The organism is Asticcacaulis sp. P4_H10 (assembly GCF_056400965.1).
On the sequence record NZ_JBFUKH010000001.1, the window covers coordinates 628220 to 685890 of the forward strand.

General features: G+C 61.7%; 50 protein-coding genes and 1 tRNA gene (2 of these 51 running past the window's edge). 26 read left to right on the forward strand and 25 right to left on the reverse strand.

Going from position 1 to position 57671, the window contains the following annotated elements; translation table 11 throughout:
- The 5 genes in view from AC1DON_RS02800 to AC1DON_RS02820 are tightly spaced (at most 51 nt apart) and all read left to right on the forward strand, a layout consistent with a single transcriptional unit that may run on beyond the window.
- Positions 1 to 241, forward strand: partial view of a dipeptidyl-peptidase 5 gene (locus tag AC1DON_RS02800; RefSeq protein ID WP_476933203.1) — the 3' end only. Its footprint begins 1838 nt before the window's first position; only the last 241 of its 2079 coding nucleotides appear in the window; its start codon lies off the left edge, out of view; it ends in the stop codon at positions 239 to 241.
- 3 nt (positions 242 to 244) lie between these two features.
- A complete protein-coding gene (bla, locus tag AC1DON_RS02805; RefSeq protein WP_476933204.1) occupies positions 245 to 1168 on the forward strand; it encodes a class A beta-lactamase in 924 nt (307 codons plus the stop codon).
- A gap of 38 nt (positions 1169 to 1206) precedes the next feature.
- Positions 1207 to 2166 carry a glutaminase gene (locus AC1DON_RS02810; protein WP_476933205.1) on the forward strand — a complete coding sequence of 320 codons (960 nt, stop codon included), beginning with the start codon at positions 1207 to 1209 and terminating at the stop codon, positions 2164 to 2166.
- 51 nt (positions 2167 to 2217) lie between these two features.
- Positions 2218 to 3348 (forward strand): GDSL-type esterase/lipase family protein, encoded by a 1131-nt coding sequence (locus AC1DON_RS02815; RefSeq protein ID WP_476933206.1) that lies wholly within the window; start codon positions 2218 to 2220, stop codon positions 3346 to 3348.
- Positions 3345 to 4580 (forward strand): FAD-dependent oxidoreductase, encoded by a 1236-nt coding sequence (locus tag AC1DON_RS02820; protein ID WP_476933207.1) that lies wholly within the window; start codon positions 3345 to 3347, stop codon positions 4578 to 4580. Before AC1DON_RS02815 ends, AC1DON_RS02820 begins: the two co-directional genes overlap by 4 nt.
- Here the strand turns inward: AC1DON_RS02820 and AC1DON_RS02825 are convergent.
- Together AC1DON_RS02825 and AC1DON_RS02830 are read right to left on the reverse strand one after the other, a co-directional pair.
- Positions 4570 to 5970, reverse strand: a complete 1401-nt coding sequence (locus tag AC1DON_RS02825) for a protein adenylyltransferase SelO family protein (RefSeq protein ID WP_476933208.1) — start codon at positions 5968 to 5970, stop codon at positions 4570 to 4572. The genes AC1DON_RS02820 and AC1DON_RS02825 overlap by 11 nt on opposite strands.
- A gap of 4 nt (positions 5971 to 5974) precedes the next feature.
- Positions 5975 to 6316: a hypothetical protein gene (locus AC1DON_RS02830; RefSeq protein WP_476933209.1), complete on the reverse strand. Its 342-nt coding sequence runs from the start codon at positions 6314 to 6316 to the stop codon at positions 5975 to 5977.
- Between the two features lie 521 nt (positions 6317 to 6837).
- On the opposite strand from AC1DON_RS02830, the gene AC1DON_RS02835 reads away from it, so the two are divergent.
- Positions 6838 to 9480 carry a TonB-dependent receptor gene (locus AC1DON_RS02835; protein ID WP_476933210.1) on the forward strand — a complete coding sequence of 881 codons (2643 nt, stop codon included), beginning with the start codon at positions 6838 to 6840 and terminating at the stop codon, positions 9478 to 9480.
- Positions 9481 to 9606: 126 nt separating this feature from the next.
- Here the strand turns inward: AC1DON_RS02835 and AC1DON_RS02840 are convergent, their stop codons facing one another.
- Entirely contained in the window at positions 9607 to 9864 is a 258-nt protein-coding gene (locus AC1DON_RS02840) for a GlsB/YeaQ/YmgE family stress response membrane protein (protein ID WP_476933211.1), read from the reverse strand.
- Between the two features lie 116 nt (positions 9865 to 9980).
- Positions 9981 to 11786: a long-chain-acyl-CoA synthetase gene (locus AC1DON_RS02845; RefSeq protein ID WP_476933212.1), complete on the reverse strand. Its 1806-nt coding sequence runs from the start codon at positions 11784 to 11786 to the stop codon at positions 9981 to 9983.
- A 197-nt stretch (positions 11787 to 11983) separates the two neighbouring features.
- Here AC1DON_RS02845 and AC1DON_RS02850 point away from each other — a divergent pair, with 197 nt between their 5' ends.
- From AC1DON_RS02850 to AC1DON_RS02890, 9 genes are all read left to right on the forward strand, one after another.
- Entirely contained in the window at positions 11984 to 12208 is a 225-nt protein-coding gene (locus AC1DON_RS02850; RefSeq protein WP_476933213.1) for a hypothetical protein, read from the forward strand.
- Between the two features lie 230 nt (positions 12209 to 12438).
- Entirely contained in the window at positions 12439 to 12780 is a 342-nt protein-coding gene (locus tag AC1DON_RS02855; RefSeq protein WP_476933214.1) for a TrbC/VirB2 family protein, read from the forward strand.
- 4 nt (positions 12781 to 12784) lie between these two features.
- On the forward strand, positions 12785 to 13069 hold the full coding sequence (locus AC1DON_RS02860; protein ID WP_476933215.1) for a VirB3 family type IV secretion system protein: 285 nt from the start codon (positions 12785 to 12787) through the stop codon (positions 13067 to 13069).
- Positions 13070 to 13083: 14 nt separating this feature from the next.
- Complete coding sequence (locus AC1DON_RS02865; RefSeq protein ID WP_476933216.1) at positions 13084 to 15522, forward strand: VirB4 family type IV secretion/conjugal transfer ATPase; 2439 nt, start codon at positions 13084 to 13086, stop codon at positions 15520 to 15522.
- Positions 15519 to 16784, forward strand: a complete 1266-nt coding sequence (locus AC1DON_RS02870) for a TrbL/VirB6 family protein (protein WP_476933217.1) — start codon at positions 15519 to 15521, stop codon at positions 16782 to 16784. The genes AC1DON_RS02865 and AC1DON_RS02870 overlap by 4 nt, the downstream gene beginning before the upstream one ends.
- 2 nt (positions 16785 to 16786) lie before the next feature.
- Entirely contained in the window at positions 16787 to 17566 is a 780-nt protein-coding gene (locus AC1DON_RS02875; RefSeq protein WP_476933218.1) for a TrbG/VirB9 family P-type conjugative transfer protein, read from the forward strand.
- 9 nt (positions 17567 to 17575) lie between these two features.
- A complete protein-coding gene (locus AC1DON_RS02880; protein WP_476933219.1) occupies positions 17576 to 18670 on the forward strand; it encodes a TrbI/VirB10 family protein in 1095 nt (364 codons plus the stop codon).
- Positions 18671 to 18676: 6 nt separating this feature from the next.
- Entirely contained in the window at positions 18677 to 19666 is a 990-nt protein-coding gene (virB11, locus tag AC1DON_RS02885) for a P-type DNA transfer ATPase VirB11 (RefSeq protein WP_476933220.1), read from the forward strand.
- Positions 19667 to 19791: 125 nt separating this feature from the next.
- Positions 19792 to 20694: a dioxygenase family protein gene (locus AC1DON_RS02890; RefSeq protein ID WP_476933221.1), complete on the forward strand. Its 903-nt coding sequence runs from the start codon at positions 19792 to 19794 to the stop codon at positions 20692 to 20694.
- Here the strand turns inward: AC1DON_RS02890 and AC1DON_RS02895 are convergent.
- Positions 20666 to 22297, reverse strand: a complete 1632-nt coding sequence (locus tag AC1DON_RS02895; protein ID WP_476933222.1) for a phospholipid carrier-dependent glycosyltransferase — start codon at positions 22295 to 22297, stop codon at positions 20666 to 20668. The genes AC1DON_RS02890 and AC1DON_RS02895 overlap by 29 nt on opposite strands.
- 200 nt (positions 22298 to 22497) lie before the next feature.
- Between AC1DON_RS02895 and AC1DON_RS02900 the strand changes: the two genes are divergently transcribed.
- The 8 genes from AC1DON_RS02900 (at position 22498) to AC1DON_RS02935 (ending at position 31006) form a co-directional block, all read left to right on the forward strand.
- On the forward strand, positions 22498 to 22980 hold the full coding sequence (locus AC1DON_RS02900) for a (2Fe-2S)-binding protein (protein WP_476933223.1): 483 nt from the start codon (positions 22498 to 22500) through the stop codon (positions 22978 to 22980).
- Positions 22981 to 22983: 3 nt separating this feature from the next.
- Complete coding sequence (locus AC1DON_RS02905) at positions 22984 to 25182, forward strand: xanthine dehydrogenase family protein molybdopterin-binding subunit (RefSeq protein ID WP_476933224.1); 2199 nt, start codon at positions 22984 to 22986, stop codon at positions 25180 to 25182.
- 6 nt (positions 25183 to 25188) lie between these two features.
- Positions 25189 to 26085, forward strand: a complete 897-nt coding sequence (locus AC1DON_RS02910) for an XdhC family protein (RefSeq protein WP_476933225.1) — start codon at positions 25189 to 25191, stop codon at positions 26083 to 26085.
- On the forward strand, positions 26082 to 26627 hold the full coding sequence (locus tag AC1DON_RS02915; RefSeq protein ID WP_476933226.1) for a nucleotidyltransferase family protein: 546 nt from the start codon (positions 26082 to 26084) through the stop codon (positions 26625 to 26627). The genes AC1DON_RS02910 and AC1DON_RS02915 overlap by 4 nt, the downstream gene beginning before the upstream one ends.
- A gap of 82 nt (positions 26628 to 26709) precedes the next feature.
- Complete coding sequence (locus AC1DON_RS02920) at positions 26710 to 28320, forward strand: pectate lyase (protein WP_476933227.1); 1611 nt, start codon at positions 26710 to 26712, stop codon at positions 28318 to 28320.
- A 164-nt stretch (positions 28321 to 28484) separates the two neighbouring features.
- Positions 28485 to 29618 (forward strand): sensor histidine kinase, encoded by a 1134-nt coding sequence (locus AC1DON_RS02925; protein ID WP_476933228.1) that lies wholly within the window; start codon positions 28485 to 28487, stop codon positions 29616 to 29618.
- A gap of 170 nt (positions 29619 to 29788) precedes the next feature.
- Entirely contained in the window at positions 29789 to 30205 is a 417-nt protein-coding gene (locus AC1DON_RS02930; protein WP_476933229.1) for a response regulator, read from the forward strand.
- Between the two features lie 3 nt (positions 30206 to 30208).
- Entirely contained in the window at positions 30209 to 31006 is a 798-nt protein-coding gene (locus AC1DON_RS02935; protein WP_476933230.1) for a TOBE domain-containing protein, read from the forward strand.
- Here AC1DON_RS02935 and AC1DON_RS02940 read toward each other — a convergent pair.
- Genes AC1DON_RS02940 through araD1 form a run of 6 tightly spaced genes read right to left on the reverse strand, consistent with a single transcriptional unit; the run spans position 31003 to position 37062 of the window.
- Complete coding sequence (locus AC1DON_RS02940; RefSeq protein ID WP_476933231.1) at positions 31003 to 31701, reverse strand: ATP-binding cassette domain-containing protein; 699 nt, start codon at positions 31699 to 31701, stop codon at positions 31003 to 31005. The two genes, AC1DON_RS02935 and AC1DON_RS02940, sit on opposite strands and share 4 nt — an antisense overlap.
- Positions 31698 to 32378 carry a molybdate ABC transporter permease subunit gene (gene modB / locus AC1DON_RS02945; protein WP_476933232.1) on the reverse strand — a complete coding sequence of 227 codons (681 nt, stop codon included), beginning with the start codon at positions 32376 to 32378 and terminating at the stop codon, positions 31698 to 31700. Before modB ends, AC1DON_RS02940 begins: the two co-directional genes overlap by 4 nt.
- Positions 32375 to 33112, reverse strand: a complete 738-nt coding sequence (gene modA, locus AC1DON_RS02950) for a molybdate ABC transporter substrate-binding protein (protein ID WP_476933233.1) — start codon at positions 33110 to 33112, stop codon at positions 32375 to 32377. Before modA ends, modB begins: the two co-directional genes overlap by 4 nt.
- Positions 33113 to 33159: 47 nt before the next feature.
- A complete protein-coding gene (gene mobA, locus AC1DON_RS02955; RefSeq protein ID WP_476933234.1) occupies positions 33160 to 33720 on the reverse strand; it encodes a molybdenum cofactor guanylyltransferase in 561 nt (186 codons plus the stop codon).
- A gap of 9 nt (positions 33721 to 33729) precedes the next feature.
- Positions 33730 to 36066, reverse strand: coding sequence for a beta-L-arabinofuranosidase domain-containing protein (locus AC1DON_RS02960; protein ID WP_476933235.1), 2337 nt, complete (start codon positions 36064 to 36066; stop codon positions 33730 to 33732).
- 9 nt (positions 36067 to 36075) lie between these two features.
- A complete protein-coding gene (gene araD1, locus AC1DON_RS02965) occupies positions 36076 to 37062 on the reverse strand; it encodes an AraD1 family protein (RefSeq protein WP_476933236.1) in 987 nt (328 codons plus the stop codon).
- A gap of 144 nt (positions 37063 to 37206) precedes the next feature.
- Between araD1 and AC1DON_RS02970 the strand changes: the two genes are divergently transcribed.
- Entirely contained in the window at positions 37207 to 38241 is a 1035-nt protein-coding gene (locus tag AC1DON_RS02970) for an aldose epimerase family protein (protein ID WP_476933237.1), read from the forward strand.
- On the opposite strand, the gene cobA is transcribed toward AC1DON_RS02970, so the two are convergent.
- The 14 genes from cobA to AC1DON_RS03040 form a co-directional block, all read right to left on the reverse strand.
- A complete protein-coding gene (cobA, locus tag AC1DON_RS02975) occupies positions 38231 to 38992 on the reverse strand; it encodes a uroporphyrinogen-III C-methyltransferase (protein WP_476933238.1) in 762 nt (253 codons plus the stop codon). The two genes, AC1DON_RS02970 and cobA, sit on opposite strands and share 11 nt — an antisense overlap.
- A complete protein-coding gene (locus AC1DON_RS02980) occupies positions 38982 to 41648 on the reverse strand; it encodes a nitrate reductase (RefSeq protein ID WP_476933239.1) in 2667 nt (888 codons plus the stop codon). Before AC1DON_RS02980 ends, cobA begins: the two co-directional genes overlap by 11 nt.
- 187 nt (positions 41649 to 41835) lie before the next feature.
- Complete coding sequence (nirD, locus tag AC1DON_RS02985) at positions 41836 to 42168, reverse strand: nitrite reductase small subunit NirD (protein WP_476933240.1); 333 nt, start codon at positions 42166 to 42168, stop codon at positions 41836 to 41838.
- Positions 42165 to 44657 (reverse strand): nitrite reductase large subunit NirB, encoded by a 2493-nt coding sequence (nirB, locus tag AC1DON_RS02990; RefSeq protein WP_476933241.1) that lies wholly within the window; start codon positions 44655 to 44657, stop codon positions 42165 to 42167. The genes nirD and nirB overlap by 4 nt, the downstream gene beginning before the upstream one ends.
- 12 nt (positions 44658 to 44669) lie before the next feature.
- Positions 44670 to 45884: a nitrate/nitrite transporter gene (locus tag AC1DON_RS02995; RefSeq protein WP_476933242.1), complete on the reverse strand. Its 1215-nt coding sequence runs from the start codon at positions 45882 to 45884 to the stop codon at positions 44670 to 44672.
- Between the two features lie 427 nt (positions 45885 to 46311).
- Positions 46312 to 47112: an ABC transporter ATP-binding protein gene (locus AC1DON_RS03000; RefSeq protein ID WP_476933243.1), complete on the reverse strand. Its 801-nt coding sequence runs from the start codon at positions 47110 to 47112 to the stop codon at positions 46312 to 46314.
- Between the two features lie 172 nt (positions 47113 to 47284).
- Positions 47285 to 48190, reverse strand: coding sequence for a nitrate ABC transporter permease (gene ntrB / locus AC1DON_RS03005; protein WP_476933244.1), 906 nt, complete (start codon positions 48188 to 48190; stop codon positions 47285 to 47287).
- A 144-nt stretch (positions 48191 to 48334) separates the two neighbouring features.
- The gene (locus tag AC1DON_RS03010; protein WP_476933245.1) at positions 48335 to 49588 is read right to left on the reverse strand and encodes a CmpA/NrtA family ABC transporter substrate-binding protein; all 1254 of its coding nucleotides are present in this window, start codon (positions 49586 to 49588) and stop codon (positions 48335 to 48337) included.
- A 13-nt stretch (positions 49589 to 49601) separates the two neighbouring features.
- A complete protein-coding gene (locus AC1DON_RS03015) occupies positions 49602 to 50837 on the reverse strand; it encodes an alginate export family protein (protein WP_476933246.1) in 1236 nt (411 codons plus the stop codon).
- A 474-nt stretch (positions 50838 to 51311) separates the two neighbouring features.
- A complete protein-coding gene (locus AC1DON_RS03020; protein WP_476933247.1) occupies positions 51312 to 52466 on the reverse strand; it encodes an ABC transporter substrate-binding protein in 1155 nt (384 codons plus the stop codon).
- Complete coding sequence (locus AC1DON_RS03025) at positions 52466 to 53053, reverse strand: ANTAR domain-containing response regulator (RefSeq protein ID WP_476933248.1); 588 nt, start codon at positions 53051 to 53053, stop codon at positions 52466 to 52468. Before AC1DON_RS03025 ends, AC1DON_RS03020 begins: the two co-directional genes overlap by 1 nt.
- 83 nt (positions 53054 to 53136) lie before the next feature.
- On the reverse strand, positions 53137 to 54150 hold the full coding sequence (locus AC1DON_RS03030; protein WP_476933249.1) for a phospholipase C/P1 nuclease family protein: 1014 nt from the start codon (positions 54148 to 54150) through the stop codon (positions 53137 to 53139).
- Positions 54151 to 54222: 72 nt separating this feature from the next.
- The gene (locus tag AC1DON_RS03035) at positions 54223 to 54552 is read right to left on the reverse strand and encodes a 2Fe-2S iron-sulfur cluster-binding protein (RefSeq protein ID WP_476933250.1); all 330 of its coding nucleotides are present in this window, start codon (positions 54550 to 54552) and stop codon (positions 54223 to 54225) included.
- An 82-nt stretch (positions 54553 to 54634) separates the two neighbouring features.
- Positions 54635 to 54988, reverse strand: coding sequence for an Hpt domain-containing protein (locus AC1DON_RS03040; protein WP_476933251.1), 354 nt, complete (start codon positions 54986 to 54988; stop codon positions 54635 to 54637).
- A gap of 133 nt (positions 54989 to 55121) precedes the next feature.
- On the opposite strand from AC1DON_RS03040, the gene AC1DON_RS03045 reads away from it, so the two are divergent.
- Positions 55122 to 55197 (forward strand) — tRNA-Lys (locus tag AC1DON_RS03045).
- Between the two features lie 227 nt (positions 55198 to 55424).
- On the forward strand, positions 55425 to 57671 hold the 5' portion of the coding sequence (locus tag AC1DON_RS03050) for a BPTD_3080 family restriction endonuclease (RefSeq protein ID WP_476933252.1). 807 nt of this gene lie beyond the right edge of the window; 2247 of the gene's 3054 nt are visible here — the first part of the coding sequence; its start codon is at positions 55425 to 55427; its stop codon lies beyond the right edge, outside the window.

Sequence of the window (57671 nt, forward strand, 5' to 3'; positions counted from 1 at the left end):
TTTCAACCCGGCGCTTCATGCCCAGAAATGGTCGAAACCGATGCTGGTCATCCACTCCGACAAAGACTATCGTGTCGTCCCGGGACAAGGGATCGCGACCTTCACAGCCTTGCAGCGCCAGGGCATTGAATCGAAATTCCTGCGGTTCACGGATGAGAATCACTGGGTGCTAAAGCCGCAGAACTCGCTGATGTGGCACGCCACGGTGTTTGACTGGGTCAAGACACATACGGAGAAGTAAGCCATGCTGTCGCGCAGGGGGATGATGCTTGGACTGGCCGGAGCCGGTTTGCTTGGCGGATGTTCGAAGGAGTTCGGCCAGGTCGTCGGTATTGGTCAGAAGGTGGCCGAAATCGTCCGGCGCCATGGCGGTCGCGTCGGCGTCAGCCTGACCTCGGGCACGGGCGAAGCCAATGGCAATTTCAACATCCAGTCGGACGAACGCTTCGCCATGTGTTCGGTCTTCAAATGGGTGTTGGCGGCGGCCATACTCCAGGCTGTCGATCAGGGCAAGCTGAAGGTCGCACAGGAGGTCAGCTACACCAAGACCGATCTGCTTGAATACGCGCCGGTTACGACCCAGCACGTCGCCAAGGGCAAGATGACGATCGGCGACCTGTGTTCGGCGGCAGTGGCGCTCAGCGACAATACGGCTGCCAACCTGCTGCTGCCGCTGGTAGGCGGACCCGCAGGTCTGACCGCTTTTGTGCGCGCCTTGGGCGACACCGTCACGCGCTTCGACCGCACCGAGCCGTCGCTGAACGATGTCCCGGAGAAGGACGAGCGCGACACGACGACGCCCGGCGCCATGACGCAACTGCTGAAGACGGTGTTCACCGGCACGGTGCTAAAACCCGCGAGCCTGTCGCTGCTCAAGGACTGGATGATCGCGACGACGACCGGCACGAACCGCATCCCAGCGGGTGTGCCGGCGGGCTATATCGTCGGCCACAAGACCGGCACGGCGTTTACGCACGCCAACGACGTCGCCGTCATCTGGCCGGCGGCGGACAAGCCGCCGATGTTCCTGTCGATCTTCACCACGGGCGGGACGCTTGACGCCGCCGGGCGCGACAAGGTCATCGCCGACCTTACGCGCGTCGTGTTTGAGACCCTGGCCTTCGTCGATGAGATGGACAAGAAGGAGTCTTCAAGCGCGTCGTCGTGACGCCTTGACAGACTCATGGCCAGCCGGTTTCTGAGGGCATGAAACAGGGCCTCTCCATCTCCGACGTGCTGGCGGAAGTCGCCATCATGGTCCAGCCGCATTTCGGCAAGGGACGCACCGCGCAATATATTCCGCAATTGGCTGAGGTCGATCCGCGCCGGTTTGGCATGGCGGTCTGTACTGTAAAGCGCTCAAGCAGCGCGAGCGGTAGCGCAATTGTAGGATTCGAGGAGTGCGTCATTGGCGACGCGGACGAACCGTTCTCGGCGCAGTCGATCACCAAGCTGTTTTCGCTGGGGCTGGCGCTCAATCGCTTTGGCGACGAGGTGTGGACTCGTGTCGGCAAGGAGCCGTCGGGCACGCCATTCAACTATCTGTCGCAGTTGGAGCACGAGGAGGGAATACCGCGTAACCCCTTTATCAATCCAGGCGCCCTGGCGGTCACCGACTGCCTTATGGACATCGCGCCCCAGTCGCAGTTTCTGGTGCGTGACTTCATGGGCATGCTGTCGGGCGCACAGCTCGAAATCGACGAAGCGGTCGCCAAGGGCGAGATCGCCACGGCACACAAGAACCGCGCCATTGCCAACCTGATGCGCGGCTTCGGCACTATCACCCATGAGGTCGAGGCGCTGATCTCGGCCTATTGCCATCAGTGCGCCATCGCCGTCACCTGCCGGCAACTGGCGCGCGCCGCACTTCCGCTGGCGGCTGGCGGGTTTTCGCCGCTGGTCGAAGAAACCATCTTTCCGCCACGCCTGACCCGGCGGTTGAACGCACTTCTGCTGACCTGCGGGACCTATGATTCTGTTGGCTCTTTCGCCTATCGCGTCGGGCTGCCGGCCAAGAGCGGTGTCGGCGGCGGTATTGTCGCCATCATTCCGGACACGGCGGCGATCGCGGTCTGGTCGCCGGAACTCGACCGTTTCGGCACCAGCGTCGTTGGGGGCTATGCGCTGGAATATTTCAGCCAGCTGACAAACTGTTCAGTTTTGTAGGCCTGGCAACCGTGTTATCCGGATACCTGTAAAAGATCAGGGGAGGGACGGATGCGTTACTTAGGCGCTCTGGCTGGGCTTGTGTTGTGGACTGGCGTAGCCGGGGCGCAGACCATAACGCCCGGCGCTCAGCTTCCGGCGAAACCTCAGGCACTCAAGCTCCACGTCACCGGCCGCGTGGCGGAAAACGCCATGTCCAGCGGTACCGCCTACGAACATCAGTGGCCCGGTGTCTATTTCGAAACGGCGTTTTCGGGAGACAAGATATTCCTGGCCTTCGATGACCCGCATAATGAATATCGCCTGCATATTGATGCGCTGGCGCCGATCTCGATCGACCGGCCAGGGACCGGCACCGTCGAAGTCTCGGGGCTGGCTAAGGGCAAACACAACGTGCGCATAGAAAAGGTCACTGAGAGCATCGAGAACCGGGCGGTGTTTAACGGCTTTTACCTGGCCAAGGGCGGCAAGGCGCTGCCGCTTGCCCGCCGCGCCCGCCAGATCGAGTTCATCGGTGATTCCGGCATGGTCGGTTATGGCAATCGCTCGACGACTGTCAAATGTACCCCGGAAGAGGTCCGCAAGCTGACCGACACGCAACAGGCCTGGCCTGTGCTGACCGCCAAGGCGTTCGGCGCCGACTATCAGGTCAACGCCATTTCTGGGCGCGGCGTTGTGCGCAATTACAACGGGACGACGCCGGGCTACACCATGTCCGACCTCTATCCCTTCACCTTCTTCGACAAGACGGTGCCCTATGCCTCGAAGGACTGGAACCCGCAGATCGTGGTCATCGCGCTCGGTGGCAACGATCTGACACCGCTGCAGCCGGGCGAGCCATGGACAACAACCGCTCAGTTGGAGACCGCCCTGGTTGCCGGCTATGGCCGCCTGGTCGTTGCTGTGCATCACCGCTATCCGTCAGCAGCCATCGTCATGCAGTGGCCAGGGCCAAGCGGCGATGCCGCCAGTGACCAGACCGTCGATGCCGGTCGCAAAAGCATCGAAGCGGCTGCCGCGGCTGCGGGCCTCAAAAAACTGGTATTCATGATGCCACCACAGGGTTTTACAGTGGATCTGACGGGGTGCGACTATCACGGCAGCCTTTCCGGCCATAAGACAGGTGCGGCGTGGGCCACGGACTGGCTGAAGGCGCGCCCGGACTTGTGGCAGGGTAAATGACCTATCGCATCGCGATTGCCGGCGCCGGCACGACTGGCCTGGCCCTGGCCGGATTTTTGCGCGCCGGCTGCCATGAGGTGTCGATCTTCGAGCGTTTCGACAAGGCGGCGCCCGTGGGGGCGGGTCTGCTAATCCAGCCAACCGGGCTGGCGGTTATCGCGCGGCTGGGCATCGACAAGGCGCTGATCGACCGCAGCGCGCGCATCAAGACATTGTATGGCAAGACCCATACCGGCCGGACGGTCTTCGACCTCAATTACGACATTCTGGGCAAGCACATCTTTGGCTTAGGCGTGCATCGCGCCAGCCTGTTTCAGGTGCTGCACGATCATGCCATCGCAACCGGTGCCACCCTGCATACGGGTTGCGAAGCCTCCGAAGTCGTGACGCATCCCGACGGGCTGATGTCGCTGAAGGTCGCGAACGGTGACGATTTCGGGCCTTTCGATCTCATTGTCGATTGCACCGGCCGTCATTCGAAACTGGCCGAGCGCCATGCCCACATCCATACCAACAAACCCTATCCGTACGGTGCGCTGTGGGGCGTGTGCCGCGATCCGGGCCAGGTCTTCGGCCAGGGCGGGCTGCAGCAGCGCTACGATGCCGCGCGCGTTATGATCGGCACCCTGGCCATCGGCAAGCGCCCAGGCGAGGATGACGATCATATCGCCTTTTTCTGGAGCCTGCCGCGCCGCGATCTCGAAGCCGTGCGCGCCGGCGGTATCGATGCCTGGAAGGAACGCGTCACTGGCTACTGGCCGGAAATGGCGCCGTTTGTCGACCAGATGACCGATTTCAGCGACCTGACCTGGGCCGAATATGGCCACAAGGCCCTAAGCTTGCGCGTCCAGGGCCGGCTGGTTTTTGCCGGTGACGCCGCCCACGCCATGAGCCCGCAACTGGGGCAGGGCGCCAATCTCGGCCTGATCGACGCCTGCGTGCTGGGCGAGGCCATCAACCGCAACGCCCGGATTGACGACGCTTTGGTCGAATATCAGCGCGTCCGCAAGAACCATCTTGGCTTTTATCATCACGCCAGCATGTGGATGACGCCCTTCTTCCAGGGCGACGGCATTATCGAGCCCTTCCTGCGCGATACGCTGTTCGGGCCGATGTGCTATATGCCGTGGACGAAGGACGAGATGATGCGGACGCTTGCCGGCATGAAGACCGGCCTGTTCAGCCATATCGATCCGGGCCACTGGCACCAGGATTATCAAATCAGGCGCTGAAGCCCAGCGCCTGACGGTAGGTCTCGATCGCTGACAGCTTGTCGTAAAGCCGCTGCCAATCATCGGCTTCAGCAATGCGTGCCCAGATGGCTTCGATCTCGTCGATCAGCAGGGTTTCCGGCTCAGGCTGTGACAGGCGCGGGAGGTCGAGTTTCGCAGCGTCGGCGGTGGTGTAACCGTCGAGTACGGCGCGGAAGGCGTCAAAAGCCTCACCGCTATAGGACTGCGCACGCACGCCGTTCATCGCGAACGCCTCGCGCGCTGCGCCGCCGAACCAGTCGTAGAACAGTGCCTCGAAACTGCCATCAAAGGTGACGGTTTTCAGGAAATCAAAGATTGCGGCGGCAAGCTGCGTGTTGTCGGCCTGCGGCGTGAGGTTCAGACGCGCGCAGAAGGCCAAGCCCAGTTCTCCACGAAAACGCGTGTCGAACTGCCGCAATGATTCGGTCAGCCGCTCGGACGGGCAGATCAGGGTCAGGCACGAACCCAGCCGCGCCAGGTTCCAGCCGACCGCGTCGGGCTGTCGGCCATAGGCGTAGAGACCCCACTGGTCGAAATAGGCGGCGGTGAAGTCCGGATCGTAGCGCGGCAAAAAGCGGTACGGGCCGTAGTCGAAACTTTCGCCCGTGATATTCATATTGTCGGTGTTGAGCACGCCGTGGACAAAGCCGGCCGCCATCCACCGCGCTGCCAGCCGTGCCGAGGTTGACACCGCTGCGTCGAACACACCGGCAGCGCCATCGGCATCGGGATAGTAGTTGGCGATGATGAAGTCGATCAGCGCCGCCATCGTCTCGGTGTCGCTGAGATAGGCCAGGCGTTCGAAGGTGCCGAAGCGGATATGGCTGTGGTTCAGGCGGACAAGGACCGACGACCGCGTCGGCGACGGCTCGTCGCCGCGCACCAATTGTTCACCGGTCTCGATCAGCGAAAAGCTTTTTGAGGTTGGTACGCCGAGCGCTTCGAGCATGGCGGTCGCCAGTACTTCGCGTACCCCGCCCTTCAGCGTCAGCCGGCCGTCGCCGCCACGCGACCACGGCGTCTTGCCCGAGCCTTTCGTGCCGAGGTCGAGCAGGCGGTCGCGATCATCGAGCATCTGCGCAAACAGGAAGCCGCGCCCGTCGCCGAGGTCGGGATTGTACTGGCGGAACTGGTGGCCGTGATAGCGCAAGGCCAGAGGCGCCGGCTGGTTCTCTGGCAGGGCTTCGAATCGGCCGAAGTGCCGGGTCCAGTCGCTATCGGACAGGTGCGCCAGGCCGACCGTTTTCGCCGCGCGGTCATTACGGTAGCGCAGGATCGTTTCCGGGAAATCCGCCGCCGTGACGACGTCGTGTATGGCAAGCCCGCTATCCAGCAGGCGGGGGGACGGCTGATAAACACTCACTTGCAAGCTTTCATTGGCAGGCCTTTACCTTGTTCCAGGCATCAAGGCTGTACGGCTTGCCGGACGCGCGCGACACCTTGGTTTCGACCAGATAGGCCTTACCGCCCTCAGCCACGCGCATGCAGATAATGAAATGCAGGTTGGCGGTCGCCGCCTGCTGCGCCTTCAGGATCGTCTTTATCTCGACCTCTTTGGTCGTCGCCGCGAACCTGGCCGCAGCAATCACGCCCGTGCTGGTGACCGGCACGGGGCCGTAGGAGGTGTTGAAGGCCGTCGTGGCCATGGCGCCCGGCGCGAAAAGCCCCAATAGCAACCCGGCAATGGCGACCGTTGCTGTTTTGCTCAACCGCATGTGACACTCTCTCCGTTTATGGGCCTTGTGAACGGTCATGGCGGCGCCTGCAAGTGCGAAGCCCCGTCAAGTGCCGGAAAGTTGACCCTAGGTGTGTGGCTTTTATGCGCCACAGTCACAGGATTGTCAGTGGACAGGAAGCATTCGAAGGCCGGAAATTTCGTTAAGGCAGGGTTCAAAGGGCGTGTGCCGTTACGTCAAATTGTAATCAAGTGAGCAAGTGCAATATAAACTGCGAACGAAAACGGTTGTTATGCGGATACGCAAGTATTGGTTTTCCCCTGTTGGAATGCGAAATAGCTTCGTAACCGCGTTTTTTTACCGCGATCGCGTAAGTATTGACCCTACGTAAACTATTGCATTGCAGTGTAGCCGGAGACCAATTTGTTTCCGTGCGCGTAATGTGTTAGTCAAATGAGTAATCGGATGCGGCTCTAGATGCGGTTTCCGCTTACCGGACGCAGATCCGGCAGTAACAAAAAATGTTCAAAGCAGAGATGAAATTGCCCAAAGGGAACGCCATGCAAAACGCCACCACTTTACTGAAGTATCGCCATCTGATGGCAGGCGCCGCCGGCGCCGCGCTTCTGGCCGGTCTTCCCGCGATCGGGTTCGCCCAGGATGCGCCTGCGGCCGATGAAGGGACCATTATCGTCACTGCCCAGAAGCGCGAGCAAAAGCTGCAGGATGTGCCGATCGTCGTCACGACCCTGTCGGCCAAGCTGCTTCAGGATGCCGGCGTGCGCGACATCAAGGACATGCAGATCCTGACGCCGGGCCTGACCGTCACCTCGACCCAGAACGAAAGCCTGACGACCGCCCGTATCCGCGGCGTCGGTACAGTCGGTGACAACCCCTCGATGGAATCCTCGGTTGGCGTGGTGATCGACGGCGTCTATCGCCCGCGTAACGGCGTCGGCTTCGGCGACCTCGGCGAAATGGAACGCATCGAAGTTCTAAAGGGCCCGCAAGGCACGCTGTTCGGCAAGAACACGTCAGCCGGCGTCATCAACATCATCACCAAGAAGCCCGCCTTCACCTTCGGCGCCGATGGCGAAGCGACCTTCGGCAACTACGGTCAGCAGGGCTACGCCGCCTCGGTTACCGGCCCGCTGGTCGACGACCTGATCGCCGGCCGCCTCTATGTCGCCAGCCGCAAGCGCGACGGCTTCATGAACGTCAATACCGGCGTCGGCCCGCGTACGATGAAGGACGACGGCACGCAGGACTTCTCGACCATCCGTGGTCAGCTGCTGTTCACGCCGACGGACCTGATCGACATCCGCCTGATCGGCGACTACAGCCACCGCAATGAATACTGCTGTACAGCCGTCCAGATCCGTACAGGTCCGACGGCTACGGCCATCAACACCCTGGCCGGTGGCAACGGTGTCGCCACGACACCGAACCCGGAAGCCCGCATCGCCTATGCCAACCGCGACACGCACCAGGTTATCCGCGATGGCGGCTTCTCGGTTGAAACCAATGTCAAGCTGCCGGACCTGTGGGACTCGCAACTGACCCTGATCAGCGCCGCGCGCGACTGGAAGTCGACCAACGGCCAGGACATCGATTATACCGGTGCTGACATCCTTTATCGCCGCGACAATGGCGACTTCGACGCCCGCTTCAAGACCTTCAGCCAGGAAGTCCGCCTGGCCGGCGCGACCGAGAACGTCAACTGGCTGGTCGGCGCCTTCTACGTCAAGGAAGACCTGAACCGTCACGACTCCTACGTCTACGGTTCGCACTACGAACCCTATCTCAGCCTGCTGATCTCCAGCCAGTTGAACGCTATCAATCCGGCGATCACGCCCAGCGCGACCTTCCTGCCGAACATGACCGGCCGCGCGTTTGGCACCAACTTCAAGGCGGGGGAGGGCGCGCGCGACTTCTACACCCAGACCGACGAATCGATCGCCCTCTTCACCAACAATTCGTGGCGGATCCAATCGCTCGAATTCACCCTGGGCCTGCGCTACACCCAGGAAAAGAAGAGCATGACGGCCTTCTACACCAACAGCGACAACGGCGCTGGCTGCGGCGCGGCCCTGACCAAGTATCAGCAAACCGGCGCGCTCTACGCCGCTGCCGTGGCCGCCAATCCGACCAACCCGACGGCCGCCGCCGGCCAGGCCCTGGCCAATGGCGCCAATCCGATCTGGCTGGGCGCCATCCGCGCGGGCGGCACGACGGCACAGACCCTGGCGGGCGCATTCTGTCCGTTCTGGGCTAACCCGGCCTTCAACAACCGTTCAGTCGCCGACAGTAACAGCGATGGCGACCTGTCCGGTACGTTCAAGGCGGCGTGGCACGTCAATGCCAACACCATGACCTATGCGTCGTACGCAAAGGGTTATAAGGCGGGCGGCTTCAACCTCGACCGCGCCCAGACCGGCGTCACACCCGATGCTGACCTGTGGTTCCCGCCGGAAACGGTCGACAGCTACGAACTGGGTCTGAAAACCACCCTGTTCGACGGCGCCCTGCAACTGAACACAGCCCTGTTCGACCAGAAGTTCCAGAACTTCCAGCTCAACACATTCCTCGGCACGGCCTTCGTTGTTGAATCGATACCGGTGCTGGAATCGAAGGGCTTTGACGCCGACGTCTACTGGCGTACGCCGATTACCGGCCTGACCTTCCAGGGCGGCGTCACCTACACCGACACCAAGTACGGCAAGTTCACGGCCGCGGATCTGATCAACCCAAGCCACTTCCCCGGCCTGTCGCTGCTGCCGGGCGCGCAGATGTCGTTCGCTCCCAAGTGGAGCAGCACGGCAGCCCTGTCGTGGGGTGGAAACGTCGGCGACCTGCGCATCGGCGCCAACCTGTCGGCCAAGTACTCGTCGGAATACAATACCGGTTCGGATCTGATCCCGTTCAAGGAACAGGACGCCTACACCATAGTCAACGGCCGCCTCTCGATCGGTTCGGCCGACCGCCGCTGGTCGGTTGAACTGTGGGGCCAGAACCTGACCGACGAAACCTATAAGCAGGTCGTCCTGAATGCCCCGCTGCAAGGTACCGGCTTCCAGCAGACCGTCCAGTCGGGCGGCTCGCATCCCGGCACCTATTACAACCAGGCAGCCGACAGCAACACCTATGACGCCTTCCTCGGCGCGCCGAAGACCTACGGTGTGACGCTGCGGGTGCGGTACTAAGCGATTTCGGATCGAAAGCGCAGCAAAAGGATTAAGAAGAAGGCGGCACTTTGGTCGCCCGGAGCTATTAAAATAAAAGCGGCGGAGGTTTCCCTCCGCCGCTTTTTTATCTTTATGTGCTGGCGTTTAAACCCGGCGGCCCTTGAAGGCCCGGCCAATCGCGATGAGCAGGCAGGCACCGACCACGCCGGCAATCAGGTAACCGACGATGCCGCCAAGCTGAACGCCGATCATGGCCAGAACGGCGTTGGCGATCAGGGCGCCGAGGATACCCATGACGATGTTCATCAACAGGCCCTGTTCAGAGCGCATGAATTGTTCGGCGATCCAGCCGGCGAGTGCGCCGACGATAATGGCTGCCAGCCAACCAACTTGAAGTTCCATAAGACTATCTCCATCCATGCCCGCTCCGTGCGGGATGAATTAACGATAGCAAAGGCCCTGCGCGGTTTTGGATAGGGTTCGCGGCTGCAGGATGCAAGCTTTTGGCAAAAAAGGCTTTATAACCTGAGTTGCCCACTCGTGATCTGGACGGTCATGTCCGGCGTCACTGGCACATACGCATCATTGCACAGGATATAGAGCGGATCGGTGATGACGCTGAGGTCATAGCCAGCCTTGATCAGGTCCATCTTCTTGTACTTGAAGGTGCCGGTCGTCTCGACCTCCTGCAGCAGGCGGACAAAGCGCGGCCGGGCATAGCCCGGCAGCTTTGAGTCGACATGGTCCTTGAACAGCTTGAGGTCAAAGCCGTCGCGCGTGATCAGCGACACCATGCCGGCCTTGCCGTCGTGATGCGGGACGGGAATGCCATAGACAATGGCCTCCTCGACACCGGGCGCCGAAGCGCAATATTCGGCAACTTCGGATGTCGAGACGTTTTCGCCTTTCCAGCGGAAGGTGTCGCCAATGCGATCGACGAAATAGAGGTAGCCCTGTTTGTCCTGGCGCATCAGGTCGCCGGTGCGGAACCACTGGTCGCCTGTCTTGAAGACGTCGGTCAGGACCTTTTTCTGCGAGGCGGCCTTGTCGGCATAGCCGGAATAGGCGTGGCGCGCATCATGGCCGATATGGCCGATGGCCTCGCCGATATCGCCCGGCCGGCATTCGATGCACAGGCCGTTCGGACCGCGCACCGGCATTTCGCTCTCGAAGTCGAACTGCACCAGGCGGACATTGAACTTGTTGCGCAGGATGCGTGGCACGCGGGCAATGGCGCCGGAGCGGCCATCGAGATTGAACAGTGACACATTGCCTTCGGTCGAACCGTAGAATTCGAGCACATCCGGAATCTTGAAGCGCGCTTTGAACTGGTCCCAGACTTCGGGCCGCATGCCGTTGCCGAACGCCATACGCACCTTGTGCTTGCGCTCGTCCTCGGGATTGGGAGCCGGGGGTGAGTTGACGAGATAGCGGCAAAGCTCGCCGATATAGACGATATGCGTGACGCCCTGCAGGCGGATATCGCTCCAGAACTGGCTGGCCGAAAATCTGCGCTTGAGCACGATGGCGCCGCCGTTCAGCAAGGCCGCGCCCGTGGCGCACAGGCCGCCGGTGGCGTGATAGAGCGGCAGGACGCAATAGACGCGGTCACCGGGCGCCATCTTGGTCAGGCCGGCGAAGGCCTTCATGTAGAGCTGGGCGCGGGCGTTGGAGATCTTGGCGGCCTTTGGCAGGCCTGTCGTGCCGGACGTATAGATGTAGAGCGCGGTCGATGAGGCCTTCAGTTCGGCGCGCGGCGCACGATCAGGACGGACCGTTGACACGCCCTTGATGGCCGCATCCAGGCTGCGGCAGTCCTCGGTCTCCTGTTCGCGCGGCAGGTCCAGTACCCACAGCGCCTGAAAGCGCTCGATCTGGGACTCGACCTCCATGAAGCACGGCATGGTCGTCAGGTCGACCAGGGTCAGTGAGGCCATTGAGATGTTGAGGCAGTGGACCAGGCCCTTGCCCGTCAGCGAATTGTTGATCAGGGCTGTGACGACGCCGATCTTGTTCATTCCGATCCAGATGGCCAGGTATTCCATCCGGTTCGGCATGAACAGGGCGACGGTGTCGCCGGACTTCAGGCCGCGCTGGCGGCCCCAGTGGGCATAACGATTCGCCAGGACGTCGAGCTGCTGATAGGTCAGGCTCTTGCCTTCGAAGATCACGGCGGTTTGCGTCGGCCACTGATCGGCGGCGTGTTCGAAGTCGTCGCAGACCAGATTGGGCGAATCGGGATTGACGCTGCGGATGCGGCGGAGAATCCGCAGCAGACGGGTCATGAAGGTGGCGTCACGCCTGATATTGCCGATGAAACCCATCCGCCGGTTCGCTCCCCTGTGAGGCCTGCTTGGCTGTGCCGCGAATCTACAACCGAATCATTACAGCCTAACTCTCAAAAAGCCGTGAATCGGTGTTTTTTTAAGGCATTGGTTTACGCATACGCTAGGGAATGCGCCACTTGCCATACAGAGGTTAAACCTGATAACAGGCGGTCCTGAACTGATTGGAGTTTCCCTTGACCGTCGCCGAAGCCCTCGAAAACATCTACGCGTCGCTGGCCGACGACAATGCCGAGATCGATACGCACATCAAGGCGCTTAAGGCAGCTCTGGTGGCCGAGGGCCTCAAAGAGGCGGTCGTCCAGCCGACGCGCCTGGCACAGAATAACCGGGCGGGCCGCAAGACGATGCAGGCCTATTTCCGCAAGCGCGGCGTCACGGTAACCTTTTCGGAAGAATAACGGAGGGGATAAAGTCTCCGAGCGCAATTGTGACAATCCCGTGAAACTTTGGGTGAAGTCACGCAAAGCCCTTTTTGCCAACATAGTTTTTGCCTATAAGTCGCGCAGCGTGTTCAGTCCCCGGATGATCCGGCGGTTGTCATGGGTCGTACATTGCGCGAGGGTTGCGCATAGCCGTTGCTGATTCTCCGGCGGCTGCCAGCCGTGCGTGACACTGATATGAGGTAGGAATGAAGAAGCCCCTGTCGACGAGTCCCCAGTCTATTCGCCCTATGTCTTTGACTGTTATGGCCGTGGCGGCATCGATGATGACGTGGGCGAACGCCGCTGCGGCCCAGGCCGTTGGCGGTCCGGCCGGATCGTCGCCTATTACCGGCGCCGTTGACTGGATTCAGCAGACCCTGCTGGGCCGTGTCGCGACGACCGTCGCCGTTATCGCCGTTGCTGCAGTGGGTTTCATGATGCTGACCGGCCGCATGAACTGGCGCTACGGCGCGACCGTTATCGTCGGCGTCTTCATCCTGTTTGGCGCTGCGACCATCGTCGGCGGCATCCAGGCGATGGCGCACTAAGGTTATGACGGACCTGGTCAAATCACCGGTATTCAAGGCGCTGACCCAGCCGCAGATGTTTGCCGGTGTGACCTACAGCTACTTCATCATCAATGCAGTGGTGACGACCGAAGTCTTTTTGATCACGCGATCCTTCTGGGCGTTCGCGGTATCGGTCGTCATCCATGCCATTGGGTATCTGGCTTGCCTGCGTGAACCCCGGGTCTTCGACCTGTGGATGACCAAGGTGCAGCGCTGCCCACGCATTCGCAACTGGCGCTTCTGGCGCTGTAACTCCTACCATCCTTAAGTATTTTTGAAATTATGGCTGACGAAAGCAAGGGATTGGGCGGTTTCGCGGGCTGGGCCAAGAAGGAAAAGCGCGTCGGCGACCAGTTGCCTTACGACCATTTCCTTGATGACCGCACGATTGTCCTGCGCGACGGCAGCCTGATGCAGTCGTTGTATCTCGAAGGCTTTGCCTTCGAGACGGCGGACACCGAAGAGGTTAATCACCGCCAATTCATCCGGGCAGCCGCTTTGCGCGCCATCGGGTCGTCGCGGTTCGTGCTCTATCACCACATCATCCGCCGCAAGGTCAGTGTCGGGTTGAACGCCAGTTATGACGATCCGGTGTGTGGCCTGATCCAGTCGAAATGGCAGGACAAGCTGTCGTCGCGCCAGCTGTTCGTCAACGACCTGTTCATCACCATCGTCCGCCGCAGTCCCAAGGGCAAGGTCGGTTTCGCCGAGCGCCTGGCTGACATGTTCGGCAAGGGGTTGGGCGACAACGCCCTGGCCGCCACCCAGGCGCGCGATCACAAGGAAATCCAGGCGGCTTCCGAAGGGCTGCTGGCGGCGCTTCAGTCGTACGGGCCGCGCATCCTCGGCGCCTATGAGACTCAGAACGGCCGCTGTTCGGAACTGCTGGAACTTCTGTCGGCTATCTATAATGGCGAGATGCGCCCGGTCCTGCGCACGCACAACGACATCGGCCAGTATCTCCCTTACCGCCGCATCAGCTTCGGCCTCGAATCGCTGGAACAGGCATCGCTTGGCGAGGGCAAGGACTACGGCTCGATCCTGTCGCTCAAGGACTATCCACCCAATGCCACGCCTGGCATGGTCGATGCCCTGCTGCGCCTGCCGTACGAGATGACCCTGACCGAGAGCTTCGGCTTCGTCGATCGCCAGATCGGCCTGGAACGAATCAATCTGGCTCTGCGCCGCATGCGCGCCGCCGACGAAGAGGCGCTGTCCTTGCGCGCCGGCCTGATGTCGGCCAAGGACGACCTGTCGACCGGCGTGCTGGGCCTGGGCGAGCACCATATGAGCCTGCTGGTCCGCGCCAAGTCGCTGGAAGCCCTCGATCCGGCGACAGCGCAATGCCTGGCGGCCCTGGCCGATCTTGGGGCCGTGGCCGTGCGTGAGGACGTCAATCTGGAGCCGGCCTTCTGGGCACAGTTCCCCGGCAACGAACAGTACATTGCCCGCAAGGCGCTGATCTCGACCTCGGCCTATGCGAGTTTCGCCTCGCTGCACGGCTTTCCGATCGGCCAGCCCGAAGGCAACCACTGGGGACAGGCGGTCACGGTTTTTGAGACCTCGTCGGCGACGCCCTATTATTTCAATTTCCACAAGGCCGATCTCGGCAACTTCACCGTCATCGGGCCATCGGGCTCGGGCAAGACGGTGGTGCTCAACTTCCTGGCCGCCCAGGCGCAGAAGTTCAAGCCGCGCACCGTTTTGTTCGACAAGGATCGCGGCGCCGAAATCTTCATCCGCGGCATCGGCGGCCACTACGCCACCCTGCGTCCCGGTGAGCCGACAGGCTTCAATCCTCTGCAGCTGGCGGATAATCCCGGCAACCGCGCCTTCCTGCGCACCCTGATCGCGCAGCTTTTAAGCCGCCCCGATCTGCCGCTTAACTCCGAGGAAGAGGCGATTATCACCGAGGCGGTGGACGCCAACTTCGAACAGGAGCCGCGCTACCGTCGCCTGCGCTATTTCCGCGAGTTGCTGGGCGGTGTCCGCCGGCCGACGCACGGCGATCTGGCGACGCGCCTCAATCCGTGGGTGGGCGAAGGCGAGCACGCCTGGCTGTTCGACAACGAAAACGACGCGCTCGACATGAGCGCACGCACGCTTGGCTTCGACATGACGCTGCTGCTCAATGAGCCGGTCCTGCGCACGCCGTGCATGATGTATCTCTTCCAGCGCGTCGAGGAACGCCTGGACGGCACGCCGACCGTCATCATCATCGATGAAGGCTGGAAGGCGCTCGACGACGAAATCTTCGCCGCCGCCATCCGCAACTGGATGAAGACCCTGCGCAAACGCAATGCCATCCTGGGCTTCGGCACGCAGTCGGCGCGCGATGCGCTCGACAGCCGCATCTCGACGGCCATCATCGAACAGTCGGCGACGCAGATCTTCATGCCCAATCCGCGCGCCCAGGCCGAAGACTATGTTGACGGTTTCGGCCTGACCCTGCACGAACTCGACCTGATCCGCGCCCTGCCAGCGTCGTCGCGCGCCTTCCTGGTCAAGCACGGCAATCACAGCGTCGTCGCCCGCCTCGACCTGTCGACCATGCCCGACATCCTGACCGTGCTGTCCGGCCGTGAATCGACCGTCCGCCAGCTCGACGACCTGCGCGCGCAGCTGGGTGACGCGCCCCATGCCTGGTGGGAAGCCCTGACCGGCACGCCCTATCCGGATACCGCGACGCGCCGCACTAAGCTCCGCAAGGGGGCCGAATGATGTTGCAAGCGGCTACCTGTCCCCAGATCACCCTGGTCGGTGAAGTCAGCGTCTCGCAGTCGCTGGCGACGATGGATTGCCGCATCATCCAGGCCGTCGAAGTCGGCTATAACCGTTTGTTCGGCGCCGGTGGTGCGTTCAGCTACGTGCTGTTCACCCTGCTGACCATCTATGTCGCCATCCTCGGCTACGGCTTTATGACGGGCCGGACGCAACTGACCGTACCGATGCTGTCGCCGCGCATCATTTCCATGGTGCTGGTCCTGACCTTTGTCACCGCCTGGCCGGCCTATCACGCCATCTTTTACGGCCTGCTGATGAATGGCCCGGACGAGGTCGCGGCAGCGCTGCTGGGCCAAAAGGGCAGCGCGGTGATGAACTTCGCCCAGGCCCTCGACGGCCTGTTCGTCCGCTTTGCCGATATCGCCCAGACGCTTGATGGCAATACATCGACGGTCGCGACGATTCCCGGCCAGCCCAATCCGACGACCGCCAACATGCTGGCGCCCAAGCCCATGCCGGTGACGCTGTTCTGGCTGTCGGGCCTGTTCCTGCTGTGCTCTACACTGGGCGTGCTCATCCTGACGCGCATGGTGCTCTACCTGCTGCTGATCCTGGGGCCGGTTTTCATCGTCTTCGGCCTGTTCCCGCAGACACGCGGCCTGTTCAACGGCTGGATTCGCACCAGCATGGTGTTCTCACTGGCGCCGCTCCTGACTGTGATTGGCGGGACGGCAGCCCTGACCCTGTTCATTCCGCTGATCGAGAGCATCGGCAACGATCCGCAGCGCGCCGTCCAGGCTGTGCAGCCGATGGTCATCCTGTTCATGGGCTCGCTGATCTACTGCGCCTTCCTGTTCACCCTGATGTGGGTGGCCGCCAATCTGGTCAAGGACTGGCAGGCGGCCCTGCGCGACAAGCCGGCGACGCCTGGACCACAGGCACCCGGCGCCGGCGGCACGCTCCAGACGATGCAGTCGTCGCCGGCCTTGCAGTCGCTGAACGCCAGTTCACGCGCCTCTGATGCGCTGGAACGCACGGCGCCTCTGGTGACGGCAGTCACGCGTGACCAGTCGATCGCCTCATCGTCCGCCGCCCGCACCCAGGTACTGGGCCTCTACGACCCTGACACCCGCGCGCCCCAGGGCAGCGCCGACCGCTTCAGCCGCGTCCAGGGGCTTGGGCAACGCTTCCGTCCGGCGGCCAGTCCTGTGGCCGCCCTGAAGATGCCTCCGCCCGCGCCGCCCGCAGATGTGAAATGACCATGAAACGCGTAGTCCTCCCTGTGCTTCCGCTCCTGCTGGCCCAAATATGGGTCATGCCTGCCGTCGCCCAGCCCGTCACCGATTTCGATTCGCGGCTGCGCGTGATCGACTATGACCCGACCGCCGTCGTCCAGATGCTGGGCTGCTCCGGCTTCCAGACAACCGTGACGCTGGCGTCCAACGAACAGGTCGAAAACGTCTCGGTCGGCGACTCCGCCAACTGGCAGGTGACGGTCAACAAGCGCGGCAACCTGGTCTTCGTCAAGCCGGTGGCACCCAAGGGATTCACCAATATGACGGTGATCACCAATCGCCGCAGCTACAATTTCGAGCTGCGCACGGCGACCGAAAAGGCCTGCCGCAGTGGCGACGTAACCTATGAACTGCGCTTCCGTTATGCGCCCGAGCCTTCGGTCGGCACGCCCGCCGCGCCGACGCGGCCGGCCGATCCCAACGCCTTCCTGCCGGCGCCGGAAAAACGTAATACGGCCTATTCCTTCGTCGGTTCGCCGGATCTGGTGCCGATCCGTGTTTTCGACGATGGGGCACTGACCTATTTGCGCTGGGCGCCGTCTATCTCCGCCCCGGCCGTCTATGCCCTGAACACCGACAATACCGAAAGCCTGGTTAATTACGCGTCGCGCGGCGATTACCTGGTCATTGAGCAGGTCGCACCGGCCTATGTGCTGCGGCGCGGGAGCCTGAAGTCGACCCTTTATAATGACGCCTTCAAGGTGCAGGGCCTCGACGCCCAGTCGCCGAAACAGCGCCAGAAGTAGGAGCCCGCCATGGTCCAGACACCTCGCAATGCGCCCCTGCCGTCCGGCAACGATCCGCGCCTGAAGATGGAGCCCGACGCGCTCGAAGCTGCCTCGGTGCGCGCCCTGCCGGACGTGGCCAAGCCGGCCGGCGGCGTCGATATGACAGCCATCGCGGGTATCGCTGGCGCCGTCGCTTTGGGCGTGGTGACCTTCGTCATGCTGGGGCAGGAGCCCGCCCGCGCGCCGGAGCCGCCGCGCACCGTGCCGGTCCAGCCGCCGTCTCAATCATCGACCCTGCCGCCCGTCGATCCGGGCTATAATGCGCCGCTGGATATTCCTCAGCCGGTCGTGCAGCCGATGCCTATGCAGGTTCCGCCGCCGCAGCCTGGGCAACCTGTCGTCAATGCCGACCCGAACGGTCCGCGCTCGCCCGCCCTGGTCATCGACAACAGCGCGCCTCAGGCCGCCGCGCCGGCCCAGGCCGCGCCTGCGGCGGGGGGCGGGGGGATCACCCTCAACTCCAACGACCAGTTCGCTGCCCGCGTCAACGGAGAGGTGACCCAGAAGGCCCAGAAGATCGGCGACCCGTCCAAGGTCGTGCCGATGGGCGCGGTCATTCCGGCCGTGCTGGAAACCGCCATCAATTCCGACCTGCCGGGCTATACGCGCGCCATCGTGTCACGCGACATCCGCAGCTTCGACGGCACCGCTGTGCTGATCCCGCGCGGTTCGCGACTGATCGGCCAGTACAAGAGCGGCCTGGCCTCGGGCGAGACGCGCGCCTTCATCATCTGGACGCGGCTGATCCGGCCCGACGGTTTGTCGATCCAGCTGTCGTCGCCGGCCATTGATGATCTGGGCCAGGCGGGCGCTGCCGGCAGTGTCGATACCCACTTCGTCAAGCGCTTCGGCGCGGCCATGCTGTTGTCGGTCGTCAACGGCCTGGCGGGCGGACTTAGCAAGAACACATCGAACACCATCGTCATCGGTGGCGCGAATGACGCCAAGAATGTCGCCGTCGAAGCCTTGTCGAGCGACGTCAAGATTCCGCCGACCATCAAGGTCCCGCAGGGCGCACCCATCCAGGTCTTCGCCGGACGCGACCTGGATTTTGGACTGTAGTTCGCCATGGCCACTCCGCTGGATGTCGAAAACTCGGATGTCGTCGCACTCGACGGTGTTTACCTACGCACCTATCTGAAGCCGTTCCTGCCGTGGCTGGAGCGCGATGACGTCACGGAAATCCTAGTCAACAAACCGTTCGAGGTGTGGATCGAAATCTCCGGCGAGCCGAACATGCGCTGCGTCGAGATGCCTGAAGTTGACGACATCCTGCTGTCGCGCCTGGCGGCGCAGATCGCCCGCGTCGCGCACCAGGGCATCAATCGTGAAAGCCCCTTGCTGGCGGCCAGCCTGCCGACCGGCGAGCGCGTCCAACTGGTCGGTCCGCCGGCCTCCAAACACTGGGCGATGGCCATCCGCCGTCACCGCATGATCAACATGTCGCTCGAAGACTATGATCGCGGCCCTATCAAGCCTATCGATCACGGCCACGGCCAGGACGAAGAAGCCTATGCGCGCGCCCAGCCGATATCGTTCCTGAAAGACGCCGTCCGGTCGCGCAGGACGATCCTGATTTCCGGCGGCACCTCGTCGGGCAAGACGACCTTCCTCAACGCCATGCTCAAGATCATCCCCGAGCACGAGCGCATCATCCTGGTCGAGGATACGGCCGAGATTGCCGACAACCACGCCAATTCCTTGCGCCTTGTCGCCGTCAAGGGCGAACTGGGTGAGGCGAAGGTGACGATCAACGATCTCTTGCAGGCGTCCCTGCGTCTGCGGCCGGACCGCATTATCGTCGGTGAAATCCGTGGTGAGGAGGCCCAGACCTTCCTGCGCGCTATTAATACCGGCCACCCGGGCTCCTTCACGACGGCCCACGCCAATACGCCGAAGGGGGCGCTGGAACAGATCGCACTGATGGTCATGCAAGGCGGCACGCAACTGACGCGCAGCGAGACCCTGGCCTATGCGACGTCGCTGATCGACGTCGTGGTCCAGCTCAACCGGGTCGGCGGCGAACGCGTCATCTCGGACATCTATCTGCCGCGGTGATGCTTCCATGGCCGCGCGTGCAGCCGTTGGAATGAATTTTTCAAAAATGAAATAATGATACCGGCATTCTTGCCGCAATCGATCGCTATGCCTCGTTGACTATTTCGTCAGCCGGGAGCGCTTACATGACAGATCATCACGACCACCCTGAATCGCCAAGCCTGGCGCTGGACCTCGCCGCCATCGGACGCCGTCGCGCGTTACTGATGATAGGGGGCGCGGTGACCACCGCCGCCCTCGCATCCTGTGGCGGCGGTGGCAGTGCGTCGAGCACGACGGTCAGCACGTCGTCCTCTTCCAGCAGCAGTTCATCCTCAAGCAGCAGCAGTTCTTCGTCCTCGTCCTCGTCGTCTTCCAGCAGTTCGGCCGGCACCTGCACCGAGGCGGCGACAGAGACCAATGGACCCTATCCTGCCGATGGCACCAACACGATCAGCGGCAGCGTGGTCAATGTCCTGACCCAGTCGGGGATTGTCCGCAGCGACATCCGCACCAGCTTCGGCACCATGTCGGGTACGGCTGCGGGGGTACCCCTGACCCTGACCATTACGGTCCAGGACGCCGATCTCGGCTGCGTGCCGCTAAGCAACTACGCCGTTTATATCTGGCACTGCGACCGGGCGGGTCTCTATTCGCTCTATTCCAGCGGCGTGACCGCCCAGAACTATTTGCGTGGCGTCCAGGTGAGCAATGCAAGCGGCCAGGTGACCTTCACGACCATCTTTCCTGCCTGTTACTCGGGACGGATGCCGCACGTCCACGTCGAGGTCTATGCCAGCCAGTCGACGGCGACGACCGCCAACAATGCCGTCAAGGTGGCGCAACTGGCCTTCGACCGCACCACCTGCCAGAACGTTTATAACAATGCCACCGGATACAGCCAGAGCGTCAGCAACCTTGCGGCCATCACCTTTGCTTCGGACAATGTCTTTGGCGACGACAGCGCGGCGCAACTGGCCGCAGCCATGGTGACGCTGACTGGCGACTACACCAACGGCTTCACCGGGACTGCGACGGTAGCGGTGTAGGGGCAGAAGCAGAAGCAGAAGCAGAAGCAGAAGCAGAAGGCTTCTTCTTAACTGGCTGGCAGATCACCAGCGTCACCGGCCAGTTGCGCACTTCGCAGCCCTGGCGCGAAATGAAGTAGTGATAGGTCAGCGGCGAATAGAAGAGAAAGCTGCCGGCGATGGAGACACTGGTCGCGCAGAGTATGGTGAAGCGGTGTTTGGCCACGAAGGCCACGCGCCGCGACACCACCTTGAAGGCCAGGGCGACCAGGAAGTAGCTAAGCGCCAGCCCGATGAAGTAGTGATAGATGTACATGACCCGCTGGGTGCCGAGATAGATGTGGAGCCCCCAGAACAGAATGAACATGGCGAACACGGCCTCGAGCAGGTCCATGTCCGCGTCTCCGGTTTCGGCACGTTTGCGGGTACGCCTTCGCAGGATCAGCACGGCCGCCGCCACTATGCCGACAATGCCAAGTCCCCAGTTGACCGGATTGCCGACCATCTGGACATAGGCCGTCTTGCGGCCGTTATAGTCCCAGCGATAGCTGATGATCTTGTTCATGAAGGGGAAGAGGATGGCCTTGGCGCCATTGGGCTCGTTCTTGGTCACGAACTGGAAGTCGTGCTTCATGTATTTGTAATAGCCGGCGGTCGCGTCCCAGATGACGCCGGGCGTCAGTGGCGCTTCGCCCTTCAGCCAGGCCTGGTAGGTCTTGGGCATGATGACCAGGTCGCGCCGGCCGGATTCGGTTTTGGCGTCCGGCATGACCGGGTTCAGCACGACGTGCAGGGCGAAGACGGCGGCAACGATGGCCACGAAGGAAGCGGCGATTGTCGAGCCGCGCGTCAGGCATTTGATCAGGGTTTCTCGCGTCCGGTCGGACCACAGCATGCGCAGCAGGCTGAAACCACCCAGAGCCAGCATGACCAGTGAATTGACCTTGACCATGACGCTGAGGCCGCAGAACAGGCCGAACAGCCCGTACATGAGCAGCGGTCGTTTCGGCTCTCTGCCCCAGGTGAACAGCCAGACGTAGATCGAGGCCAGGGTAAAGGTAAACTGGTACGGATCGAGGTGCGCCGCCCGGAAGTGGACGATCAGTGCGTTCTCGAAGATATAGAGCAGTGAAAAGACGAAGGCGTCGAAGCTCTCGTTCGAAAGCCTCAGCATGATCAGGTAGAACAGCATGGCACTGATGACCGAGAAGATCGCCGCCGGCAGTCGTATGCCGGTGAAGTCATAGCCCTTGGCGAGGTTGCGCGTGTCGATCTTCTTCTCTACCGCCAGCGGATGCAGGTCCAGCTTCTCGTTGCGGCCGACCAAGGACACGCCCAAATCCATGAACATGAAGCCGAGCGGCGGGTGCGAAGCATACTGCGCCGTGTCCTCGACATAGCGCTGGGTCGCAGTCAGGTAATAGGATTCGTCCCAGAACGCGTGGTTCGGGTTGTTGAGGTCGCGCAGGAAGTTGAAGCAGGCAAGGACAAGAATGAGCGCGCCAAGCACCCAGCGTAGTGTCTTGTCGTCGCCGTCCATTGCCCGGTTGGCAAAATCCCGGACAGCTACGTAGATCGGATGCGAGGTGAGGGCGGAGGCTTTTGTCGGCTCGGGCGTCGGCATTGCGGTCCTTGAAGCAGGGCTTTCTCTTGCTGGGCGCGGGTCTTATGCCCTATTCGCGCGGCCCTGCCTATAGGCTTAAACATGTGTCAGGCGCGTGGTTTTTCACGTGTAAAAATGTTCGCGCAACAATTACGAAATTGTCATATCCGATTGCGACGAAGCTGCGGTAATAAGGTATTCGCATTCATTGGGAGGGTTGCATGGGCATGGTCACCATCAAGGTTAACGGCGTCAAGCACAGCCTGGACGTGCCCGACGACATGCCGCTTCTGTGGGTCCTTCGCGACGAACTGGACTTGAAGGGGACCAAGTTCGGCTGTGGCATCGCGCAGTGCGGCGCCTGCACCGTCCATGTCGATGGTCAGCCGATTCGTTCCTGCATTACGCCGATCACCTCGGTCATGGATGCCGAGATCACCACGCTTGAAGGCGTCGTCGCCACCAAGCTGGGTCAGAAGGTGCGCGACGCCTGGCTGGACCTTGACGTCATGCAGTGCGGCTATTGTCAGAGCGGCCAGATCATGTCGGCCGTGGCGCTGCTGAAAGAAACGCCTAAGCCCAGTGACGAGGAGATCGACGTCGGCATGGATGGCAATGTCTGCCGTTGCGCGACCTACACGCGCATCCGCGCAGCCATCAAGACGGCCGCGGGACTGCCTGTCGCCGATACGCGGGAGGTCTGAGCAATGGCCGATACATCTTTCCAGCCAAGCCGCCGTTTCGTCTTGATGGCCGGCGTTGCAGCCGGTGGCGGCCTGATGCTTGGCCTGTCATCGGGCGCCGAAGCTGCCGGTAATAGCGCGCTTGGCGACTACATCACCATCCATCCCGACAATACGGTCACGCTTCTGGCCAAGAATCCGGAGATCGGCCAGGGCATCAAGACGTCGCTGCCGATGCTGATCGCCGAAGAACTGGATGTCGACTGGGCCCAGGTGAAGATCGAAACGGCGCCGTCCGACGAAAAGCGCTTTGGCGCGCAGTTCGCAGGCGGCTCGATGTCGACGCCGATGAACTGGGACGGCATGCGCAAGGCCGGCGCCGCAGGACGCGCCATGCTGCTGGCTGCGGCTGCGGCGCAGTTGAAGGTTCCGGTGGACAGCCTTTCCACGTCCAAGGGGCAGGTGATCCACAAGGCGTCTGGCAAGATGCTGAGCTATGGTTCGCTGGCGGGGGCAGCGGCAAAGCTGCCGGCGCCGGACCTGAACACGGTCAAGCTCAAGGACCCCAAGGACTATACAATTATCGGCAAGGCCAGGGGCGGCATCGACAGCGCGCGTGTCCTGAGGGGCGAGCCGATCTTCGGTATCGACAAGACCTTGCCGGGCATGAAATACGCCGTCTATGTCAAAGCGCCGGTCTATGGCGCCAAGCTCAAGTCCGCCGATATCGACGCCGTCAAGGCCATGCCAGGCGTTACCGATGTCTTTGCGCTCGACGGTTCGGACGACTTTCACGGCCTGCGTCCCGGCGTCGCCATCGTCGCCAAAAGCTGGTGGTACGCCAAGGCGGCGCGCGCGGCGCTGAACCCGGTCTGGGACGATGCCCATGGCGCGTCGCATGGCACGGCCCTCTATGCCGAAAAGGCCAAGGCCTTGCTGACCGGCAAGGGCGAGGTCAGCAAGAACACCGGCGACGTCGATGCGGCCTTCGCCAAGGCCGCCAAGCGCATCGAGGCGACCTATGAAGTCCCCTTCCTGCCGCACGCGCCGATGGAACCGCAGAACTGCACGGCGTCCCCGACCAAGGACGGCGGCATGGAGATCTGGGCGCCGACGCAATTGCCGAATGCTGGCAAGGAACTGGTCGGCAAGACGATCGGGATTGCCGCGGATAAGGTGATCGTCCACATGCTGCGCTGTGGCGGCGGCTTCGGGCGGCGGCTGGAAAACGACTATATGACCGAGGCTGCGGCCATTGCACAAAAGCAGGGTGGTCCGGTAAAGGTCATCTGGACGCGTGAAGACGACATCGCCTACGACTATTTCCGGCCAGGCGCCTATCACACCATTCGCGCCGGTCTCGATGCCAGTGGCAATACAGTTGCCTATCACACCCACGCCGTCACCTTCGGCCAGGGCGGGAAGCCGGCGCAGGGCGCGGCCACCGAGGGCCATGCCTTCCAGGGACTGGCGCCGAACTATCGTCATGAGCAGTCTCTGATCGAGACGATCGTCCCGACCGGATATCTGCGGGCGCCGATATCGAACGGCGTGGCCTTCGTCCACGAAAGTTTCTGGGACGAGATCGCCCATGCTGCGGGCAAGGATCCGGTCGCATCGCGGCTGGAAGTCCTTGAGACGCATCTCAAGGATCCGCGCCCCAACAATGACTGGGAGCGGCGCTCCAGCTATAATCCCGTACGCGCCAAGGCCGTGCTGGAACTGGTGGCGCAGCGCTCGGGCTGGGGCAAGACCAAACTGCCCAAGGGTGTCGGCATGGGCGTCGCCACCTATTTCTGCCATCTCGGCCATTTTGCCGAGGTCGCCAAGGTCAAGGTCGAGGACGACGGAACGTGGAAGGTACTCAAGGTCTGGGTCGTCGGCGACGTCGGCTCGACCATCGTCAACCCGTCGGGCGCGCGCAACCAGGTCGAGGGCAGCGTGATCGATGGCATCGGCGAACTGTCGCAGGCGATCACCTTCGTCAAGGGCCAGGCGCAGGAGGTGAACTTCGACGCCGTGCCGATGATCCGCATGTCGCAGGCGCCGCATATCGACGTGCACTTCCATATCAGTGACTTCCCGCCGACCGGTCTGGGCGAGCCGGCCTTGCCGCCGGTCCTGCCCGCCGTTGCCAATGCGATCTTCGCCGCCTGTGGCGCGCGCATCCGCGCCTTGCCGGTGACGGCCGAAAAGATCCAGGCGGCGCGCAGCAAGACCTGATCTCACGTGAACGCCCCGCTGCTGATCGACGCGCCGGTTTACAAGGACTTCGTGCTCGAAGACCTGAAGTCGTGGCGTGACGAAGGTCTGAGGACGGCCCTGCTGACCCTCGTCAAGGTGGAGGGGCGCTCGCCGCGTCCACTCGGCAGCCAGATGGCGGTGGCGGAGGATGGCCGGGCGGTGGGCGCCATCACCGGCGGCTGCGCCGAACGCGCTCTGGCGCTGGACGCCATGGCGGCGATCGCACGCGGCGAAAGCTACACAGAACTTTATGGCGAAGGCTCGCGCTTCAGGGATATCGTCCTGCCGTGCGGCTCGGGCCTGCACGTCCATTTCGATGTTTCCCTGTCGGACGAGACGCTCGATAAGCTTCTCGCCGCGCGGCATGAGCGGCAGGTCGCCGAACTGCGCTACGATCTCGATGCACCCTATGTTCGAACCTATGTTCCTCAATGCCGGTTGGCCATCGTGGGGCAGGGACCGATCACAATCGCTCTGGCCCAGATGGCGGCGCTGGCCGAAATCTCCGTCGAAATATTCACGCCGGACCGGGCCGTCCTGCGCGCCTTCGCGGGAAGGCTGATGACCGGTCCTGAGGACTTCGACGAGACAATGCTCGACGACTGGACGGCTCTGGCCATGACCTTCCACGACCATAGCTACGAGGCCGAGGTCCTGCGCAAGGCTGTTGAGAGTGGCGCCTTCTTCATCGGTGCCCTGGGGAGCCGGCCGACCCACGAACGGCGGCTGGAGACCCTGACCGCCATGGGGGTGACGTCTCAACAGCTGGCGCGAATCCACGGCCCGATCGGCCTCGATATCGGCGCGCGGACGCCGCCGGAAATCGCGGTCGCTGTCCTGGCCCAGGTCGTATCAGGCTGGCGGGAAAAGGTCCCGGCATGAAGGTGTCGGCCGTCGTGCTGGCCGCCGGCAGTGCACGCCGCTTCGGTAGCGACAAACTCATGGCTGATCTGAACGGGCGGCCGGTGGTTCAACATGTGTTGGACGCGCTTTCCGGCTTTGCCTTTCATGAAATTCTTGCGGTTGTCCGGCCAGGCTATCCTCTCGCTGGGTCCATTCGTCTGGTCGAAAATCGGCATGCAGACGACGGCATGGGGGGCTCGCTCGCACTGGGTATAAGCGGCCTCAAGTCCACTGACGCCGCCTTTGTCGTCCTGGCCGACATGCCCTTCCTTCCCGAAGGTATCTTCCTGCAGCTAGTCCAGCATCTTCCGGGCCATGACATCGTCGTGCCGCGTCACAACGGACAATTCGGTCATCCGGTATTGTTTTCGTCTGTCTGTTTTCCGCGTCTGCTGCGTCTGGAAGGTGACCGGGGTGGCCGCGCCTTGATCGTGTCTGGCGACTATAGTGTTAATTTCGTCGACAGCGATTCGGACGGCGTACTGAGAGATGTAGACAGGCCGGGCGATCTGCGACGTTGAACTTGCCAATGCAAAGCGCCCAGCCTATGCTGTTTGGGAAACCGGTGTCATGCATCGCCGGAACGATACAGGGAACCAGACCATGAGCCAGAATCGCCGCCAACTTCTGGGCAGCGCCGCCTTTGCGGCCGCAGCATTCGCCATGCCGGCCTTCGCTGCCGCCAAAAAAGCGTCAGGGGCGCCGAAGGCCGTCAGCCGCAAGGATATCGCGCGCACTATGCGGGAGGCGACGCGCTTCATGGTCGAGGAGGTTTCGACCAATGGCGGTTATGTCTGGTCCTATCTGCCTGACAAGTCGCGGCGCTGGGGCGAACTCGAGGCCTATCCCAGCATGATCTGGGTCCAGCCGCCGGGCACGCCGACCATGGGCCACATCTTCCTGGACGCCTATCACGCCACCGGCGACGAATATTACTACCTGGCCGCCGAAAAGGTCGCCGACGCCCTGATTTGGGGCCAGTTGCCCAAGGGCGGGTGGAACTACTTCATCGATTTCGACGGCGAGGCCTCGACGCGCCAGTGGTACGACACCATCGGCAAGAATGCCTGGCGGATGGAAGAGTTCCAGCACTACTGGGGCAATGCCACCTTCGACGATCTCGGCACATCGGAAGCCGCCCAGCTACTGCTGCGCATGTATGTCGAAAAGCGCGACCCGAAGTATCGTCCGGCGCTCGACAAGGTCATCAACTTCATTCTGGAAAGCCAGTACCCGATCGGAGGCTGGCCGCAGCGCTACCCGCTGAAGTACGAATTTTCGCACCATGGCAATCCGGACTACACCTCCTTCATCACCTTCAACGACGACGTGACGGCGGAAAACGTCAAGTTCCTGTTGATGTGCTATCAGGCGCTGGGCGAAACGCGCGTACTGGATGCCATCACGCGCGGCATGTCGGTCTATATCGTCGCCCAGCAGGGGGCACCTCAGCCGGGCTGGGCGCTGCAATACACGCCTGACCTGAAGCCGGCCGGCGCCCGGACCTATGAACCGAACGCGCTGGCGACACATACGACCTATGAAAGTGTCAAGCAGCTTATGTACTTCTACAAGCTGACGGGCGACAGCAAGTACCTCGCCGGCATTCCGGCTGCGCTTGACTGGCTCGACAGCCTGCGGCTGCCCGATGCTGGCGGCAAGACCAACCGCCACCCGACCTTCATCGAGCTGGGTACCAACAAGGCAATCTATGTCCATCGCCGCGGTTCCAACGTCGTCAATGGCACCTATTATTGGGACTACGAGCCGAGCAGGACGCTGGGCCACTACAGCGGCTTCCGCTATCTCGATGTCGCCAAGGTGCGAAAGGAATACGAGGCGCTGAAGGCACAGTCTCCCGCCGAGGTCAGCAAGGATTCGCCGCTGAAGGTCAAGGTGCCGCTGCCGCGCTATTTCACCATGGCGTCGGACACTTCGGACCTGAACATGAGCGCGGCCCAGACCGATGCCGGCAAGCTGGTAGGCTCGCTCAACACGCAGGGCTACTGGCCAACCGATCTGAATGCTACCAGCAACCCCTATATCGGCGACGGTTCCAAAGAACCGGCGGCCGGCGACTTTGGCACGACGCGCGTCGGCGATCCGACCGATACCTCGCCCTATATCGCCGAGAAGACGTTCGCCGGCATCTCTACCGGCACCTATATCGAGAACATGCAGACCCTTATTGGCGTGCTGAGAGCAGGCGAGTAGTTTTGTTGCATGGTGCTTGAATACCAGCAGGCGGGTAATAAAACATTTGTGATTTCACGCCAGAGTAGCAGCGATCTAGATTCACGGCCTGCCTGCGTCGTCTGATGCGCAGGCCATGACGGGAGGCGGCGAGCAATCGGACCGGGAAGCAGATGAGCGCCATCATGACCGGACGCACGGAGTATGCGCCCGCGGCTCCGGAAACGCCGCCGAAAATCCTTATTGTCGATGATCGTCCGGAAAACCTGATGGCGACCTCGGCCCTCCTGAGACCATTGGGCGCCACCATATTGACGGCCGAATCGGGCAGCGATGCGTTGATGCTGGTGCTCAAGCACAGCTTCGCCATCGTCCTGCTCGATGTCCAGATGCCGGTGATGGACGGTTTCGAGACCGCGCGGCTGATGAAGACGCGGCCAGATATGGAAAGCGTGCCGATCATCTTCGTGACGGCGATCAGCAAGGAAGACCATTTCGCCACCCGCGCCGCCGAAATCGGCGCCGTCGACTATATCTTCAAGCCGATCAACCCCGATATCCTCAAGAGCAAGGTCAAGGTCTATCTCGACCTCTACCGCCAGCGTGAGCAAATCCTCAAGCTCAATGCAACGCTGCGCCAGTCGAACGAGGAGCTTGAGCGCTTCGCCTATGTCTGTTCGCACGACATGCAGGAGCCGGTCCGCATGATGAATACCTATGCCGGCTTCCTGGAGCAGGACGCCGCGACCCAGCTTGATGACAATAATCGCCGCTACGTCACCTATATCCGCGACAACGCCGTGCGGATGCAGAAGATGATCCGCGATATCCTGACCTTTTCGCGTGTCGGGCGCGAGGAATTGCGGACGGAAAAGGTCGACTGCAACGCGGTGCTGGCCGAAATCCTGCAGGAATTCGAAGACGTTATCGAACGGAAACATGCCGTCGTTTCCGCCGGTCCGCTGCCGATGATGCAGACGAGCCCGACCCTCATCCGCATCCTCTTCCAGAACCTGATCGGCAATGCGCTGAAATTCCAGAACGGCGCTGCGCCGCCCGAGATCACCATATCGGCCCAGGCCAGCGGCAGTATGTGGCGCTTCGAAGTCAAGGATAACGGCATAGGCATCGATTCGGCCTTTTCCGATCGTGTCTTCACCATCTTCCAGCGCCTGCACCGCGTCGAGGACTACCCGGGCACAGGGATCGGCCTGTCGACCTGCAAGAAGTTTCTGCGCCTTGTGGGGGGGGACATTACCTTCACCTCAATGCCGGGAGAGGGCAGCACCTTCGTCTTTACGCTGCCAGCCAGGGGATAAAGCTGTTGGCGGCGGTGATTTTCAACTCGACAGCGCTGACATGCGACGTATGGTGGACGAAGGTGATCCGAACCGAGGAAAAAACTGTATCGGTTGCAGGTTACGGCCGTTCTGACATATTCACGCGATACGCATCGCACGGGCTTTGAAGCGGAAACGATACCGGCAAGATGTACACCGATCTTGAAATTCTTCTGGTCGAAGACAATGAAGGCGACGTCGAAATGACGCGGCGCGCTCTGCGCACAGCCAAGCCGCAATGCCGGCTGACCGTGGCCAACAACGGCGACCAGGCGATCAAGCTGCTGCAGGATGTGTCGGTGCAGCCGCCGCACCTCATCCTTCTCGACATCAACATGCCGCGCATGGATGGGAAGGCCTTCCTGAGCGCGATCAAGCAGGACGACGCCTTCCGCGCCATTCCCGTCGTCATGTTCACCAGCTCGGAGTCGCCGGCCGACATTCGCGAATGCTATGAGCGTCATGCCAGCTGCTATGTCGTCAAGCCGTTCGATGGCGTTCAGTACGCCAATACAGTGCGCGAGGTCGTGCATTTCTGGGGCGAAGTCGGCCAACTTCCATCGTGATTCATGAGTGACTTGCCGCTCAAGGCGCTTCTGCATTTTCGCAAAGGCAGCGACTCGCAGATCGGCGAGGGGCGTATCCGCCTGCTACGCCTAGTCGGTGAGCTGGGTTCGATCTCGGCAGCGGCGAGGGCGATGGGGCTCAGTTACAAGGGCGCGTGGGACGCGGTGCAGGCGCTCAACAATCTGTCTGCCCGGCCTTTGATCATAGCCCAGACCGGCGGAAAGTCAGGCGGTGCGGCGACCGTGACCGACGAGGGGCGGGCGCTCATAGACGCCTATGCAGCCCTCGAAGACCTCCTGGCTGCCCAGATGGAAAAGATCGACGCCGTGTTGAACGCCGGTGGAGAGGTTACCGGCCTGTTGCGGAGCCTGAGCATGAAGACCACGGCGCGCAATGCCTGGAGCGGAACCATTGCCAGCGTAACCGGTGGCGCGGTCAATGCCAGCGTAGCCGTAAAAGTGACGGATGGCATCGAACTGACGGCCATAGTCACGCGCGAAAGCGTCGAGGAACTGGGCCTGAAACCGGGCAGGGCGGTCACCGTCCTGGTCAAGTCGAGCTTCGTCATTCTGGCGACCGGCCATGATCCACTGCCGGTCTCGGCGCGCAATCGTATCCTGGGGGTCGTCAGCGCGGTCCTGCCAGGCGTGGTCAATGACGAGGTGACGCTCGATATCGGCGGCGGCAAGACGGTGACCGCGGTTGTGACGCACGAGTCGGCTGAAGCGCTGGATTTCGCACCGGGACAAAAGGCTCAGGCCCTGATCAAGGCATCGCACATCATTCTGGCGGTAGATTAAAGGCCTTGCTTGAGTGCGGCCAGGGCAAGGCGCTCGATCTCGGCTTGGCTTAGGCCTTCGAGTCCGTTTGAGAGGCTTTCCGGGGTAACCCGGCCATAGTCCATCCCCAGCACGCGATCAGCCAATGCCATGGCTTCAGCCGCATCGTGGGTGACGTAGAGAATTGGCAGCCGCTCCCCCAAGCGCTTGATTAGCGGCAGGATGCCGTCGCGGGCCGGACGATCGAGGCTGGACAGGGGTTCGTCCATCATCAGCAGTTTCGGCGCGGCCATCAAGGCCCGCGCGACGGCGACGCGTTGGCGTTCCCCGCCGGACAGGTCGTGTACCGGGCGATCGAGTAGGCGGGCGATATCCAGGTCGGCGACGATGGTGTCAAAGTCGGCTGCGGTCGGTGCGCGCTTGCGGGCATAGTCGAGATTGTCACGGACATCGAGATGCGGAAACAACGACGCTTCCTGAAAGACATAGCCGGCCTGGCGCCTGTGAGGTGGAACGAAAGCCTTGCCGTCCTGCCATGTGTCACCGCCAAACTTCACGTGGCCGGTCATATGTTCGAGACCGGCAATAGCGCGCAGCAGGCTGGTCTTGCCTGAGCCCGACGGGCCGCGCACGACGGTAATGCCTTCGGCCGGAACGCTGAAGGCGGTATCGAGGACAAAGGCGCCGCGCGCGCCATGCAGGCGGACATCGATCATGCGTCCACCTTCTGGCTGGCGCGGCGGTCGATCATCAGCAGGCCCAGAAGGATGACAAAGGCAAAGACCATAAGACCGCCGGCAAGGCGATGCGCCGAAGTGTAGTCGAGTTGTTCGACCATCTCGAAAATGCGGATCGAGATCACCTGAGTCTTGCCGGGAATGGCGCCGCCGATCATCAGCACGACGCCAAACTCGCCGACCGTGTGGGCAAAGACCAGCAGGGCTGCGGTCACGAAACCGCGCCGGGCCAAGGGCAGGGCAACCGTGAAAAAGCGGTCAAGAGGTGAGGCGCCCAGCATGGCGGCGGCTTCCATTGGCCGTTTGCCCGTGGCCTCGAAGGCATTGCGGATCGGCTGGACGGCGAAGGGCAGGCTGTAGATGATCGAGCCGATGACCAGACCGGTAAAGCTGAAGGCCAGGGTGCGGACACCAAAAGGCTGGAGCATGGCCATCAACGGGCTGTTGGGACCCAGCGCAACCAGCAGATAGAAGCCGAGCACGGTCGGCGGCAGGACGATCGGCAGGGCGACGACAGCCGCAACAACGTCTTTGAACAAGCCGCGACCACGCGACAGCCACCAGGCAATCGGCGTGGCGATAACAAGCAGGCACAGAGTCGTAACCGCCGCCAGTTGCGCGGTCAGCCAGACGGCCTTGTCGAGCCAGCCGCTCATTTCACCTCATAGCCGTAGGCGGTGGTGATAGCGCGGGCCTGGGGCGTTTTCAGGAAGGCGAGATAGGCTTTCGCGGCCGGATCGTTGGCGCCGGGCTTCAGCAATATCGCCTGCTGGTCGATCGGCGAATAGAGTGATTTCGGCACGACCCAACGCGATCCGCCCGGGCGAGCCTTGACCTGCGACAAGGCGACGAAGCCCAGTTCTGCCGCGCCGGTATCGACAAAGGTATAGGCTTGGGCGATCGAGGCGCCCTTGACGATCTTGGAGGCTAGGGCGTCGTGGACGCCAAGCTTTTTCATGACCTCGACGGCGGCGGTGCCGTAGGGGGCTGAGGCCGGATCAGCAATGGCGATATGGTCGAACCTGCCGGTCTTCAGCACTTCGCCCTTGGTATCGACAAGGCTGGGCGTTGCGCTCCACAGGACGAGCGCGCCATAGGCGTAGACAAAGCGCGTCTTCAGGACGCCGAATCCTTCAGATTCGAGGCGCGTCGGGCGTTCGGCGTCGGCCGACAGAAAGACCTCGAACGGCGCGCCCTGCTGGATCTGGGCGTAGAACGCGCCAGACGGCCCAAAGCTCATGACGACGGCGTGACCGGTCTTTTTCTCAAAAGCCGTGGCAATCGCCTTCGCCGGTTCGGTGAAGTTGGCGGCCACGGCGACGCTGACCTCACCAGCCTGCGCGGGCAGGGCGATGAACATCAGCAAGGTGGTGAGAATGGTGCGCAGCATCAGGCACTCCGTTATGCACCCTATGTACATAACGCTAGGAGCGCTGTCTATGCTTCAGGCTTGTTGATGTTCATGAAGGCGTTGTCGTCGCCGGCCTCAAGTTTCACTACCCGGCGCGTGCTCAGAAAACGCATTACAGCCAATCCGCCGTCTGCGTCGCGTAAAGCATCTTCGAGATCTGCCAGTATGGCGACGCTCCACAACGCGCAAAGTGGATAATCGCGGGCGCCGGCAAAATACACGACTTCAGCATCATCTCGCGGAGCCGCCATAAGGCGGGATACGAGGGTTTCAGGCAGGCGCGGCATGTCACACGGCGCGGTTATTACATGCGTATTACCGCGATTTTGCGCCCATTTCAGCGCGGTGCGAATGCCGCTTAAGGGGCCAAGATCGGCAAAGGCCGGATCGTCGTAGATCAGCGACAGGCCAAAAACGCTTAAAGTCGGTTCCGCCGCATTGATGGCTATGTCGCGGGCTTGCGGTTCGAGGCGCGCGATCACGGTGCCGATCAGCGTGCCGCCTTCGAACGGATGCATGGGCTTGTTGCCGCCCATGCGCAGGCCCCGGCCACCGGCAAGGATGACGAGCGGAGGTGTGTCTTTCATTCAGCCAGATTAGGCCTTGCTTGCTGACTCGGCAAGCTTGAGGGTGCGCGCTTCGAAGACCGCGACGTCGCTGCCGCGCGTGACGAAGCGGATGCGCGCCTTGCCTGAGGCAATGGCCGGCAGGGTGTATTCGATCGTGCGGAACTTCGCTTCCGGCTCGAAGGCCAGCTTCTCGTTCAACAGCTTGATGCCATTGATCTCGATGTCGAAGTTCTTGCGGACGTCCTGGCCCCAATAGGTGATCTGGAGCGCTGACCCCTTCGGATCGACGGCCATGTCGAAGGCGAAGTATTTGTCCCTCGTCCACATGATCCACCGGCCGGCCTGGCCGGCGCGCGACGTCACTTCGCCGATATCGGTGTCGAAGCCGTGGTCTCGTTCGGGCTGCATTTCGCCCAGGCGCATGACGTCGATCGTCCGCGCCTGCAAGGCGCTACGTTCCTGCTCGGCCTTGAAGTAAGCGGCTTCCTCGATCTTCCATTGCTCGGGCGTGAAGCGCGGGAAGTAAACGGCCGAGCGGCGATGATACTGTGCGTAGAAGGGCTTGAGCGCGACAGGTTGCGGCAGACTGGCAACCACCAGATCGGCATTGACCAGGGCGACGGGATTGTCGCTGATCAGCACGGGGGCCCGCGGCCGTTCGGGCGTACCGGCCGGACCGAGATCGGCGGCCATAACGACGGGACCCTTGATATACGAGACAATGCCTGGATCGTCCGGAATGGTTTCAATCTTCAGGCTTTGCGGCAGGGTCAGGGTGATGGTGTCGCCGGATTTCCACTTGCGGCGCAGGCGGGCATAGCCGTCGCGCGGCAGGATGGTTTCCGCCTTGCCGTTGACCGCCAGTTTCGGCGCATCGCACCAGCCGGGCAGGCGCAGTGCGATCTCGAACGCCTTGGCCGATTGCGGTGTGACGCGGATCGTTACCGTTTCATCGTGCGGGAACTTGGTTTCGAGCGTGAGTTTCGTCTTTTGTTCGGTCCAGTTGACTTCGGACGGGATGAACAGGTTGACGAAGGCCGTGTCGCCCGATCGCCACCACACGCTGTCGCCGTGCTTGGCGTGGCTTTCGATACCTGAGCCAACGCAGCACCAGAAGCTGTTCTCCGGCGTTGAATAGCCGCGCTCCGAACCCGAATAGAGCGGCATGAAATAGACGAACATGCCCGTGTCGGGGTTCTGATGCCCCATGATGTGGTTGAGGTGGGCGCGCTCGTAAAAGTCGAACCACTTGGCGTCCGGCTGCCAGCTATAGAGATAGCGGGTCAGTTTCAGCATGTTGTAGGTGTTGCACGCCTCGCACGTCTTGTCGGTGATGCGGTGGCTGAGGTTGTCCGGGGCACCAAAATGCTCGCCCTCGGAATTGCCGCCGATGACGTAGCTATGGTGGTGGACGACGCGGTCCCAGAAGAAGGCCGCCGTATCGCGATAACCTGTGTCACCGGTGATCTCATAGAGCCGTGCCAGGCCGATCAGTTTCGGGATCTGGGTGTTGGCATGCTTGCCCTGCAATTCGTCGCGGCGCTCGCTGAGCGGTGTCAGGATGGCCTTGTGATAGATGCGCCGCGACAGGTCGAGGAAACGCTTTTCGCCGGTGCGGGCATAGGTCTCGGCCAGGCTTTCGTTTAAACCGCCGTGCTCCGCCGCCAAAACCTGCTGCATCTGGTCATCGTCAAGCTGCCCCAGAACGCCGATCAGGTAGTCGGACATCTTGACTGCGACATCGAGCGCCTGGGCGTTGTTGCAGTAGCGATGGGCATCCAGCAGCCCGGCATGGACCTTGTGCCAGGTATAGATCGGCACCCAGCCGCCGTTCACATCGAAGCCACTGCCAGTGATCTTCCTGGCGCGCAGTTCTTCGTAGATGATCTTGCCGTCAACGACCTTGCCGTTACGTTCGACGGTCGTGCCGCCGATATAGCCGTCGCCCTGCTTCGCCTGGATGACGGCCATTTCTGCGACGGTGTGATCGACGATAGCCTTTAAGTCCGGATCACGCGTCTGGCCATAGGCCAGCGCGCAGGCGCTCAGGTAATGGCCGAGCGTATGGCCGGCGATACCCATATTTTCCCAGCCACCATAGACCGCGCCCTTCGGCGGCAAGCCGGCGCTGACATAGAAGTTATGCAGCAGGCGCTCAGGTACAAGCGTTTTCAGGTACTTGCCATTCGTACTAACGGCCGTTTGCCATATAGACGGCGTCAAGGTCACGGCTTCGAGCGGGAAGGGCTCGACTTGCCGCGCAGCGAGCGGCGGCTTGGCCGTCGCGGCGTGCACGTTAACGGCGGGAAGGAGCGACAAGGCCCCTCCGCTCATAAGAAACTGGCGCTTGTCGATCCGGATCATAATCTGCTCTTACAGTTCGCGGACGGCGACAGCTTCTTTGGCGTCCGTCTTGAGTTCATTCTTCAGTCCATATTTGAAGCCGCCAGCGGTGATTTCGAACACATCGCCGTCCTGGGTCTTGATGCCGTCGGCGAACGAGGCGGTGGCCGTACCGAAGCAGTGGACGTGGACATCGCCTGGCTGACGGAACAGGGCGTATTTGAAGTGGTGATGCTCCAGGTTGGCCAGGGTATGGGACATGTTGTCCTCACCCGAGATGAACGGCTTTTCCCAGATGACATCATTGCCGCGCCAGATGCGGGCCGTGCCTTCGACGTGACGCGGAAGCTCGCCGGTCAGCAGTTCCGCACCGATTGAGGCGGGACGCAGCTTGGAGTGGGCCAGCCACAGATAGTTGTGCTTCTCGGTGACGTGGTCGGAGAACTCGTTGGCGATGGCGTAGCCGACGCGGTACGGCATGTTGTCGTCACCGATGACGTAGATGCCGGCCATTTCGGGCTCTTCGCCACCGTCCTGCGCAAAGGCAGGGGAGGCGAGTGCCTGGCCCGGACCGACCAGGGTGTGACCATTCCCCTTGTAGAACCATTCCGGCTGAGCGCCCACTTCGCCGTCCTTGGGCTTGCCGTCCTTTACGCCCATTAGAAACATGCGCATGGAGTCGGTTGTCTCTGCGGCGGCCTTTTCGTGCATGCGCTGGCGGCCTTCCGCCGAGCCCAGATGGGTCAGGCCGGTGCCGGTGACGTGCAGGTGGGCGGGATCCGGATGGTCGATCGGCGCAAGCACGCGGCCTTCGGAGAGCGCGACATCAACATCGACGGTTTCACCCAAACCCTGGGTCGCGACCTGATCGGCGATCGAACGGCCGGCGGCAATCGCTGCGCGGGCCAGTTCATAGGTCGAGCCGACGCCTTCGACCACGCGTGCGCCGTCCGCGTCCGCTGCGAGAACCTGACGGACGCCGTCCGAACTGACAACCTGAATGAGACGGTACGACATAAGCGTTTCCTGTGTGATGGCTTTGATCGTCGGTGTAAGGGGCGCGCCCTGAAATGTCAATTGTCTGAGGAATAGAGAAAAGAGCGATTTACACACATTCGGACGCGATTTAAGACCCCTGTTAAATCACACCCAGGGACGCCAATGACCGCCAGCCGTTTTGTTTTCGATCGCCTGCCCGATGGCCGCGAGGTCGAAGCCGTTACCTTGAGCAATGCGGATTTGCGCGCCACGATCTTGGCCTACGGCGCGACCCTGCAGGGCCTTTGGGTTCCAGATCGCGAAGGTGTGGCGAAGGATGTCGTGCTGGGCCATGACACGCTCAGGCCGTACATCGAACAGTCGGATTATCTTGGTGTTACGGTTGGTCGCTACGCCAACCGTATCGGCGGCGGGCGCTTTACGCTTGATGGCCGGGTCTATCAACTGACGCAGAATGACGGCGCCAACAGCTTGCACGGCGGCATCAAGGGCTTTGACAAGAGCGTGTGGATTATCGACGAGGTGGGCGACAATTACGTACGCCTCACCCGTGTCAGTCCGGACGGCGAACAAGGCTATCCCGGCGAACTGACCGTGGCCGTGACCTTCACGTTGTCAGACGCCGATCTGTGTATCGACTATGAAGCTACGACCAGCGCTCCCACCATCATAAACCTGACCAACCATACCCTGTTCAACTTCGGCAGTGGGTTGGACGCCGAGTTGACCCTGGCGGCCGACGCCTATACGCCGATCAATGCGGCTCTGGTCCCGACCGGCGAACAGCGCGACGTCACCGGGACGGTGTTTGATTTCCGCGAAGGCCGGCGAATCAATGACGGTGTGCGGACAGCCAGTGACGACCAGATCCGCATCGGGCGCGGCTACGACCATAATTTCGTGCTGATCGGGGGCAGGACCGCCGAACCCAGGCAGGCGGTGCGGCTGTTCGATCCCGCGAGCGGTATCGGCGTCGATATCCTGACGACCGAACCGGGTATCCAGCTCTATACCGGCAATTTCCTGAACGCCACCTTGCCCGGCAAGGGGGGCGTTCTGTATCGTCAGGGCGATGGCATTGCACTGGAAGCGCAGAACTTCCCGGATGCGCCGAACCAGCCGGGTTTTCCAAATTCGGTTCTGCGACCGGGTGAGATCTATCGCCAGGCCACGATCCACCGCTTCTTTATCCGTTAGCAGCAACCATCGGTAGCACATTGCCCAGACGCGCATAGCGGAAGGCCGGACCGACGGCCATCAGCACCGGGCCCTCCCAGGCTTGCGCCGCGACCAGCGCCGACAGGTCGCGCAGCGTGCCGCTGACGGCGCGCGCTGTAGAGCGGCCGGCGTTTTCGACCGCCAGCACCGGCGTTGACAGTGAGCGCCCGGCCTTGAGCAGGGCAGCTTCGATATGGGCGGCATTGTGCGACGACATGTAGAAGACGAGGCTGGCTTCCGGATCAGCGACCAGGCCGTCACGCAGGTCCACGCCGCCGTCCTTGGTCCGGCCGGTCAGGAACGTCACCGACCGCGCTTCACCGCGATGGGTCAAGGGGAAGTCGAATTGCGCGGCTGCCGCGCTGGCGGCCGTGACACCGGCCAGGGTCTTGTGCGGGATGCCGTGCAGGTCGAGATACTGGCGCTCTTCCTCGACGCGACCGAAGACAGACGGATCGCCGCCCTTGAGGCGCACCACGTGCAGACCGCGCCGGGCCAAACGCACCATTAGCGCATTTGTCTTGTCCTGCGGAACACTGAGCCGGTCGCCGCGCTTGCCGACGCAGATCTTGACGCACTTTTGCGGGGCGAGGGCGATGATGTCTTCACTGACCAAGGCGTCGTACAGAAGCGCCTGTGCGGATTGCAGGGTCTTCATGGCGCCAACGGTCAACAAATCTATGTCACCGGGACCAGAGCCCACTAAAGAGACGAAACCATTACGCTGCATTGGCCTTCTCCATCGCTGTGATACGCGCGATCATTCGGGTGATTTCGGGACGGCACGATCCGCATTGGGTGCCGGCGCTTGTGCAGGCGCCGACGGCATCGGCCGTATGGCAGCCATCATGGATAGCGGCTTCGATGGCCTTCTGGCCGACAGCGCGGCAGGCGCAGACCAGCGGCCCTTGGTCCTCGACGCCAGGCAGGCGCCCCAGCAGGACGGCGGCGCGGTCCGCGGCCTCAAGGGTTTCGTCGCCGAAGCGCTCGGCCAGCCAGTCGCGGCCCGGCAGGGGCTTGGCGATCGGCGCGATGAAGGCGACGGACTTCAGACGGCCATTTTCGATATGAACACGGCGGGTAACGCCGCTGGCCGGATCGTCAAGCGTCAGCATGCCGTCCGAGCGCATCAGGGTGTCGAAGCCGATGGCGCGGTCGCGGCCGGCAATCTCATAGACTTCACAGTGCGCGTAGGGCGTGCGGCGCCAGATGACGTCGCGGCTGAACTTGAGTTCATCGTCCGTGTGAATGATGAAGCCATGCCAGTTTTCACCGTACGGCTTTATGGTCGCCGGCGTGTGCTTGAACTCCGGCTGGCCGGACATCGGATCGACCGCCGGGTTGATCAGCGGGTTGCTGCGGCCGAACGGCGCGAACGACCGTGTCCAGTGCATGGGCACAGCGATCGAACCCGGGCGGACATCGTCGGTGATCCTGGCGCGGAAGATAGCGTCGCCGTGGAAGGTAACGACCTGACACAAACGCTTGTCAGTGATGTAGAACTTTTCGGCGTCGTCGGGGTGGATTTCGACGAAAGGCTCGGGGGCGTGGCGGTTCAACTCGGGCGCCAGCGCCGTGCGCGTCATGGTATGCCACTGGTCGCGGACGCGCGCCGAGTTGAGCGACAGCGGGAATTCGGGTGTCGTCGCATTGGCGGGGCCCATGGCCTTGACCGGCTTGAGACGGGCGCGGCCGGATGGCGTGTTGAAGCGGCCGTCGCCGAACAGGCGCGAGGCTGGCTGGCCGCCGGCGGGGTAGGGCCATCGCACAGGCGACAGGCTGTCATATTCTGCCTTGGACTTGCCGGCCAGGGCGCCGATATCGAGGAAGCGCGTGCCGTTGTTCTCAAACGCCGTCATCGCTGCATATTCGGAAAACACGTCGCTCGAGTCGCGCCAGTCGAAGCCCTCATAGCCCATGCGCTGCGCCACTTGAGCGATGATCGCCCAGTCGGCGCGGACCTCGCCGGGCAGGGCCGAGATGCGGCGCTGGCGCGAGATGACTCTTTCGGAATTGGTGACCGTGCCGTCCTTTTCGCCCCAGGCCGCGGCGGGAAGTTGAACGTGCGCCATGGCCATGGTGTCGGTGCGCTCGACGACGTCGGAGACGACGACCAGTTCGCAGCGGCGCAGGGCCTCTTCGATGAAGTCGGCGTCCGGCATCGAAATCATCGGATTGGTCGCCATGACCCAGACGGCCTTGACGGCGCCGGAATGGATCGCCTTGAACATATCGACGGCCTTGAGGCCGGGCCTGGGTGCGATGACCGGGCTGTTCCAGTAGCGCTTCACGCGGTCGCGCGAGACGTCGTCGAAGTCCATGTGCGCGGCCAGCATGTTGGCCAGGCCGCCGACTTCCCGGCCGCCCATGGCGTTGGGCTGGCCGGTAATCGAGAAGGGCGCGGCACCCGGCTTGCCGATCTTGCCCGACAAAAGGTGGGCATTGATCAGACTGAGGCCTTTGTTGACGCCTTGTGCCGACTGGTTCGATCCCTGGCTGAAAAGGCTGACCGTCTTCGGCGTATGCATGAAGGCGTCATAGAAGGACTTGAGATCGACTTCCGACACACCACAGTCGGCGGCGACGGCCTCCAGGCTCTGATCGTCCTCGAACAGGCTGAGCGACAGGGCCGTATAGCCTTCGGTGTGATTGGCGATGAAGTTGCGGTCGAGCGCGTCATGGGTGATCAAATAGGCGCACAGGCCGTTCCACAGGCGGACATCGGTCTGCGGCTTGATCATCAGGTGCAGGTCGCACGCCTTGGCGGTGTCGGTGCGCTTGGGGTCGATGCAGATGCGGCGCTGGTTGGTGTTCTGCTCGATGCGCCGGAACAGGACCGGATGGGTCCAGGCGGCGTTGTGGCCGGTAAAGACCAGCAGATCGGCTTCTTCAACGTCTTCGTAGATAGCCGGGACCAGATCAGCGCCGAAGGCCTGCTTGTGCGCGACCACGGCCGACGACATGCACAGGCGTGAATTGGTGTCGACATTGGCCGTGCCGATATACCCCTTGGCCAGTTTGTTGACCGCGTAATAGTCCTCGGTCAGTAGTTGGCCGGAGACATAGAAGGCGACCGAGTCGGGCCCGTGTTCATCGACTATGGCGCGGAATTTATCGGCGACGGTCGACAGGGCGTCGTCCCACGAGGCGGCTTCCATGTGGCCGTCGGCATTGCGGATTTTCGGCTGGAGGAGACGACCGTTGAGGCCGAAGGTGTTGCCGAGCGCCGTACCCTTGGAGCACAGGCGGCCCTGGTTGGCCGGGTGCAGGCTGTCGCCGGTGACGGCAAGCGCGCGATTTTCGCCAGGCGCCGCCGACACACCGCAGCCAACCCCACAGTAGGGGCAGGTGGTCTTTACGGTATGGGGTTCGGCGTCACGCGGCATGTGTTATCTCAGTGCGAAGGGGGCAACTGCTTCTTGGTTTCGCCTCCCCCGTTCATGGGGGAGGTGGATTTGACGGCGATAGCCGTCAAAGACGAAAGGGGCCCTACCGACGTTAGCCCCGCCCACCATCTGCTCCGCAGATGGTCCCCCCTCCCCATGAATGGGGAGGGCGAAGGGTAATGACCGTTCAATTCAGGCCCAGAAGGATGCGGCCGTCTTCGATCATCAGCGGCACGACCGGCGTGCAGCCCTTACCGGCGTCGGCGCCTAGGGCCTGGCCAGTCTCGAGCGAGATCGACCAGTTGTGCAGGGGGCAGGCGACGGCCTTGCCATGGACGATGCCTTCCGACAGCGGCCCGTTCTTGTGCGGGCAGCGGTCGAAGATGGCAAAATATTCGCCCGAGACGGTGTGGAAGACCGCGACGGCGCCGAGATCGGTTTCGACGCGACGCGCACCTTGATAGGGCACATCGGCGGCAGCGCCGACATCGGTCCAGTGTATGCTTACAGAGGCGTTCATTCCGCCGGCTCCTGAGCTTCGGTTTGCAGATGATCTTGCGAAACGCCCTGGCGCAGGTCGGCCAGCGGCGAGAAGACCTTGGCGGGCTCGGATTTCGGCGCGTGCTCGGCCCACGGATCGACCTGGTAGACTTCCTGGCTTTCCTTGAAGCGGGCGATAAGTTCGGCGCGCACCGCTGGATCGGCCAGGCCGTCCTTGACGAACTGCAGGCCGACACGTTCGATCCACGGCGCGGTGCGTTCCAGGTACCAGGCGTCTTCGCGGTAGAGCTGGACGAAGGCCATCGACCAATCCAGCGCCTCTTCCTCAGTCGCGACCTTGGTCAGGAGGTCCGTGACGCGGACGTGGATGCCGGCATTGCCGCCGACGTGCAGCTCATAGCCGCTGTCGACGCAGACGACGCCAAAGTCCTTGATGGTGGCTTCCGCGCAGTTGCGCGGGCAGCCGGATGCGGCCATCTTGAACTTGTGCGGCATGTAGCTGCCCCAGGTCGCCTGCTCCAGCTTGACGCCGAGACCGGTCGAGTCCTGGGTGCCGAAGCGGCACCATTCCGAACCCACGCAGGTCTTCACCGTGCGCAGGGCCTTGGCGTAGGCGTGACCCGACACCATGCCGGCGGCATTGAGGTCGGCCCAGACGGCCGGCAGGTCTTCCTTCTTGACGCCGAACAGGTCGAGGCGCTGACCGCCGGTGACCTTGACCATCGGGACTTTGAACTTGTCGACGACATCGGCGATGGCGCGCAGTTCCTTGGCCGAGGTCAGGCCGCCCCACATGCGCGGAACGACGGAATAGGTGCCATCCTTCTGGATGTTGGCGTGGTTGCGCTCGTTGACGAAGCGCGAACGCGGATCGTCGTGATAGGCGCGTGGCCAGGCGCACAGCAGGTAGTAGTTGAGCGCCGGGCGGCAGGATGAGCAGCCATCGGGCGTCGACCACTTCATGGCCTGCATGACGTCAGGAATGGTCTTCAGCTCTTGCTCGATGATCGCCTTGCGGACGACGGCATGGCCGTGGTCGGTGCACTTGCACATCGGCTTCGGGCCGGTCTGGGCGGCAAAGGCATCGCCCAGCGTGCACTTCAGCAGGCTTTCGACGATGCCGGTACACGATCCGCAACTTGCTGACGCCTTGCAATGCCCGCGCACCTTGTCGAGCGTATCATTGCCCGCTGTGATCGATGCCACAACCTGGCCCTTGGACACGCCATTGCAGCCGCACACTTCGGTGTCGTCGGGCCATGCTGCAACAGCGCTAGAGGGGTCCGTGCCGGCCAGTGCGTTCGTAACGGCCTGGCCGAAAATCAGGGTGTCGCGGATATCGGCGACGCTTTCGCCCTTCTTGATCAGGTCGAAATACCAGCCGCCATCGGCCGCTTCGCCAAACAGGACGGCGCCGACCAACTGGTTGTTCTTGATGACGACGCGTTTATAGACGCCCCGGCCCGGGTCGCGGAAGACGATGTCTTCGCAGCCTTCGCCGCCGTTGAACTGGCCGGCGGAATAGAGATCGACGCCCGAGACCTTGAGGCGCGTCGCCAGTTCCGAACCGATATAGGCGGCTTCGACATTGGCTTCGGTCAGGACGTCGGCCAGGGTGCGGCACATGTCCCAGATCGGCGCCACCAGGCCATAGCAGACGCCGCGGTGCTGGACGCATTCGCCGACGGCGAAGATCGAGGGATCGGAGGTACGCATCTGGTCGTCGACGACGATGCCGCGTTCGACCGTCAGGCCAGCGCCCTTGGCGGGCTCGACGTGCGGACGGATGCCGACGGCCATGACCAGCAGCGAGGCCGGGATGACGCGGCCGTCCTTGAGCTTCAGGCCTTCGACGTGGGTTTCACCGACAATGGCTTCGGACTGGGCGTTGAGGATCGAGTTGACGCCGCGTTCCAGCAGCGCCTTTTCCAGCAGGCGGCCAGCGGCTTCGTCGAGCTGGCGCTCCATAAGGACGTCAACCAGGTGGATGACGGTGGCCTTCATGCCGCGCTTGGCCAGGCCGTACGCAGCTTCCAAACCGAGAAGGCCACCGCCGATAACGACGGCTTCACCGCCCTGTTCCGCAGCCTTTTGCATGGCGTCAACGTCATGCAGGTCGCGGAAGGCGACGACGCCCGAAAGGTCGGCGCCGGGCAGGGGCAGACGGATCGGATCGGAACCAAGGGTGAGGATCAGCTTGTCGTAAGCGATAGTCTGGCCGTCGTGCAGGACGACGTGCTTCATGGCGCGGTCAATCGACTGGACCCAGTAGCCGAAGTGCGTCTTGACGCCGTTCGCGTCGTACCAATCCTGGCTGTGGGTGACGATCTGTTCGAAGGTCTTTTCCCCTGCCAGGACCGGCGACAGCTGGATGCGGTCGTAGGTGGCGCAGGCTTCCGCTCCGATGATCGAGATTTCGAACTTCGTATCGTCGCGCTTGAGGATTTCTTCGACGATCCGCCCGCCGGCCATGCCGGCCCCGACGACAACAATCTTTTCCTTGGTCATGACGAAGGTCCCTTAGATCTTGACTTGGTTGGCGGAGAGGGCGCCCCAGGTCGTACGCCACTTCTTCTTGATGAAGGTCAGACCGCCCAGGGCAACGAGCGCCAGGAGAGCGAAGCCGATCAGGCCGGGTTGATAGCTGCCGCTGGCCTGCTTGGAGAAGCCAAGCGAGGCCGCCAGGTAGAAGCCACCGACGCCGCCGAACATGCCGACCAGGCCGGTCATGACGCCCATTTCAGAGCGGAAACGCTGGGGCACCAACTGGAAGACCGCGCCATTACCCATGCCGAGCGCGCCCATGGCGATCAGCAGGATGAACAGGGTGCCGTAGACCGACGGCATCTTGAAGCTGAGGACCACCAGGGCAGCAGCGGCGACGCTGTACATGATCGAGAGGGTGCGGATGCCGCCGATGCGGTCGGCAATGGTGCCGCCGATCGGGCGCAGCATCGAGCCGGAGAAGACGCAGGCCGCGGTGAAGAAGCCAGCGATGACGGGCGACAGGCCGTATTCGCTGTTGAAGTAGATGTTCAGCGAGGAAGACAGGCCGACAAAGCCGCCGAAGGTGACGCCGTAGAACATCATGAACCACCATGCGTCAGGCTGCTTGAGGATGGTCAGGTACTGGCTGGTGGTCTTGGCCGGCGGCTGCTCGGGCGAATCCTTGGCTTGCCAGATGTAGAAGGCGAGGACGAGGATCAGCGGGATGGCGGCCATGCCGAAGACCGACTGCCAGCCGAAGGCCTTGGCGAGCGAGGGGGCGAACAGCGAGGCCAGGACCGTGCCGGAATTGCCGGCCCCGGCAATGCCCAGCGCAATGCCCTGATACTTGGGGGGATACCAGCGTGAAGCCAAGGGCAGGGCGACGGCGAATGAAGCGCCGGCGACGCCTAGAACAACACCCAGCGCGATGACGGCACCGTAGGTTTCGATGTGGAAGGCCCAGGCGATCAGCAGGCCGGCGATGACGATGACTTGGCCGATAAGGCCGGTCTTCTTGGGACCGATATGGTCGACAAGGAAGCCGTTGACGAGGCGAAGCAGGGCGCCGGACAGGATAGGTACGGCAACCATCATGCCTTTTTCAGCGGGCGAAAGGCCGAGGTCACCGGCGATCTGGACGCTGAGCGCACCCAGCACGACCCAGACCATGAAGCTCAGGTCAAAATAGAGAAAAGCCGACAGCAGGGTGGGCGCGTGTCCGGCCTTCAGGAACTCCTTGGAAATCATCTAATCCTCGACAGCAAAAAAAAACGCCCCAAGCTGCTTCGCACCGTTGCCGGTACGAGAAGCCTGGGACGTCGTTGTCCTCACATGATCCGCTTCGCCAACACTGGCGCCGCTGGATGGGTTCGCCGTGATCGCCTTTGATCACGTTGAGATCAGGGTGATGCCGAACCGCGTTTTCGTCAATGCAACCGGGGGCCAGAGGTGTGAATTGCTGCCCTGCACAAAAATGACGTAGCAAAAATGTCACGAAACTCGGCCAGGACACCATTTTTGGGAGGGTTAATGCAGTTTCGCGGAAATTGTCGAAATGGTTTCAAATGAAATAAGTTGGCTTTGGCCGTCATTTTCCCCTGTCTGCACAAGCAAACGGTTCGCATTTGCAGTGAGGCGTCCCTCTCCCTCGGTGAAGGGAGAGGGATTCGGTGCGTCAGGCCGGCACGGGGGCTGCTACATCGTTCGCCTGGAGGAAGCTGACGATCTCAGCGCGGCAGCGCACAAATTCCGGATCGTTGAATGCGGTCAGGCGACTGCGCGGCCTTGGACATTTGACGTCGACGATCTTGCCGATGGTGGCTTTCGGTCCGTTGGTCATCATCACCACGCGGTCAGCCAGCAATACGGCTTCGTCGACATCGTGGGTGATCATCAGTACGGTCGCCTTGATACGCGAATGCAGCGCCATGACTGTATCTTGGAGATGCCCGCGTGTCAGGGCGTCGAGCGCACCGAACGGTTCATCAAGCAGCAGGACCTTGGGTTCCATGGCCAGCGCCCGGGCGATGCCGACGCGCTGCTTCATGCCGCCGGAAATCTCGCCGGGACGCTTCTGCGCCGCGTGGGTCATCTTGACGAGGTCGAGATTGGTCATGACGCGCTCATTGAGCTGGCTCATGGTTTCCTTGTGGCCGTAGAGCTTGTCGACCGCCAGGCGGACATTCTCGTAGACGGTCATCCACGGCAGCAGCGAATGGTTCTGGAAAACGACGGCGCGGTCGGGACCGGGGCCGGTGATCTCCTTATTTTCCAGCAAGGCCACGCCCAGCGTCAGCGGCACCAGGCCGGCAACGACATTGAGCAGGGTCGACTTGCCGCAGCCCGAATGGCCGATAATCGAGATGTACTCCCCGGCATTGACCGACAGTGAGACATTGTCGAGTACCGACGAGATGACGCCGTCGCGTTCGAAATCGACATAGAGGTTTTCGATAGAGAGAATGGGTTTGGTCATGGGAAACTCATAGAGTGAGGGCAATCGTTTGAAGGCTTCTTCCCTCCCCGTTTACGGGGAGGGGGACCGCGAAGCGGTGGGAGGGGGACACACTCGCCTCTAAAGTCCCCCTTCCGTCGTCGCTTCGCGCCGCCACCTTCCCCGTGAACGGGGAAGGAAAAGAGTGATCTCGTTAATCAGCGGCCGTGCCTCTGGAAACGAAGTGGCCGACGCCGGCGACGATTCGGTCGAGCGCGTAGCCCACGAGGCCTACCCAGAGCAGGGCGACGATGATGTCCGACATGCGTGACGAGTTATACTGATCCCAGATAAAGAAGCCGATGCCGACGCCGCCCAGCAGCATTTCCGAAGCGACGATGGCCAGCCAGCTCATGCCGACGCCGATGCGCAGGCCGGTGAAGATGTGTGGCGTGGCGGCCGGCAGCATGATCTTGAAGAAGTATTCGACCGGATGCAGGCGCAGGACCTTGGCGACATTGATATAGTCCTGCGGGATGTTGCGCACGCCGACGGCCGTATTGATGACGATCGGCCAGATCGAGGTGACGAAGATTACGAACAGTGCCGACGGCTGGGCTTCGCGCAGCATGGCCAGCGAGATAGGCAGCCAGGCCAGCGGAGGCACGGTGCGAAGGACCTGGATCATCGGATCGAACCCCTTGCGCGCCCATGTGACTGTACCGACAAAGGCGCCCAGCAGGACGCCACAGACGGCAGCCAGGCTGAAGCCAATGCCGACGCGCGACAGCGACGTCAGCACGTGCCAGAACAGGCCCTTATCGACGCCGCCGCGATCATAGAACGGGTCGGTGATAAGCTCTCGTGACTCCAGCCAGACCATGGACGGACCAGGCAGACCGCCGGGAAAAGCGCGCGCTGTCGCTTCCCATGCACCCAGGACGATCGCCAGCATCAGGGCCGGCATCAGGAAGGTGGAGACGCGTTCGCCGACCTTCCTGAAGCGCGCGGCTTCGATCTGTTTCTTCTGGGCCGCGTTGAGCAGGGCGGACCGGTCTATGATGGGGGCAGGTGCGGGTGACGACTGGGTCACAGGTTTTCTCACGAAATCGAAGGGCATCGAAATTGCCTTTATGAATGTCTGTACTTTCCTTCTCCCCTCGCGAGGAGGGAAGGTGGCCGAAGGCCGGATGAGGAGCAAAACGTGTGCAACGGGCTAGTTGCCCCTCATCCCGACCCTCTCGCCCAGATAGGACGAAATCGGTTAGCTAAGCTTTTTGATCGGCTGGTTGGCGAGGTAGGCTTCCGGATTGGCCGGGTCGAAGACCTTGCCATCGAAGAACTTCTCGACGCCGCGCGAATCCGAGGCCGGTGCCGCGATGCCGTACTGCTTGGCGACATCACGCCACAAATCAGCGCGATTGACCTTGTTGACCAGGGCCGTGGTGTTCAGATCGCTGTCGAGGATGCCCCAGCGCTTGTTCTCGGTGATGAACCAGGCGTCGTGCGACTTGAACGGGAAGTTGGCGTAATCCGCCCAGAACTTCATGATGTGCGGGCTGTTGGCGACGACGCGGCCATCGCCGTAGTCGATCTTGCCCTGCAGGCGCGGGACGATGTCGTTGATCGGCACGTTGATATACTGGCGGCCGGCGGAGATGGCGCACATGGCGGCGCGGTTCTTGTCGCACCACTGGGCGGCTTCCATGACGGCAGCGATCAGCGCCTTGGCGGCATTCGGGTACTTGTCGACCCAGTCAGCGCGCATGCCGAGCGCCTTTTCCGGATGGTTCATCCAGATTTCCGACGTCGTCGTGGCGGTATAGCCGATCTTCTGCGAGACCAGTTGGCCGTTCCACGGCTCACCGACACAGAAGGCGTCCTGGGTGCCGGCCTTCATATTGGCGACCATCTGGGGCGGCGGAATGACGATGGTCGAGCAGTCGACGTCCGGGTTGATGCCGCCTGCGGCCAGCCAGTAGCGGACCCACAGGTCGTGCGTACCGCCGCGGAAGGTCATGGCAACCTTGGCGATGTTGCCGGCGGCCTTCATCTGGGCGAACTTGGCCTTCATGGCCGAGCTGTTCAGGCCGACCTTGACGCTCTTCAGGTCGTTGCCGACGCTGATCGCCTGGCCGTTGGTGTTCAGGCGAGCCAGGATGTACATCGGCGTCGGCTTTGCAGCCTGGCCGGTGGTGATCAGGTATGGCATGGGCGACAGGATGTGTGCGCCGTCGATGCCGCCGCCCTTGGAGCCGAGGACCAGGTTGTCGCGCGTCGCGGCCCACGACGCCTGCTTCAGCACTTCGACGTCGGGCATGCCGTACTTGGCGAACAGGCCTCGCTCCTTGGCGATGATCAACGGCGACGAGTCGGTTAGGGCGATAAAGCCCAGTTTAGCGGCGGCGACTTCTGGGCCCTTGCCGGCGGCAAAGGCGCCCGACGGGAAGAGGGCCTTGGCGGCTGCAACGGTGGCGACGGCGCCGAACAGGGCTTCGCGTCTGTTGAGAATGGTCATAATCAAAACGTCCTTAAAGCTTATATTGCAGCATGAGCCAGGTCTTGGTGCGCGAAGCCGGCATGGTCGGATCGGCGCGCTCGAAGTCCGCGTATTTCAGCATCAGGCTGAGATTTTTGGTCAGGCCGGCGGTCAGGACGGCGTCCCATTCCTTGCCGATCGGACGGCTGAGGCGGGTGGTGTCCATGTCGTGATAGACGACCGTCAGGGTCGGGTTGATGAACCACGGCGCCCAGGGACGGGTGTGACCGGCAACGACCAGGGTCAGGTTGAGGTCGTTGATGCCGTCGGCGAAGGTCTTGTTGCCGCCGGTCGCGCCAAAGACATCGGCAAAACCTTCGAAGGCGTGGACGGTACCGAGCGGTGTAACGAAGCCCTGCGTGCCGTTACCTTCCAGAGACTCGTAGTTAAGCTTGACGGTAAAGATGTCCCAGGTGGCATTACCTTCCAGCATGGTTTCGCTGAGGTCGAAGACGGCGGGGTTATTTCCGGCCGGTTCCTGCTCGGCATATTGTGCGACATAGCCCAGTTTGACCGACGATACCCAGGTGGTGCCGAAGACGCGCAGGCCCTTGGTGTCGACCGACGAAATCAAGGCGTTGTTGATGTCGGCGGCGACAGGCGCCTTGGCCGCTGTCGAGAAGCGCAGGTTGTAGTCGAACGCCGTCACCTTGACCGCTTCGCTGAAGCTGTAGGTCGCGTTCAGCACGTACGAGTTGGAATTCCAGTCCTTGGCATCGGCGACGACGCGGTTGATGCGGCCGAGATAGGCGCCGGTCAGCTTGACGCGGAAGAGTGTTGTATCGATGCGGACGGCGTCAAAGGTCTGTTCATCCTGGCGCCAGCCGACATTGCCGATGAAGCGCGCGTCATCGAGGATCATGCGCTGGCGGCCAACCGTCAGGGTGGTTTCAGCGGTTGGCGTCCAGGTCAGTTGGGCGCGGTTGATTTCGGTCACCGCCGGATCGACGACGTTCGGAAAGGTCGTCTTGCCATTGATGGTCGAATTGTATTTTTCGGTCGGCGCAATGACGCTGTCGATCTCGATAAGCGCCTTGACGCCGTGGAATTCACCGCTTTGCAGGCCCAGGCGGTTGCGCCAGGTCACGGCCTCGGCCTTTGCGGCGATGCCCTGCTGATCGACGCCTTCCAGACGGAGGCTCGATTCAACGATAGGCTTGGATGCCGCCAACGCGTCGGCAATCGTGTCTTCAGCGCGCACTTCAGCGGCCGCCAGCAGGGCGCTCATCGCGCAGCCTGCTGCCAAAATGTCCCGTACTTTCACCTGTATCCCCTTGGAAGAAAGCATAAAAAAACGCCCCACGCGGACAGCTCCGAAAAATCGGACCGGTCACCTGGGACGTCGTTGTCTATGAGTTGGCGCCAGCATTGGCGCCGATGTCTTGAGTTATGCAGTCACCCTTGGCTGCATGCGTACAGGGTTGTCCGAACCCGCTCTTTCGTCAATCGGCAAGACAGTTGTTTTTGAATATTTCTGCGCCGCACAAATTCAACGCAGCAAAATTGTCACAATAAATCGGACGGAAGGTCTGTTTTGGAGACTAAGTGTGCATTGTAAAAAAACGGACTATATGGTTTCCAGTGAAACCACATCTATTGATTTGCGATATTGAGGCTGGGGCGAGCTTCGGCTCGGGGAAACGCTCCAGGCGTTTGTGGCATTTCTCAACGGCGACCGCTGTTCATTTCGCCGCGAAAGGCTTCAGGCGCAGCGGAAGACGCCGCCGTCGAACAGGACGTTAGGCGGCATGGTGATCGGCTGCGGCACTGCCGCCAGCGACCAGGCGCGCAGATGACCGCCTTCGTCCTTTTCGTCCTGGACCGGCAGGTTGAATCCCAGTGAACCGGCGGCTTCGCGCCACAGGTCGGGGCGATACACATTGCGCGCCAGCTGGTCGAAGTCGTGGTCGGGCGCCAGCATGCCCCACCGCACCATCTGCCCCAGAAACCACTTGGCGTGGCTGATCCACGGGAAGGTCGCCGATTCGGGATCGAGCATCAGTCCGCTGCCGCCTTCGGACAGGGCGAACTCTATGGCCTCCGGCGGCGCGCTGACATAGGCCTGCCTGGCCAGGATGCGGATAAGGTCACCGCGATTGCTGCTGTCGGCGGCCCATTGGGCGGCCCGGAGCAAGGCACGGACAAGAGAGACGGCGGCTTCAGGATTGCTCTCCGCCCACGCGGCGCGGACGCCGAGGATCTTTTCGGGCTTGAGGCTCCAGTAGTCGGGGTCCGAAAACAGAACCTCGCCGCGCCCCAGCAACTGCGCGGTCTGCGGCCAGGGCGAGCCGGCGGAGAAACCGTCGATGACGCCGTCCTTGATCATGTCGGCCATGCGCGACGGCGGCACGACGATCCACTGGATCTGCCGTTCGGGATCGAGTCCGGCTGCCGACACCCAATGGCGCAGGACGAAATGGTGCGGCGACCAGGTGAACGGCACGGCGAAGACCAGCCGGCCCAGGCCCTCGCGCTTGCGCCGCTCCACTTCGCGCGCCAGCAGACGGGCGCTGCCCATCAGGCTCTTGTGAGAATCGCCTGCGTCCTGCAGCCGCTCTTTCAGCGCCGCAGAGACCAGAACGCCATTGCCGTTGGCGCCGAGGGCCATGGGGGCGATGATCCGCCCCATGGATGGCCCGAGACCCAACGCCGCAGCGAAGGGCATGGGCGCCAGGGTGTGGGCGGCGTCGATCATGCCATAGGCCAGCTTGTCGCGGATGGTCGACCAGTTGGCCTCTCGGCTGAGCGTGACCTGCAGTCCTTCGCTATCGTAGAAACCGAGCGCTTCGGCGACGACGATCAGGGCAGCGTCGTTGAGCGGAGAGAAGCCTATCTTTATCTGCATGTCGCTGGACATTACTCGCCTCCCGGCGTCAGCAGGTCGCTGACCGCCAATATGTCGGCAGCCACAGCCTGGATGGGACGGCCAGTATCCATGGCGTGCTTGCGCAGGACCTTGTAGGCCTCGTCTTCGGTCAAGTTTCGGGATTTCATCAGCACGCCTTTGGCGCGGTCGATCGTCTTGCGCGCGGCCAGGTCGGCCTTGGCCTTGCTCAGATCGTTGCGCAGGGACTGCGTCATGGCGAAGCGCTGCGCCGCCACGGTCAGGATCGACGACATGCGCTTGGGATTATAGCCATCGACGATATAGGCTGCGACACCGGCTTCGAGCGCCTGGGCCGTCGCGTTGGCGTCAGAGCGGTCTACGAACATGACGACGGGGCGGGGGACCTGCTCATTGGCGACCTGAAGCGCCTCCAGCATGTCGCGGTCAGGGCTTTCGCAGGCGATGATGACCATTTCCGGGTCGAAATCGCGCAGCATGCGCAGTTCCAGGCGCGGCCAGATACGGACCATCATTTCCTGGCCGGGGTAATCGGCACGGATACCTTCCGCGACCGATGCGGCCCGGACTTCATCAGGATCAATAATCAGAACGTGCATACGCGTGCGAACGGTACCTCACGGCAAGGGTATGTTGCGGCGCGGCAAAACGCATGTCACATCCGCGAAACAATCTGTAACGATTACTCGCCGTGCAGATGTTTCCACGGATTTTCGACCTTGTTGCCGACAAAGTCGTCATATGTAGTGCCGTCAGCCGGATAGCCGACACCCATGGTCTTGGAGTCGCGCCAGGCGTCGGTGAGCACATCGCGCAGGTCAGCGGCGCCCTTGCCCAGCGCCTTGGCCAGGAAGCTCTTACCGCGCAGGTCGCCGTCCTTGAAGCCGCCATCCTTTTCGAGCGCATACATTGGCTCGATGTCGTTCCAGCTCTTCATCAGGCGATCGGCGAAACAGATCTCGATCTTGGTCGTGCAGGCAGCAGGCGCCCCCATGTTGGCGCGGACATCGGCCGGTGTCAGGCCCTGCGACACAAAATCGGCTTCGATAGGCCCGTGCACCTTTTCGTTGGTGTAACCCTTGGGATTCGGATAGTCGCCCCAGCCATTATAATGGATGCTGAGGTGCATCGGATTGGTCGAGTCACCGACATAATGCGACAGGATGCCGATGTCGCGTAGCATGAGTTGTTCGCGGCGGAGGCGATCGGCGCGATACCACGCCTTCTTCGCCTTGTCGGTCTCACGCGTTTCCATCAGGCTGAGGACGCGCCATTGCGCCATGTCCTTGACGACCTGCTGGTAGGCATCGACCAGGGCATAGGGCAGGTAGCCCGACTTCCAAGGGGCAACGCCTGCGGCGCGCGTGGCCGCGTCGAAATCAAAGCGTGTTCCGGGCAGGTTATCGAGTGTGTGGCCCGAAAAGGTCTTTCCCTCATCAGTCAGGTCGACGAAGTGGGCGGCGTTACGGTCCGAGTCGTGGACCTTGCCTGAGTTGCGCCAGCGGTCGGGCTCACGTGAAAACTCGCCGACACTCGCGATCGCAAGAGGCGTACGCAGAAAGGCCGGCAGGTGCGAGGGCAGGCCGCGCATAGCCTCTTCGCCGATCATGCGGTGGCCGTGATCACCCCAGGCCAGGGCCTGGGTGGCGATCAGGGAGCCCATGATCATCGTGGTCACAAGCGTCTTGAACTTCATAGTGCCTACCTTAACGTTACGCCTATCGTTACAGGCTTAACCAAGGCCCGTGTCAACTCTATGAACGTGAGTCTAGTCGGTTTCCGGCGCCAGGGTCACCTTAAGCCCGTTGAAATCCTCGCGCATAATGATCTGGCATGACAGGCGCGAATTGCGCTTTACCATGAATGCTTCGTCGAGTTTCTCGTCTTCTTCGTCAGTCTTTTCGACCAGCTTTGGGAGCCATTCATTGTCGACATAGACGTGGCAGGTGGCGCATTCCAGTGCACCGCCACACTCCGCCTTGATCGGCAGGCCGTTGTCGCGGATGATTTCCATCACGCGCCAGCCTTCGAGGGCGGGAAGCGTGTGGATCGCGCCGTCACGGTCGGTACAGATAATGTGCAGTTCTTCGTCGGACATCTGAAAAGCCTAAGATAAAGTCGCGCAGGCTTTAAAACGCCACGCGCCGATTGCCAACGAAAAAAGCGTCGCAGGCTTTGTGTCAGGCCTTCAGGCTGCGCAGATGCAGGCCGTGGACGTAGGCTGCGACGTCGTGCAGGGCGGCGTTCATCTCGGTCTTGACCCGTTCCAGCCGCCCGGCCGCGCCTTCAGCGTCGCCTTTTTCCGCTTCGCCGGCCAGATCCGCCAGGGCTTGCGCACCAATGCCGGCGGCCGCGCCCTTTAATGTATGGGCGGCATCGCGCCAGCCTTCATGCGCCGTATCGAGCAAAGGCGCCCACAATTCGCACTGTTGCTGGAAGAGGTGCAACACCTCTTCGATGATGCCGATATCATTCATCGTATAGGCCTCGAGGTAGGCGAAATCGACCGCTCCCGTGATATCCCGCATGGCCATTTTCGTGTCCCTTTCAGCCGACTCAGAAAAAATACGAACTAAACTGATTTTGCGCTTGTAACCCAGATAAAAATGGCTATGTTCCGCCGCCTTGATCCCGGGGACCAACCCCCGGTGATGACTGAAATGGTTTGGGTGTGTAGCTCAGTTGGTAGAGCAGCTGACTCTTAATCAGCGGGTCCACGGTTCGAGTCCGTGCCCACCCACCATTTTCTCTTTTTTAATCAATAACTTGATTTACCGTCTGTCTCTGTGGCTTGCGGGCTTTTGGGTATGGGTAACACCTTGGGTAACAGCCCGTAGAATGCATACGATGGCTCGCTGATTAAGGTCTTTAGTCATTGAAAACGATCAGAATGCTCTAGGTCCTATTCAGAGTTGTGCCTAAGGCCGAACCGACATAGGAATATGCCCTTCCATCTGCGGGGCGGGCACCTTGACTAAAAGTTTCTTTGAAGAACCGATTCTTAATTCTCCGTACGAGGAACCAAGTCGGCACCATGCTCTCGATGACAAGGGGCAACCTTTAAATTTGCCGCCAGTTCTCGGGCGCAGAAAGTCCGAGCTCATTTCGCCTGTTCCAGCCGCGAAAAAACAAAAGAAGCGCGCCAAGGAAGTCGGTCTGTTTGACGAAGGTGGTGAAGACGCCGAAAGCCAAGAGTACACCTTCACCATCATCAATGAGATACGTGCCCACGTTTCAAGCTGGCGTAAAATTAAGAATCCGTCCGACTGGGGCGTCACGCCTGTAACTCAGCGGCTATTACAACATTGGCGTTCGTTCGAGTTCTCCGACCAGCGGCCATTCTTCTGTCAAGTTGAGGCGGTTGAAACAGCAATTTGGCTGGCCGAAGTTTCCCCTAAGCTACGCCAGCACGCCAAGTTCCCGGCTCATATTCAGGCAGCCAATCTAGCAGCGGCACCAGAGCGCGAGCAGATGCTCATGCGCACGGCCCTGAAACTGGCGACGGGTTCAGGTAAGACAACGGTCATGGCGATGCTGATCGCTTGGCAAACCTTGAATGCCGTCCGCTCGCCCAATAGTCAAAGTTTCAGCCGCGCTTTCCTGCTGGTAGCGCCGGGCATCACCATTCGGGATCGCCTGCAAATCCTACTGCCGTCCCACCCGGACAACTACTACGCCAAGCGCGAACTGGTCCCCGCCGACATGATGATGGATATGGGCCGGGCGAAGATCGTCTTGACCAATTATCATGCGTTCAAACGTCGGGAAGTTATGGTGCTTTCCAAGGTCGGTAAGGCTTTCCTCCAGGGGCGCGGCGAACCCATCCAAACGACAGAAACCGAAGGCGCGATGCTTAGCCGTGCTTGTGGTGAATTGCTTAGCTTCAAAAACGTGGTCGTCATCAACGATGAAGCTCACCATTGCTACCGCGAACGACCGCAGGGCGACGAAGAAGCCCCTGTTGGCGCCGAAGAAAAGGAAGAAGCCAAGCGCAACACTGAAGCGGCGCGCCTGTGGATTTCCGGCCTTGAGGCTTTGAAAAAGAAGGTCGGTGTCCGCACTGTTTACGATCTGTCGGCGACGCCATTCTTCTTGCGTGGCTCCGGCTACCGTGAAGGCACTCTGTTTCCGTGGACGGTTTCAGACTTCTCCCTGATGGATGCTATTGAATGCGGTATCGTCAAATTGCCGCGTATCCCTGTTGCCGACAACGCGGTGGGTAGCGATCTGCCGGTCTATCGCGACCTGTGGGAGCATATCGGCAAGGGTATGCCGAAAAAAGGAGCCTCTAAATCTGGCAACCTTGATCCGCTGGCATCTACCTTTCCAGCCAAGTTGCAGACGGCGCTCTTTGCCCTCTACAGCCACTATGAAAAGACCTATGAAGTTTGGAAGCAAGCTGGTCTTGATACGCCACCGGTTTTTATCGTCGTCTGCAATAACACCGCCACATCGAAGCTGGTCTACGAATGGATCGCGGGCTTCGAGCGTGAAGACGACGATGGCCACATGGTCAACAAGCATCGCGGCCACCTCGAACTGTTCCGCAACTTCGATGAGCACGGCAATCGTCTTACTGAGTTCAAAACCCTTCTGGTCGACTCCGAGGCTTTGGAAAGCGGGGAAGCTTTAGATGAAAGCTACCGCGATCAGATGGGCGCCCAAATCGAACAGTTCAAACGTGAACTGACCGAGCGCAAGCAGGACGCGCACGCAGGCGACAACATCACCGATACCGATGTCCTCCGCGAAATCCTAAACACCGTCGGCCGTAAGGGACGTCTAGGCGAGAAAATCCACTGCGTCGTGTCGGTGTCGATGCTGACCGAAGGTTGGGATGCCAACACGGTTACGCACATCATGGGCGTTCGCGCATTCGGCACCCAATTGCTGTGTGAGCAGGTCGTTGGTCGCGGCTTGCGTCGCCAGTCTTACGAACTCAATCCCAAGACCGGTCTGTTCGATGTCGAATATGCTGACATCTTGGGCATTCCATTCAACTTTACGGCCGCACCAGTTGTTGCACCTGTCAAAAAGCCCGCCAAGACGACGCGTGTTCACGCGATGAAAGAGCGCGAAGCCTTGGAAATTACCTTCCCGCGTGTCGAGGGGTACCGCTTTGACCTACCCGAAGAACGTATCTCCGCCGAGTTCACCGAAGACAGCCGTTTTGAGTTGAATCCGGACAACGTTGGCCCGTGCACAGTTTTGATGGAA

Coding starts and splice junctions, on each gene's coding strand:
- AC1DON_RS03020 (WP_476933247.1), bottom strand. CDS start 52,466: ATGTCCAGCGACATGCAGATAAAGATAGGCTTCTCTCCGCTCAACGAC.
- AC1DON_RS02880 (WP_476933219.1), top strand. CDS start 17,576: ATGGTCCAGACACCTCGCAATGCGCCCCTGCCGTCCGGCAACGATCCG.
- AC1DON_RS03015 (WP_476933246.1), bottom strand. CDS start 50,837: ATGAGCGCCCTGCTGGCGGCCGCTGAAGTGCGCGCTGAAGACACGATT.
- AC1DON_RS02815 (WP_476933206.1), top strand. CDS start 2,218: ATGCGTTACTTAGGCGCTCTGGCTGGGCTTGTGTTGTGGACTGGCGTA.
- AC1DON_RS02980 (WP_476933239.1), bottom strand. CDS start 41,648: ATGCCGCGTGACGCCGAACCCCATACCGTAAAGACCACCTGCCCCTAC.
- AC1DON_RS02995 (WP_476933242.1), bottom strand. CDS start 45,884: ATGATTTCCAAGGAGTTCCTGAAGGCCGGACACGCGCCCACCCTGCTG.
- AC1DON_RS02930 (WP_476933229.1), top strand. CDS start 29,789: ATGTACACCGATCTTGAAATTCTTCTGGTCGAAGACAATGAAGGCGAC.
- AC1DON_RS02905 (WP_476933224.1), top strand. CDS start 22,984: ATGGCCGATACATCTTTCCAGCCAAGCCGCCGTTTCGTCTTGATGGCC.
- ntrB (WP_476933244.1), bottom strand. CDS start 48,190: ATGCCCTTCGATTTCGTGAGAAAACCTGTGACCCAGTCGTCACCCGCA.
- AC1DON_RS02860 (WP_476933215.1), top strand. CDS start 12,785: ATGACGGACCTGGTCAAATCACCGGTATTCAAGGCGCTGACCCAGCCG.
- AC1DON_RS02970 (WP_476933237.1), top strand. CDS start 37,207: ATGACCGCCAGCCGTTTTGTTTTCGATCGCCTGCCCGATGGCCGCGAG.
- AC1DON_RS03035 (WP_476933250.1), bottom strand. CDS start 54,552: ATGTCCGACGAAGAACTGCACATTATCTGTACCGACCGTGACGGCGCG.
- AC1DON_RS02835 (WP_476933210.1), top strand. CDS start 6,838: ATGCAAAACGCCACCACTTTACTGAAGTATCGCCATCTGATGGCAGGC.
- AC1DON_RS02840 (WP_476933211.1), bottom strand. CDS start 9,864: ATGGAACTTCAAGTTGGTTGGCTGGCAGCCATTATCGTCGGCGCACTC.
- AC1DON_RS02830 (WP_476933209.1), bottom strand. CDS start 6,316: ATGCGGTTGAGCAAAACAGCAACGGTCGCCATTGCCGGGTTGCTATTG.
- AC1DON_RS02925 (WP_476933228.1), top strand. CDS start 28,485: ATGACCGGACGCACGGAGTATGCGCCCGCGGCTCCGGAAACGCCGCCG.
- AC1DON_RS02875 (WP_476933218.1), top strand. CDS start 16,787: ATGAAACGCGTAGTCCTCCCTGTGCTTCCGCTCCTGCTGGCCCAAATA.
- AC1DON_RS02895 (WP_476933222.1), bottom strand. CDS start 22,297: ATGCCGACGCCCGAGCCGACAAAAGCCTCCGCCCTCACCTCGCATCCG.
- AC1DON_RS03010 (WP_476933245.1), bottom strand. CDS start 49,588: ATGACCATTCTCAACAGACGCGAAGCCCTGTTCGGCGCCGTCGCCACC.
- AC1DON_RS02935 (WP_476933230.1), top strand. CDS start 30,209: ATGAGTGACTTGCCGCTCAAGGCGCTTCTGCATTTTCGCAAAGGCAGC.
- AC1DON_RS02960 (WP_476933235.1), bottom strand. CDS start 36,066: ATGATCCGGATCGACAAGCGCCAGTTTCTTATGAGCGGAGGGGCCTTG.
- AC1DON_RS03025 (WP_476933248.1), bottom strand. CDS start 53,053: ATGCACGTTCTGATTATTGATCCTGATGAAGTCCGGGCCGCATCGGTC.
- AC1DON_RS02900 (WP_476933223.1), top strand. CDS start 22,498: ATGGGCATGGTCACCATCAAGGTTAACGGCGTCAAGCACAGCCTGGAC.
- AC1DON_RS02940 (WP_476933231.1), bottom strand. CDS start 31,701: ATGATCGATGTCCGCCTGCATGGCGCGCGCGGCGCCTTTGTCCTCGAT.
- AC1DON_RS03040 (WP_476933251.1), bottom strand. CDS start 54,988: ATGGCCATGCGGGATATCACGGGAGCGGTCGATTTCGCCTACCTCGAG.
- AC1DON_RS03030 (WP_476933249.1), bottom strand. CDS start 54,150: ATGAAGTTCAAGACGCTTGTGACCACGATGATCATGGGCTCCCTGATC.
- AC1DON_RS02865 (WP_476933216.1), top strand. CDS start 13,084: ATGGCTGACGAAAGCAAGGGATTGGGCGGTTTCGCGGGCTGGGCCAAG.
- mobA (WP_476933234.1), bottom strand. CDS start 33,720: ATGAAAGACACACCTCCGCTCGTCATCCTTGCCGGTGGCCGGGGCCTG.
- AC1DON_RS02890 (WP_476933221.1), top strand. CDS start 19,792: ATGACAGATCATCACGACCACCCTGAATCGCCAAGCCTGGCGCTGGAC.
- modA (WP_476933233.1), bottom strand. CDS start 33,112: ATGCTGCGCACCATTCTCACCACCTTGCTGATGTTCATCGCCCTGCCC.
- virB11 (WP_476933220.1), top strand. CDS start 18,677: ATGGCCACTCCGCTGGATGTCGAAAACTCGGATGTCGTCGCACTCGAC.
- araD1 (WP_476933236.1), bottom strand. CDS start 37,062: ATGTCGTACCGTCTCATTCAGGTTGTCAGTTCGGACGGCGTCCGTCAG.
- modB (WP_476933232.1), bottom strand. CDS start 32,378: ATGAGCGGCTGGCTCGACAAGGCCGTCTGGCTGACCGCGCAACTGGCG.
- AC1DON_RS02915 (WP_476933226.1), top strand. CDS start 26,082: ATGAAGGTGTCGGCCGTCGTGCTGGCCGCCGGCAGTGCACGCCGCTTC.
- AC1DON_RS02810 (WP_476933205.1), top strand. CDS start 1,207: ATGAAACAGGGCCTCTCCATCTCCGACGTGCTGGCGGAAGTCGCCATC.
- AC1DON_RS02845 (WP_476933212.1), bottom strand. CDS start 11,786: ATGGGTTTCATCGGCAATATCAGGCGTGACGCCACCTTCATGACCCGT.
- AC1DON_RS02820 (WP_476933207.1), top strand. CDS start 3,345: ATGACCTATCGCATCGCGATTGCCGGCGCCGGCACGACTGGCCTGGCC.
- AC1DON_RS03000 (WP_476933243.1), bottom strand. CDS start 47,112: ATGACCAAACCCATTCTCTCTATCGAAAACCTCTATGTCGATTTCGAA.
- bla (WP_476933204.1), top strand. CDS start 245: ATGCTGTCGCGCAGGGGGATGATGCTTGGACTGGCCGGAGCCGGTTTG.
- cobA (WP_476933238.1), bottom strand. CDS start 38,992: ATGCAGCGTAATGGTTTCGTCTCTTTAGTGGGCTCTGGTCCCGGTGAC.
- AC1DON_RS02855 (WP_476933214.1), top strand. CDS start 12,439: ATGAAGAAGCCCCTGTCGACGAGTCCCCAGTCTATTCGCCCTATGTCT.
- nirB (WP_476933241.1), bottom strand. CDS start 44,657: ATGACCAAGGAAAAGATTGTTGTCGTCGGGGCCGGCATGGCCGGCGGG.
- nirD (WP_476933240.1), bottom strand. CDS start 42,168: ATGAACGCCTCTGTAAGCATACACTGGACCGATGTCGGCGCTGCCGCC.
- AC1DON_RS02920 (WP_476933227.1), top strand. CDS start 26,710: ATGAGCCAGAATCGCCGCCAACTTCTGGGCAGCGCCGCCTTTGCGGCC.
- AC1DON_RS02870 (WP_476933217.1), top strand. CDS start 15,519: ATGATGTTGCAAGCGGCTACCTGTCCCCAGATCACCCTGGTCGGTGAA.